This is a genomic window from Paraburkholderia aspalathi (genome assembly GCF_905220735.1).
In the GTDB taxonomy this organism is placed as follows: domain Bacteria; phylum Pseudomonadota; class Gammaproteobacteria; order Burkholderiales; family Burkholderiaceae; genus Paraburkholderia; species Paraburkholderia aspalathi.
Genome location: NZ_CAJNBA010000018.1, coordinates 1 through 46523, shown reverse-complemented (window position 1 = coordinate 46523; position 46523 = coordinate 1). Strand labels below are relative to the sequence as shown.

The 46523-nt window shown below is 62.9% G+C and carries 40 protein-coding genes; 14 read left to right on the top strand and 26 right to left on the bottom strand.

Features of this window, described 5'->3' with window-relative positions:
* Positions 1-493: 493 nt before the first annotated feature.
* The 4 genes from KHO30_RS38415 to KHO30_RS38400 form a co-directional block, all read right to left on the bottom strand.
* The gene (locus KHO30_RS38415) at positions 494-1447 is read right to left on the bottom strand and encodes a patatin-like phospholipase family protein (RefSeq protein ID WP_093646802.1); all 954 of its coding nucleotides are present in this window, start codon (positions 1445-1447) and stop codon (positions 494-496) included.
* A gap of 21 nt (positions 1448-1468) precedes the next feature.
* Positions 1469-2020, bottom strand: a complete 552-nt coding sequence (locus KHO30_RS38410; RefSeq protein WP_200569983.1) for a hypothetical protein — start codon at positions 2018-2020, stop codon at positions 1469-1471.
* Positions 2021-2536: 516 nt separating this feature from the next.
* Positions 2537-3727: an acyl-CoA dehydrogenase family protein gene (locus KHO30_RS38405; RefSeq protein ID WP_211704024.1), complete on the bottom strand. Its 1191-nt coding sequence runs from the start codon at positions 3725-3727 to the stop codon at positions 2537-2539.
* Positions 3728-3749: 22 nt separating this feature from the next.
* Positions 3750-4736, bottom strand: coding sequence for an ABC transporter substrate-binding protein (locus KHO30_RS38400; RefSeq protein ID WP_211704023.1), 987 nt, complete (start codon positions 4734-4736; stop codon positions 3750-3752).
* Between the two features lie 197 nt (positions 4737-4933).
* On the opposite strand from KHO30_RS38400, the gene KHO30_RS38395 reads away from it, so the two are divergent.
* Positions 4934-5845 carry a LysR family transcriptional regulator gene (locus tag KHO30_RS38395; RefSeq protein ID WP_211704026.1) on the top strand — a complete coding sequence of 304 codons (912 nt, stop codon included), beginning with the start codon at positions 4934-4936 and terminating at the stop codon, positions 5843-5845.
* 19 nt (positions 5846-5864) lie between these two features.
* Here the strand turns inward: KHO30_RS38395 and KHO30_RS38390 are convergent, their stop codons facing one another.
* The 5 genes from KHO30_RS38390 to KHO30_RS38370 are packed head-to-tail and all read right to left on the bottom strand — an operon-like array spanning position 5865 to position 11241.
* A complete protein-coding gene (locus KHO30_RS38390) occupies positions 5865-7466 on the bottom strand; it encodes a rhodanese-related sulfurtransferase (RefSeq protein WP_211704022.1) in 1602 nt (533 codons plus the stop codon).
* Entirely contained in the window at positions 7463-8071 is a 609-nt protein-coding gene (locus KHO30_RS38385; protein ID WP_211704021.1) for a cysteine dioxygenase family protein, read from the bottom strand. The genes KHO30_RS38390 and KHO30_RS38385 overlap by 4 nt, the downstream gene beginning before the upstream one ends.
* A 33-nt stretch (positions 8072-8104) precedes the next feature.
* Positions 8105-9166: an ABC transporter substrate-binding protein gene (locus KHO30_RS38380; RefSeq protein WP_211704020.1), complete on the bottom strand. Its 1062-nt coding sequence runs from the start codon at positions 9164-9166 to the stop codon at positions 8105-8107.
* 12 nt (positions 9167-9178) lie between these two features.
* Positions 9179-10150, bottom strand: coding sequence for a class II aldolase/adducin family protein (locus tag KHO30_RS38375; protein WP_244864241.1), 972 nt, complete (start codon positions 10148-10150; stop codon positions 9179-9181).
* A gap of 11 nt (positions 10151-10161) precedes the next feature.
* Positions 10162-11241 carry an LLM class flavin-dependent oxidoreductase gene (locus tag KHO30_RS38370; RefSeq protein WP_211704019.1) on the bottom strand — a complete coding sequence of 360 codons (1080 nt, stop codon included), beginning with the start codon at positions 11239-11241 and terminating at the stop codon, positions 10162-10164.
* A 1152-nt stretch (positions 11242-12393) separates the two neighbouring features.
* Between KHO30_RS38370 and KHO30_RS38365 the strand changes: the two genes are divergently transcribed.
* Positions 12394-13389, top strand: coding sequence for an LLM class flavin-dependent oxidoreductase (locus tag KHO30_RS38365; protein WP_200621534.1), 996 nt, complete (start codon positions 12394-12396; stop codon positions 13387-13389).
* A gap of 268 nt (positions 13390-13657) precedes the next feature.
* On the opposite strand, the gene KHO30_RS38360 is transcribed toward KHO30_RS38365, so the two are convergent.
* Entirely contained in the window at positions 13658-14812 is a 1155-nt protein-coding gene (locus KHO30_RS38360; protein ID WP_211704018.1) for an alpha/beta fold hydrolase, read from the bottom strand.
* 462 nt (positions 14813-15274) lie between these two features.
* Between KHO30_RS38360 and glgC the strand changes: the two genes are divergently transcribed.
* The 5 genes from glgC to KHO30_RS38335 all read left to right on the top strand — a co-directional run bounded on the left by glgC (position 15275) and on the right by KHO30_RS38335 (position 21378).
* Positions 15275-16540 (top strand): glucose-1-phosphate adenylyltransferase, encoded by a 1266-nt coding sequence (glgC, locus tag KHO30_RS38355; RefSeq protein ID WP_200621793.1) that lies wholly within the window; start codon positions 15275-15277, stop codon positions 16538-16540.
* Positions 16541-16658: 118 nt separating this feature from the next.
* Complete coding sequence (gene glgA, locus KHO30_RS38350; RefSeq protein ID WP_093646776.1) at positions 16659-18119, top strand: glycogen synthase GlgA; 1461 nt, start codon at positions 16659-16661, stop codon at positions 18117-18119.
* Between the two features lie 216 nt (positions 18120-18335).
* Positions 18336-19202 (top strand): pyridoxal kinase PdxY, encoded by an 867-nt coding sequence (gene pdxY / locus KHO30_RS38345; protein WP_054040545.1) that lies wholly within the window; start codon positions 18336-18338, stop codon positions 19200-19202.
* 97 nt (positions 19203-19299) lie between these two features.
* Positions 19300-19761, top strand: coding sequence for a hypothetical protein (locus KHO30_RS38340; protein WP_054040547.1), 462 nt, complete (start codon positions 19300-19302; stop codon positions 19759-19761).
* Positions 19762-20226: 465 nt separating this feature from the next.
* Positions 20227-21378, top strand: coding sequence for a branched-chain amino acid ABC transporter substrate-binding protein (locus KHO30_RS38335; protein ID WP_054040549.1), 1152 nt, complete (start codon positions 20227-20229; stop codon positions 21376-21378).
* Positions 21379-21483: 105 nt separating this feature from the next.
* Here KHO30_RS38335 and KHO30_RS38330 read toward each other — a convergent pair whose 3' ends face one another.
* Positions 21484-23391 (bottom strand): DUF3857 domain-containing transglutaminase family protein, encoded by a 1908-nt coding sequence (locus tag KHO30_RS38330; protein WP_211704017.1) that lies wholly within the window; start codon positions 23389-23391, stop codon positions 21484-21486.
* Positions 23388-24287, bottom strand: coding sequence for a helix-turn-helix domain-containing protein (locus KHO30_RS38325; RefSeq protein WP_211704016.1), 900 nt, complete (start codon positions 24285-24287; stop codon positions 23388-23390). The genes KHO30_RS38330 and KHO30_RS38325 overlap by 4 nt, the downstream gene beginning before the upstream one ends.
* Positions 24288-24396: 109 nt before the next feature.
* Here KHO30_RS38325 and KHO30_RS38320 point away from each other — a divergent pair, with 109 nt between their 5' ends.
* Positions 24397-24942 (top strand): hypothetical protein, encoded by a 546-nt coding sequence (locus KHO30_RS38320; RefSeq protein ID WP_211704015.1) that lies wholly within the window; start codon positions 24397-24399, stop codon positions 24940-24942.
* Between the two features lie 74 nt (positions 24943-25016).
* On the opposite strand, the gene KHO30_RS38315 is transcribed toward KHO30_RS38320, so the two are convergent.
* Positions 25017-25682 (bottom strand): hypothetical protein, encoded by a 666-nt coding sequence (locus tag KHO30_RS38315; protein WP_093646809.1) that lies wholly within the window; start codon positions 25680-25682, stop codon positions 25017-25019.
* A 315-nt stretch (positions 25683-25997) separates the two neighbouring features.
* On the opposite strand from KHO30_RS38315, the gene KHO30_RS39640 reads away from it, so the two are divergent.
* The gene (locus KHO30_RS39640; RefSeq protein ID WP_266212797.1) at positions 25998-26132 is read left to right on the top strand and encodes a hypothetical protein; all 135 of its coding nucleotides are present in this window, start codon (positions 25998-26000) and stop codon (positions 26130-26132) included.
* 283 nt (positions 26133-26415) lie between these two features.
* Here KHO30_RS39640 and hutG read toward each other — a convergent pair whose 3' ends face one another.
* The 8 genes from hutG to KHO30_RS38275 all read right to left on the bottom strand — a co-directional run bounded on the left by hutG (position 26416) and on the right by KHO30_RS38275 (position 35898).
* The gene (gene hutG / locus KHO30_RS38310; RefSeq protein ID WP_211704014.1) at positions 26416-27234 is read right to left on the bottom strand and encodes an N-formylglutamate deformylase; all 819 of its coding nucleotides are present in this window, start codon (positions 27232-27234) and stop codon (positions 26416-26418) included.
* A 108-nt stretch (positions 27235-27342) separates the two neighbouring features.
* Positions 27343-28728 (bottom strand): formimidoylglutamate deiminase, encoded by a 1386-nt coding sequence (locus KHO30_RS38305; RefSeq protein WP_093646766.1) that lies wholly within the window; start codon positions 28726-28728, stop codon positions 27343-27345.
* Positions 28729-28738: 10 nt separating this feature from the next.
* A complete protein-coding gene (gene hutI / locus KHO30_RS38300; RefSeq protein WP_211704013.1) occupies positions 28739-29962 on the bottom strand; it encodes an imidazolonepropionase in 1224 nt (407 codons plus the stop codon).
* A 120-nt stretch (positions 29963-30082) separates the two neighbouring features.
* The gene (locus KHO30_RS38295; protein WP_244864240.1) at positions 30083-30685 is read right to left on the bottom strand and encodes a HutD/Ves family protein; all 603 of its coding nucleotides are present in this window, start codon (positions 30683-30685) and stop codon (positions 30083-30085) included.
* Positions 30686-30705: 20 nt separating this feature from the next.
* The gene (hutU, locus tag KHO30_RS38290; protein ID WP_093646762.1) at positions 30706-32394 is read right to left on the bottom strand and encodes a urocanate hydratase; all 1689 of its coding nucleotides are present in this window, start codon (positions 32392-32394) and stop codon (positions 30706-30708) included.
* A gap of 92 nt (positions 32395-32486) precedes the next feature.
* On the bottom strand, positions 32487-33182 hold the full coding sequence (gene hutC / locus KHO30_RS38285; protein ID WP_054040559.1) for a histidine utilization transcriptional repressor HutC: 696 nt from the start codon (positions 33180-33182) through the stop codon (positions 32487-32489).
* A gap of 38 nt (positions 33183-33220) precedes the next feature.
* Positions 33221-34744, bottom strand: coding sequence for a histidine ammonia-lyase (gene hutH / locus KHO30_RS38280; RefSeq protein ID WP_211704011.1), 1524 nt, complete (start codon positions 34742-34744; stop codon positions 33221-33223).
* A 257-nt stretch (positions 34745-35001) separates the two neighbouring features.
* On the bottom strand, positions 35002-35898 hold the full coding sequence (locus KHO30_RS38275) for a LysR family transcriptional regulator (protein ID WP_200652160.1): 897 nt from the start codon (positions 35896-35898) through the stop codon (positions 35002-35004).
* A 115-nt stretch (positions 35899-36013) separates the two neighbouring features.
* Between KHO30_RS38275 and KHO30_RS38270 the strand changes: the two genes are divergently transcribed.
* Complete coding sequence (locus tag KHO30_RS38270; RefSeq protein ID WP_093646757.1) at positions 36014-36919, top strand: NAD-dependent epimerase/dehydratase family protein; 906 nt, start codon at positions 36014-36016, stop codon at positions 36917-36919.
* Between the two features lie 126 nt (positions 36920-37045).
* Positions 37046-37228: a hypothetical protein gene (locus KHO30_RS38265; RefSeq protein ID WP_093646755.1), complete on the top strand. Its 183-nt coding sequence runs from the start codon at positions 37046-37048 to the stop codon at positions 37226-37228.
* A gap of 33 nt (positions 37229-37261) precedes the next feature.
* Here the strand turns inward: KHO30_RS38265 and KHO30_RS38260 are convergent, their stop codons facing one another.
* The gene (locus tag KHO30_RS38260) at positions 37262-38629 is read right to left on the bottom strand and encodes an APC family permease (protein WP_211704010.1); all 1368 of its coding nucleotides are present in this window, start codon (positions 38627-38629) and stop codon (positions 37262-37264) included.
* A 179-nt stretch (positions 38630-38808) separates the two neighbouring features.
* Entirely contained in the window at positions 38809-39645 is an 837-nt protein-coding gene (locus KHO30_RS38255) for a carbon-nitrogen hydrolase family protein (protein ID WP_211704009.1), read from the bottom strand.
* A 139-nt stretch (positions 39646-39784) separates the two neighbouring features.
* Here KHO30_RS38255 and KHO30_RS38250 point away from each other — a divergent pair, with 139 nt between their 5' ends.
* On the top strand, positions 39785-40630 hold the full coding sequence (locus KHO30_RS38250; protein WP_211704008.1) for a response regulator transcription factor: 846 nt from the start codon (positions 39785-39787) through the stop codon (positions 40628-40630).
* Positions 40631-40658: 28 nt separating this feature from the next.
* Here the strand turns inward: KHO30_RS38250 and KHO30_RS38245 are convergent, their stop codons facing one another.
* The 3 genes from KHO30_RS38245 to KHO30_RS38235 all read right to left on the bottom strand — a co-directional run bounded on the left by KHO30_RS38245 (position 40659) and on the right by KHO30_RS38235 (position 43560).
* Positions 40659-41393 (bottom strand): DUF899 domain-containing protein, encoded by a 735-nt coding sequence (locus tag KHO30_RS38245; RefSeq protein ID WP_211704007.1) that lies wholly within the window; start codon positions 41391-41393, stop codon positions 40659-40661.
* Between the two features lie 114 nt (positions 41394-41507).
* Positions 41508-41933, bottom strand: a complete 426-nt coding sequence (locus KHO30_RS38240; protein WP_200622673.1) for an ArsR/SmtB family transcription factor — start codon at positions 41931-41933, stop codon at positions 41508-41510.
* A gap of 244 nt (positions 41934-42177) precedes the next feature.
* On the bottom strand, positions 42178-43560 hold the full coding sequence (locus KHO30_RS38235) for an NCS2 family permease (protein ID WP_074286043.1): 1383 nt from the start codon (positions 43558-43560) through the stop codon (positions 42178-42180).
* Positions 43561-44077: 517 nt separating this feature from the next.
* Here KHO30_RS38235 and KHO30_RS38230 point away from each other — a divergent pair.
* Positions 44078-45055: a PRC-barrel domain-containing protein gene (locus tag KHO30_RS38230; RefSeq protein ID WP_093646739.1), complete on the top strand. Its 978-nt coding sequence runs from the start codon at positions 44078-44080 to the stop codon at positions 45053-45055.
* Positions 45052-46305, top strand: a complete 1254-nt coding sequence (locus tag KHO30_RS38225; RefSeq protein WP_093646737.1) for an MFS transporter — start codon at positions 45052-45054, stop codon at positions 46303-46305. Before KHO30_RS38230 ends, KHO30_RS38225 begins: the two co-directional genes overlap by 4 nt.
* The last annotated feature ends 218 nt before the right edge of the window (positions 46306-46523 follow it).

The window sequence follows — 46523 nt, the reverse complement described above, 5'->3', positions numbered from 1 at the left end:
TTGCCTGGGGTAGTGGTGCGACTGGAATCCGTGTTCTCGCACACTCCGCGTTAGTGACAAAGGAGTCATCAGCTCCCACTCCGCACTGCGTGCGTCGCGGACGGGTCTGCATGGGAAACCATGGGCTTCGGTTTTGGTTTGTGGGGGCCGTCGGCTTCGCCTCGGCGAGGCGTCGCGTCAAACCGTAGAGATCGCTTTTATGAACGGCTCTTCGGCGCGCGCAGCGCCGCCGGAAGTATGACGCCCTTGTCACAAGCCTATGCAGCGGCACGAACACAGATTCCAGTCGCACCACTACCCGCAGCAGACCACGGTGCCCGCTTAGCAGGGGCTTCTAGCCGCTTTCTTTTGCCTACTTTGCTTTGCGGCGGCAAAGAAAAGTAGGTGCCCCCCCGCACAGGGGGAACGCTAATAAACCACTAGCAAATCAAGGAAAGGCCAAAGCCCTAAGAACACAGACAATAAGCGCCGCGAAGGCAAAAAAACCAAACCTTCATTCAATCCCCAGCCGAGCCCGAATAGCCGGCAACATATACTCAACCGCCGCGCGCCCCTCCTCCATCGCGGGCCCGGCCCGGTGAAAATCAAAAATCCCCATCCCACCCAGCCGTGGCTGAATCAAAATATCCGCCGGCTCACCCGCCAGCCGGCTCCTCGAAATCCGTACCTGCATGATGTCGATGCTCTGCGCGATCGAACTCAGCATCGAAGGCACCCGCGCACTCGGCGCCGGCGCCACCCGCACATCATCGGAAGCACGCCCTTCGGCGGGTGCAAGCCAACGCGGCCAAGGCTTGCCGTTACGCCGTAGCGCGACCGGCGGCGGCGCATCCGGATCCAGTGCCGGCGTGTCAACCGCCGCGCCACCAAAATCGCGCCCATTCAGAATATCGTTGTTCAGATCCACCGCGATCACGCAGTCCGCCCGCATGCCGCGCGCCACCGAAACCGGCACCGGATTACTCAAACCGCCATCCACCAGCCACACACCGTTGTGATACACCGGCGTGAAAATCCCCGGAATCGCAATCGAAGCGCGCACCGCGTCGACCACGCTGCCGTCCTGTAACCAGCTCTCGCGGCCCGAATCGAGTTCGGTGGCCACCGCCGCGAACGGCATGTTCAATTGCGCAATCGAGCGGCCGGCGAATTTGTCCGCGAATATCTGGATCACCTTGCGCCCGCCCAGCAAGCCGCCCGAAAAACGCAGATCGAGCAGCCTCACCACGGTTTGCCAGGTGAGCTTCGACACCCATTCTTCAAGCCAGTCGAGATCGCCGTTGGCATACACGGCACCGACCAGCGCGCCAATCGACGTGCCGCACACCACATCTGGCTTGATGCCCGCATCGTGCAACGCGCGAATCGCACCGATATGCGCCCAGCCACGTGCTGCGCCGCCCCCCAACACCAGCCCGATCCGGCTGTATCGACGTCGATGTATCATGTGTTCCCCGCCTTTTACCGGCTAGCGCCCGCGTATCACGTCCGAGCGCGATGTCGTGTACACCTTCTGATATTGGTCGAAGTGCACGTTGAAAATGCCTTCTTCGGTCACACCGCCCTCGCGCCATTTCCAGCTCCACACGGTCTCCGGCTTGAGCGGAAACACGGCGATCTGACCTGGCTTGCCGAGCAGGCGGCGTACTTCGTCTTCCGTCATGCCGATGCGAATCTTCCCGAAGTTGTCGGCGGTCAGCACCTGCGTAATGGCTTGCAATTTGCCGTCGCGGTCGATGTCGACCATGTACGTGTTCAGCCCTTGCGGGCCGCGCGGATATTCGAAACGCTTGGAACCGTCGGTAAACGTGCGCTCGGTTTCCGGTTTGCCCATCTGATCGCGAATCTGCGCCTCAGTGGTTATGCCCGGCGTCATATTCTTGAGTAACAACGCGTCCGGCTTGACGGCGTTGAAGAATTCCTTGAGTTTTTGCACGGCACGGTCGCTCTGTTGGTCGTCGCAACCGGTCAGTGCAACGCACGCGGCCAGCATCGCGACAGTAAGCAGTTTGAGGCTCACAGCGAGTTTCCTGTACGGACACAAAGCGGCAAGCCGCCCGCGTCCCGTTGTGTAGGGTGTACTACAGGATAACCGCGCGCGCGAAAAACCGCGAGCGAAGGCAGCAAGGCGGTCATGGGCCGCCGTGTGGCGTGATTTGCAGTGGAATGCGAGAACCGTCTCCACAAACAAAAAGGCGACGCTGTGCAAAGCGTCGCCAAGTCGGTCGATACGGTCAAACCGGAAACCAAACAGCGGCTGAACAGCCGCTTGAAACGCAGCATCGCGGACGACGCGCAGCGGTCCGGTCCCGGGCGAAGCGGTGAGAGACCTTGGCCTCTGACCTTGCGCCGTCGCCTGAATGGCGGACCGCTGCTTGTTTGGCCGCCCTGGTCCCTCGATAAGCCCCTCAAGTGCAGCTAATCTAAACGGATTGCCGGATTTAAACGAGAGCGCGTTTACACCGAATTGGCAGAGGATTTGCAGTGGGCTGCGCAGGCGCAGCCCCCGGTTTGCACGGCGGTCGCGCAGTTCTCCCTACGCGCGGACAAACGCAGCGAAACCCGCGCGCCCTGCCCCCTGCAGCACCGAATCGTTCTGTGGCGTATGAATTCGCGCGCACAGCACGTCGCGATAGTGACGCTCGAGCGCATTGTCGCGACTCAGACCGGGATTGCCGCTTGCCTCGACGGCCAGTTGCACCGCCTCAATGGCCTGGTTAGTCACCGTGTATTTGACGAGCGGCGCTTCATCGAGTGTCACGCGTTCGGTGTGCGCGCTCGCGTCGAGCAGCACGCGATTGCTGAACAGCAGCGCGTCGATGCGGCCGAGCGTCTGCTGAAACGCGGGCAGGTTTGCGAGCGGCGCGCCGAGATTGCCGGGTGTGCGTTCAGCGGCCCATTGCGCGAACCAGTCGCGCGCCGCCCGCGCGACGCCGTCATACACCGCCGACAACAGCACGCTCATCCACGCGAAGCCGAGTGCATCGAGTCCTGCACCCGGCTCGCCAGGCGGATGGACGTCAACCGCGTGAGCAGCCGGTACGAACACGTTCTCGAACACGAGCTCGTGACTGCCCGTGGCGCGCATGCCGAGATGATTCCACTCGCTGCCGACTCGCACGCCCGGGGTGTCCCGATGCACCAGCCACACGCCAACGCGCGGCGGCGTCTCGTCGCTGCGCGCCCATACCGCAAGCCAGGCGAGACCCGGGCTGCCGGTCGAGTACAGCTTGCTGCCGTCGATGATCCAGCCATCGGCGCTGCGCTTCGCAATCGTCGACGGCAAACCGCCGCGCGCCGGCGTGCCCAATTCGGGCTCGACGCGCAGCGAGTTGATCAAGGCGCCATCGCGTACCGCTTCACGCGCCACACGTTCACGCAGCTCCACAGGCCAATGCGGGTTGCCCTGCAGGCGATGATGAAACAGGTATTGCATCACCAGCACCAGTGCCGTGGAAGGCTCGCCGCGCGCCACCGCGCGCACCACCTTCAAAGCCTGCGGCAAGCTCGCACCCGCGCCGCCAAGCGATGCGGGCACGGTCAACGAGAGCAGATCGAATTCATGCAAGCGCGCCAGATTGGCGTGCGGAAATTCCGCCGTGCGGTCGTAGTGAGCCGCACCGGCAGCGAACTCGCTCGTGAGCCGCGCGAGCAGCGCGTCGAACGCAGCGCTATCGAGCAGTGGATGACGGCGCGTCACCGCGCTTTCGGCAATCGGGGCATTCATGCAAGGACTCCGGCAGGCCGCGTCAAGGCAGCGGGAAGCTGCGATCGAAGCTCGTGCGCACGTCAAGATGCGCACGAATCACGTTGGCGGCTTCGTAGGTATCGGCGGTGCGCTGCTGCGCGCTGACGACGCTATCGTCGATCGCCACCGGATGCACCTGGCCGCGCTGATAGACGGTTTTCAACACATCGGTCGGCAGGCCCGTGACTTTCGATTGCATCGCCGCCACCTCGTCGGGATGCGAAAGCGCCCAACGCTGGCCGATCGCCACGCGTCGCAGGAAGTCGGCGAGTTGCGCGCGCTTCTCCGCGATCGCGCGTTCGGTCGCAACCTGATAGCTGAGCCCTTCGGACAGGCCGACGCCGTTGGCGATGATGCGATCGTGATCGCGCGCTTCTCCTAGTGCCGTATACGGGTCCCACACCGACCATGCATCGACGCTGCCCGACGCAAGCGCCGCCTTCGCATCGGCGGGTGCGAGGAACACGAACGTGACGTCGCTGACCGGCACGTTGGCCTTCTTCAATGCGGCGAGCGCGAGATAATGGCCGATCGAACCGCGCGTCGTGGCGATACGTTTGCCCTTCAGGCTCGCTGCATCATTCAACGGCGATTGCGCGCCGACGACGATCGCCAGATCCAGCGGATTCGACCGGGTCGCCGCGACCGCACGGACCCGCGCGCCGGCTGCGAGCGCGAACACGAGCGGCGCGTCGCCGAGTCCGCCTACATCCACCGCGCCGGCGTTCAGCGCTTCGCCAAGCGGTTGCGCGGCAGGAAAGTTGAACCACTCGATCTTGTACGGCAGGTCTTGGAGTTGTCCGGATGCTTCGAGAATGCCGCGGGTTTGCAAGGACTGGTCGCCGACTTTCAGCACGGGTAGATCCGTTGCATAAGACTGCGTTGCGTAAAGTGTCGCGCACAGTGCGAGCACTGCCGCGCCGAGTGGTTTAAGCAACGCGAGTTGCAAGACGGATGAGGCGGAGAACGAAGAACTAGGAGTCGGCATGGCGGCGATTACATCGTGGCATTCAGATAATGTGCTATCGACGATAAGGCACGCATCTGTATAAGACAAACGCATTATTCTGCTAAGCAAATATGCGAATTTTCTTGACCGGCGAGGCGTGCGCGCACATCGATACAGGTATCATCGAACGCACGAATCTTGCGCCTCGTAGCGCACTCATCAAGTCACCGCTCATCATGAAGATCGACGAAATCGACGCATACGTCACCGTCATTCGCTGTCAGTCGCTGCAACAGGCAGCGCTCTCACTCGGCCTCACGCAACCGGCGATCACGCGCCGCCTGCAGAATTTCGAAGAGGCGCTCGGCGTCGAATTGCTCGACCGCAATACGCGTCCGCTCAAAGCGACGGCAACGGGCCGCATCGTCTACGAACAATGCCGCGTGATCCAGCGTGAGCTCGACGTGCTGCGCGAGATCGTCGCCACCGACACGCCGCCGGTGGGCACGCTGCGCCTCGGCGTCGCGCAGACCATTGCAGATATCGCGCTGACCGATGCGATGCGCGGCCTCAAGTCGGCTTATCCGGATCTGCAGGCGCGCGCGTCGACCGGTTGGGGCAGCCAGCTTCTGCAACGCGTCGAACAGGGCGAACTCGACGCAGCCGCAATCCTGCTGCCGAGCAACAAGACCTTCGACGAGATCCTGTCGGCCCGCTCGCTTGGCCGCATCAAACTGGCGGTAGTCGCGCAGAAAGGCATGTTGAAAAAACGCACGCACACGCTGGCGGAATGCCAGTCGATCGGGTGGGTGTTGAATCCGGATGGATGCGGCTTTCGCGATGGCCTGCAGCGCACGCTGACGGGTCTTGGGCTCGCGCTCAAGCTCAATCTGGAAACGCTCGGCACCGAACTGCAATTGCAACTGGTCGCCGACGGCAACGGTCTCGGCCTCGTGCCGTTACCGCTGCTGCACGCCAGCGCTCACGCGGACGCACTCGATATCGTGCCGATCAGCGACTTCAAGCCGCTCATCGATATCTGGCTCGTGCATCCGCGCGTGCTGGGTAAATTGCAACAGCCGGTCGAGCGCTTCGGCGCGGCGATCGAGCGGCAATTCAAGGAGGCGCGAGCGCAGCGCGCGGCTTGAGCCACGCGCCGCTTGCCCATCAGATCACGCGAAAACCGTGCGTTCCATCGCGCCCAAGCTGGGCAACGAGGCCGTACTCCCACTCCAGATAGGCGTTCATCGCTTCGCGCGCGTTATCGGTTCCTTCATACGGACGACGATAGCGATCGATGCGCGGCGACGCCAGCCGCGTCTCACCGCTCTCCACGGCGAAGCCCGCTTCGATCCACGCGTTCGTGCCGCCGGCCAGCACCTGCACCGGCTTGCCCGTCAGCGCCGCCAACTCAGGCGCGGCAAAACGCGCAAGCAGACTGCTGCCGCAGGTCACCACATAACGCTGCGCATCCGGCAGCTTGCGCAACGCTTCGGCGAGTTGGCCACGAATCGCGAACCATGCGCCGGGAATATGGCGCTTCACATAGTTCGCGCTGGTCGTGAAATCCAGCACGACGGTACCCGGTGATTGCAGCAGCGTCACCAGCCCGGCCGGCGTGATCTCTTCAACAGCAGGCGGCGTGGGCGCAAAGCGCGCGGCGGGCGCGGCGCCCTTTTCGCTGAAGTCCGCGTTGCCGAGACCGTCCACCACATACACCTCGACGTTCATCTGCGCGAGCCACGACGCGCTCATGTTCGCGCGCACGCCGTCGTTGTCGGCGAGGATCACGCGCGCGCCGCGCACCGGCGCGAACATGTCGGTCTCCTGCACGAGTTGACCGCCCGGCGCATTGCGAAAGCCGGGCACGTGGCCCGCTTCGTATTCTTCCGGCGTACGCACGTCGAAACGATAAACGGTGCGCACCGCTTCATCGGCCCAGCGACGCGCTTCGTCGCGCGAAGTGCGGCCTACCTTGGCGCGATCCGCTACCCCGCGCGCAGAATCGGCGGCGGCGAGGCGAAGTGTGTCGTCGACAATCGGCTCGAAGCGCCGCGAGCTGCCGTGCGCGAGCGCCTGACCGGCAAGCGTCCAGCCGATGGTGCCATTGCGCAGCGCCGCGACCGGATTCGGCACGCCCGCATTGATCAGCGACTGCGCACCGATGATGCTGCGCGTGCGCCCCGCGCAATTGACGATGATCCGCGTAGCGGGATTCGGCGCGAGCTGCCGCGCACGCAACACCAGTTCCGCGCCCGGCACGCTGATGCTGCCGGGAATATTCATGGTCTGGTATTCGTCGAAGCGGCGTGCGTCGAGCACCACCACATCGGCTTCATGATCGAGCAGCGCGAGCACCTGCGGCGCGCCGAGGGACGGCGTGTGGCGCTCGCTTTCAACCAGTTCGCCGAATGCCTTGCTCGGTACGTTGACGTCCTGGAACAGCTCACCGCCCGCCTCGCGCCAGCCTTGCAAACCGCCATCGAGCAGCGCGACATTGGTATAGCCCAGCTCGTTCAAGCGGCGTGCGGCGCGTTCGGCAAGTCCTTCGCCGTCGTCGAACGCGACGATCGGCACGTCGCGGCGCGGCAAGCGCACAGGCGCTTCCAGTTCGAGTCGCGAGAGCGGCAGGTTGGCCGCGAACAACGGATGACTGCGTGCGTGCGGATCCTCCTCACGCACGTCGACGAGCGCGATTTCCTCGCGCTCGAGCAGTGCGCGGCGCACGTCTTTGAATGATCGGGTACGGAATTCTGTAGCGAAACTCATGAGATCAGGGACTCCTTCGAAACATTCCAGATATTCGGCAACACATCGTTCGAGTAGCCGGAGATAAAGGTTTTTCGGCCTCCGCCGGCTGGGTAGACGGAACGCGTCACCGCGCCAATATTTCCACCGTACACGTGAATGCTGATCGACGTACGATCGTCAAAAGCATTACTGACACGATGGATATCGCCGATGCGCGGCGACACGGCATCCACCGCGCCGGCATCGAGGCGCTTTGCTGCCCCCTCTTCTTCCGGCGCGCCGTCTAGCGTGATGCGATATCCCTGAGCAATTTCCGCACCACGCAACACACCGATCAAACCCCATACGGTGTGGTCATGGACCGGCGTCGACTGGCCCGGTCCCCATACAAAACTTACGATTGAAAAACGCTGCTGCGAATCCGCGTGCAACAGGAATTGTTGATAGCGCTCGGGGTCGGGCCGCGCGAAGGCGTCGGGCAACCAGTCGTCGTGGGCGATCAGCTCGCGCAGCGCGGCGCCGCCAGATTCGAGCAGATGCGCTTCGGGCGCGCGCTCGTCGACGAGCGACGCAATCCGTCCGACGAACACGCGCAGCCGGTCCGGTCTCAAAGCTTGAGTCATCGAATGTTCAGAATGTGGGTTGACTTGAATTTGTCACGCACCGCGGGCGAGCGCGGCGTTGAAGGTGTCGGTCCATAACGGTGCGACGTCGACATGCCGGTCGATGACCGCGGCGCGCGCGAACGTATCGGCAACCTGCTGCTCGCTGGCGATGTCCGCCGCCGTGACGCCGGTCACGCGGCGCGCCTGGCTCTGGTTGCGATACAAGGAACGGATCGCCTCCTCGGGCACCCGCAACTCCGCGGACAACACCTTAGCGTAGGCATCCTGATGCTGGCCGAACCATGTGCAGGCGCGTTGCAGGCGCACAAGCAGATCCGCGGACGCGGCCCGCCGTTGCGGATCGGCGAGTACCGACGGATGACCGTAGTACAGGTAATTGCCGGACAAATAGCCGTTGGCGTTTTTCAGCACGCGCGCCCCCGCTTGCGAGATCGCGAGCGGTACGTTGTAACCGTAGATGGCCCAGGCGTCGAGAGAACCAGCGTTGAAAGCGGCGAAACCGTCGCGCGGCGCAAGCGAGGTAGCCTGAATATCGCTGAACGATAGCTCCGCCTCTTCGAGCATGCGCAGCAGGTAGTAATGCGTCGTGGTGGCGCGCAGATAGCCGACGCGTTTGCCCTTCAGATCGGCGATCGAGCGGATCGTCGAGCCCTTCGGGACCAGCACCACCTGGTTGTTGACGTCATCCTTGTAGACGGCGATCACGCGCACCTGAGCGTTCTGCAGTCGCGCAAAGATAGGTGGGATTTCGCTGCCGGAGGCGATATCGAGCGAGCCGCCGTTCATCGCCTCGACCATCGCGTTGCCGGACTGGAATTCGGACCAGTCGATGGCGTAGGGCGTATCCGCGAGGCCAGCGGTTTTCAGCAGCGTAGCGTCGCCGCCTTTGTAGGTTGCAACACGCAAACGGACTTTGCTGAGGTCGACAGACGGATCGGTTTTCTCGCTTGCCGCCGGCGTGGCTGCTGCGGCGGCTGTCGAAATCAAACCTGTACCTGCTGCTCCAAGGAATGAGGCTGACAGCGCGACCGGCAGCGCGGACACGAGCCGGCGGCGCCGGAGCGAAACCGGCGAATCGAAACGTTGGGTCATCTTATGGGGTGCTCAGGTAAGGACGTCAGGCTCGGCTTCGACCAGCCCTTCCAGCAGGCTCTGGAACGCAAACAGCGCACCACCGGGGCGGCCGACCTGCTCGTGCGTGAGCGTGGCGACGTCGTGCGGGATGGCTTGCGGCGTGCCCGCGGCTTCGGCGAGCAATTGCGCATGGCAGGCGTTATCGAGCGCGATATACCACCACGCCGCCGCCTCGACGCTCGGACCCGCCGTCAGGATGCCGTGATTCTTCAGGATCACCGCCTTGCGTTCGCCGAGCGCCGTGGCGATGCGCGCGCCTTCATCGGTGTCGAGCACGACGCCACGGAAGTCGTCGAACAAGGCGTGGTCCTGATAGAACGCGCACGAGTCCTGCGTCAACGGATCGAGCGTGCGGCCGAGCGTGGACCATGCCTTGCCGTAGAGCGAATGCGTGTGTGCGGCGGCGATCACATCCGGACGCGCCTCGTGAATCGCCGCGTGAATCGCGAAGGCCGCCTGATTCACCGGCCCTTCGCCGACCACGATCTCCCCTTCCGCATTCACCAGCAGCAGATCCGACACGCGGATGCGGCTGAAGTGCTTGCCGAACGGATTGACCCAGAAGTGATCGGGCCACTCGGGATCGCGCGCGGTGATATGGCCGGCGAGACCCTGATCGAAACCGTAGCGGGCGAACAGGCGAAACGCCACGGCGAGCCGTTCCTGCCGATAGCGCCGCTCGGCCGCGATGCTGGCGCGCGGCGAGACGTCGTCGAACCAGAATTTGCGCAGCGGCGCGTGACGCTGGAGTGGCGGTGTATCTGCGGTGTTTTGCAGCGTGGGAGTGCTTTGCGGCTCCGGGGTGCTTTGCGGCGCGTGGGCACCTTGTGGCGCTGCGATGTCTTGCAACGAGCCGGTACTTTGCGGCTCCGGCGTGTCTTGCAGCGCGCCGGTACTTTGCGACTGCGGGGTGTTTTGCAACGCAGCGGACAGATCGGTCATCGTGGCTCCGTTCAGGCGGCGACGCGCTCGACGCGCGCGATCCGTTCGCGAGTGGCCGGAATCAGTTCACGGCCGTAGTCGATGGCGTCTTCGAGCGGATCGAAGCCGCGCACGAGGAAAGTCGACACGCCAAGCGCGTAATACTCCGCGAGCGTTTCGGCGACCTGTTCCGGCGTGCCGACCAGCGCGGTCGAATTCGAGCGTCCGCCGATTTCCTTGGCGACGCCGGTCCACAGACGTTCATCGACGCGATCCGATTCACCTGATGCCGCGAGCAGCCGCCGCGCGCCTTCACTTTGCGCCGGGCCGCCGACGCCGATCCCTTGCGCCGCGCGCAGCCGCCGGGTTTCTTCGAGGATATGCTCCGCGCGTTCCCACGCGGCGGCTTCGGTAGCCGCGAGGATAGGCCGGAACGACACGGAAAAGCGCACGTTACGGCCGTGTTTCGCGGCTTCGGCACGCACGCGGGTGACCTGTTCGCGCACTTGCGCCTTCGATTCGCCCCACAGCGCGTAGACATCGGCATGACGTCCGGCGATTTCGAGCGCGGGCGCGGATGCGCCGCCGAAATATACGGGGATATGCGGTTGCTGCACCGACTTCACTTCGGAGAAGCCTTGTTCGAAGCGGTAGTACTGACCGTTGTGATCGAAGGGTTTCGCTTCGGTCCAGATGCGGCGCAGGATGTGCAGGTATTCGTCGGTGCGGGCGTAGCGTTCGTCGTGCGACAGGTAGTCGCCGTCGCGGCGTTGTTCGGCGTCGTCGCCACCGGAGATGATATGGACGGCGAGACGGCCGCCGGAATAGTGATCGAGGGTGGCCAGTTGGCGCGCGGCGAGCGTGGGCGAGACGAAGCCCGGGCGATGGGCGAGCATGAAATGCACTTTGCTCGTGACGCTGGCCGCGTGAGCGACGGTGAGGAGCGCATCGGGGCTCGTCGAATGATGCGGCACGAGAATGCGGTCGAAGCCCGCGGCTTCGTGAGCGCGGGCGAATTGCTCCACGTAGTCGATGTCGATGGTGGGCCCTTGCGGGGCGTGGGTCTCGGACACCTTGCGGGTCTGGATCATGCCGATGAATTCGATGGACACGGTGGTGTCTCCCAAGGGTGGTTTTTTGCCCGGCGGGGCGGTGGCTTTCTTGAATGGGTGTGGTGCTCTGTTCGAGGGGATTAAGGTAGCAGCGCTACATGCGGTTGTTAAATATTGATCGGACATATCTATATCGGGATTGCATGTAAAAGGGGGTGGCGGCGCTGGGCTTGGTCTTGTTTTTTTGCCTTCGGCGGTGGGGTTTTCTTGAGTTGGTTGCCTGCTGGGCGCTTGTTTGTCCGTGTTCCTGGGGCTTTGGCCTTTCCTTGATTTGTTAGTGGTCTATTAGCGTTGCCCCTGTGCGGGGCGGCACTTACTTTCTTTGCCGCCGCAAAGAAAGATAAGCAAAGAAAGCGGCTAGAAACCCCTGCTAAGTGGGCACCGTGGTTTGCCTGGGGTAGTGGTGCGACTGGAATCCGTGCTCTCGCACATTCCACGTTAGTGACAAAGGATTCATCAGCTCCCACTCCGCACTACGTGCGTCGCGGACGGGTCTGCAGGGGAAACCACCGGCTTCGTTTGGCGCAGCGGGGGCCATCGGCTTCGCCTCGGCGATGCGTTCCTGCATTCACCCGGGAAACCCGCCTCAAACGATATGTCGGTGTACTGCAATCACCGTCCCGGTCACGATCACAGTCGCGGCTGCGGCTGCTGTAGGCGGTTGCAGTTGCCGCTCCAATTGCAATCGCAGTGGCGCCCAATGACGAGCCACGGCTCGGCGGCAAGGCGTGGCATCAAAACGTAGCGATCGGTTTTATGAATGGCTCTTCGGCGCGCGCAGCGCCGCCGGAAGTATGACGCCCTTGTCACAAGCCTGTGCAGCGGCACGAACACAGATTCCAGTCGCACCACTACCCGCAGCAGACCACGGCGCCCACTTAGCAGGGGCTTCTAGCCGCTTTCTTTGCTTATCTTTCTTTGCGGCGGCAAAGAAAGTAAGTGCCGCCCCGCACAGGGGCAACGCTAATAGACCACTAACAATTCAAGGAAAGGCCAAAGCCCTCAGAACACGCCCAAATGCCGCCGCAAAAGGCAAAAACCGATAACCCCCTTCCACGAACGTGGACATCCCAGGACGTTCAGCAGAAAACCAAAACCTTTGCCACAATGCCCCATCGCGCGAAAGCGCCCGAAACATCAAATGAACAGAAAATGATCCCCTTCTCGGTCCTCGACCTATCGCCAGTCATCGCAGGTGCCACCCCCGCGGACGCGTTCAAAAACACATTGGACCTCGCCCAGCACGCGGAAAACTGGAACTATCGCCGCTTCTGGCTCGCAGAACACCACAACATGACGGGCATCGCCAGCGCAGCCACCGCTGTCGTGATCGGCCACGTCGCCGGTGGGACGAAGAAAATCCGCGTCGGCTCCGGCGGCGTCATGCTGCCCAACCACGCACCGCTCGTCATCGCGGAACAGTTCGGTACTCTCGCCTCGCTCTATCCGGATCGCATCGACCTTGGCCTCGGCCGCGCACCCGGTACCGATCAAAGCACCGCCCGCGCGCTGCGCCGCGATCTGCAAAATAGCGCGGAGTCGTTCCCGGACGACGTCGTCGAGTTGCAACGCTATTTCGCCGATCCGGTGCCGGGTCAGCGTATTCGCGCTGTCCCCGGTGCAGGCCTTCATGTGCCGCTGTGGCTGCTCGGCTCATCGCTGTACAGTGCGCAACTGGCGGCCGCGCTCGGTCTGCCGTTCGCGTTTGCGTCGCACTTCGCGCCCGATCATATGTTCACCGCGCTAAAGGTCTATCGCGAGCAATTCCGTCCGTCGACAACGCTCGACAAGCCCTACGCCATGGTCGGCGTCAATCTGTTCGCCGCCGATAGCAACGAGGAAGCGCGACGTCTGTTCACCTCGCTGCAACAGCAGTTCGTCAACCTGCGGCGCGGCACGCCCGGTCAGTTGCAGCCGCCGGTCGAGCGCATCGAAGCCTCGGAGATGGAGTTGAACGGCGTCGCGCATTCGCTCGCTTGCTCCGTCATCGGCGATAACGATACGGTTCGCGAAGGACTGCGGTCGATCATCGATCAGACCGGTGCGGATGAATTGATGCTGACCGCGCAAATCTACGATCACAATGCACGGCTGCGTTCGTTCGAGATCGGCGCGCAAGTGCGTGACGAGTTGAGCGCCGGTAAGTAACCACGCCTGCAAGTAACAAAAAAGGGCAGCCTGTATCAGCACAGGCCGCCCTTCTTTTTTCGTCGATTGGCTGGTTGCCCTAAGTACTCGAGCATCAGGTTGCCCAGTCACAACGCTCACAGCGCCCAGTCAGCGCCGTGGAGTTTCGAACTCAGTTCCGTACTTCAAATCAAGCTCATACGTTGAGCTCTGGCCTCGGCTCAAGCGCCTTAACTCAATCTCACGCCGTAGCTTCGGATTAGGCCCAAGCTCATGCGCGCGCCAAAACTCACCGATTAGCCGGCACCGCCGCCAACCCATCAAGCAGCGCCTTATGAAACGCCTGCGGGTCCTGCATCTGCGGCGCGTGCCCCAAGCCGGCGAATTCGACGAGCGTCGCGTGCGGAATCGCCTTCGCGGCGGCCTCGCCCAGTTCGGGGTAGTGGCCGATCTTTGCGCGCACGTCAGGCGGCGCCGCATCCTTGCCGATCGCGGTCGTGTCCTTCTGGCCGATCAGCAGCAGCGTCGGCATGCTCAGGTGGCTGAGCTCGTACACCACAGGCTGCGTGTAAATCATGTCGTACAGCAACGCAGAATTCCACGCCACGATCTGCTTGCCCGGGCCACGGTACATCCCCGCCAGCATCTGCACCCACGGCTCATAGTCGGCGCGCCACTGGCCCGCGTAATAGGTCGCCTGCTCGTAACGGCGAATGCTGTCCGCGGTCGTCTTCAGCTCGCGCTCGTACCATTGGTCGACCGATAGCGACGGCACACCCTTCGCCTTCCAGTCCTCGAGGCCGATCGGATTGACCAGCACCAGTTGCTGCGTTTCATGCGGATACATCAGCGCATAGCGGATCGCGAGCATGCCGCCGGTCGAATGGCCGATCACGGTCGCATCGGTCACGCCGAGCGATTCGAGCAACGCATGCGTATTGCGCGCCAGTTGTTGAAAGCTGTACTGATAGTGCTCAGGCTTGCTCGATTTACAAAAGCCGATCTGATCCGGCGCGATCACCCGATAGCCGGCGTCGCTCAGGCGATGAATCGTCGCGTCCCACGTCGCCGCGCAAAAGTTCTTGCCGTGCAGCAATACGGCCGTGCGGCCGTTCGCATGCTCCGGCTTGATATCCATGTATGCCATGTGCAGCGCCACACCTTGCGAGGTGAGGTCGTATTGCTCGACCGGCGCCGGATAGTTGAAGCCCTGCAACTCGGGGCCGTACGCCGGACCGCTGTTGTCGACGGCCGCAGCCGGAGTGGCGCTGGTAGCCGCGGGACCTGGCTGGGTGGGAGAGCCACCTGAACCACCCGAATGCCCCGAGCTGGCCGCACTACCCGCAACAGCCGTACTGGCCGGCGAGGCGGCGAAAGCACCAGGTGCAGCGGCTAGCACGCAGGCGTTCAAGATGGCGAACAAAGACTGGCGGCGAAAATTCATCGATCGTTTTCTTGCAAAGGGAAATCGGCGGGAAGCAGGCAGGCTCAGGGCGCTGGAAAGCAACGCCCACACCCCGTTCAAAGCGGACGATTCTACGACGCGCCGCCGGACTCTGCTGCCGCGCGCGCAAGCTCATGGCGGCGCCGGCCGGTGTGGCACGCATATTGCGGCGAGTCGCCTTGCGCCCTATGTGTCGTGCCGCACGGATGCGTCCCGCGCAAGGGTTGATCGTTCTCAAGGCGGCCGCGCGAGTTGCATCCGCACAATTCAGACTATTCGCCGGCGGCAATTCGGTGCTAGAACTAGCAGACGGGCCCGCCAAGACGAAAGCCGCCTGGCAGCACGAATCAATAACGCAGAGCGAGATAACAAGACCACCCGGGGCATACCAATCAGCAACTATCTTGCAAGGGACCGGAGTAAGCGCTAAAGCGCCAACTCAGGTCGATAAAGGAGACAGACATGGAAACTCCGGCACGGCTGAACGATCTGCAACGCACCACCCTCGCTATCGTCCTCGCGGGCGGACGGGGCACGCGGCTCGGGCCGCTCACGAACAAGCGCGTCAAACCAGCGGTGCACTTCGGCGGCAAGTACCGGATCATCGACTTCGCGCTCTCCAACTGTCTGAACTCCGGCATCCGCCGCATCGCGGTGGTCACGCAATACAAGGCGCACTCGCTATTGCGCCACCTGCAGCGCGGCTGGGGCTTCCTGCGCGGCGAATTCGGCGAATTCATCGACCTCTGGCCGGCGCAGCAGCGGGTGGAAGGCGCCCACTGGTACCGCGGCACCGCGGACGCCGTATTCCAGAATCTCGACATCATCCGCTCGATCCGGCCGAAATACGTGGTGGTGCTGGCGGGCGACCACATCTACAAGATGGATTACACGCGCATGATCGCGGATCACGCGGAAAGCGGCGCGGATTGCACGGTCGGCTGCATCGAGGTGCCGCGCATGGAAGCGGTGGCCTTCGGCGTAATGCATGTGGATGAAAACCGCCGCGTGACCGGCTTCGTCGAAAAACCCGCCGACCCGCCCGCCATGCCGGGCCGCCCGGATTCGGCGCTCGCCAGCATGGGCATCTACGTGTTCAGCGCCGATTACCTGTATTCGCTGCTCGAAGAGAACATCTCGAGCGTCGACACCGATCACGACTTCGGCAAGGACATCCTGCCGCGCGTCGTCACGCAAGGCACGGCGATCGCGCATCCGTTCAGCATGTCGTGTGTATCGTCGGATCCGAGCGTGGAGCCGTACTGGCGCGACGTCGGCACGATCGACGCCTACTGGGCAGCAAACCTCGATCTTGCCTCCACCATCCCGACGCTCGATCTGTACGACCGCAACTGGCCGATCTGGACGTATCAGGAACAGTTGCCACCCGCCAAGTTCGTACGCGATCTGAAAGGTCTGCAAGGCACCGGCAACAACTTGATCGTGTGCGGCGGCTGCGTGATCTCGGGTTCGCAGATTTCGCGTTCGGTGTTGTCGTCGAACGTCAAAGTGAGTTCGTTCTGTAATATCAATGAGGCAGTCTTGTTGCCGCAGGTCACCGTCGGCGCGAGCTGCCGGCTGCAGAAAGTCGTGATTGACCGCGGCTGCACCATTCCGGACGGCACGGTGATCGGTGAAGATCCGGCGGCGGACGCCGAACGCTTCTATCGCACCGACGACGGCGTCGTGCTGGTCACGCCCGACGCACTGCGGCAGAAGGGGACGTAATCGTCGCCGGGGCGGCAAAACGAACGGGCTGGCGAGGAGCCGGCCGCCCGTCTTGCCGCCCGCGCAAACTGCCGCAGACCTGCCGCAAACCCGCACTAACAGGAACGAGACCGAGCCTATGACGATTCGCGCCCTGCACGTCGCAAGCGAGCTGTATCCCCTCCTCAAAACGGGCGGTCTCGCCGACGTCGCAGGCGCGTTGCCGCCCGCGCTGATCGAGCGCGGCGCCGACGTGCGGGTGCTGCTGCCCGGCTTTCCGGCGGTAGTCGCCGGCTTGACGGACTTGCGGCCGGTGGCGCAACTGGGCCGCCGCTTCGACTCGCCGGGCGTCACGCTCGAACAGGGCACGCTGCCGTCGAACGGCCTGATCGTCTACGTGATCCGCGCCGGCTCGCTGTACGACCGGCCCGGCAACCCCTATCTGAACGACGAACACGTACCGTACGGCGACAACGCGCAACGCTTCGCCCTGCTCGGCTGGGTCGCGGCCCAACTGGCGCAGCACCTCGATCCGGCGTGGGCGCCGCAGATCGTCCACGCGCACGACTGGCACGCCGGACTCGCGCCCGCCTATCTGAAGGCGGCTGAACGGCAGCACGGCCGCTCGTTCGCGCGCAGCGTCTTTACTGTGCACAACCTCGCGTATCAGGGCGTGTTTCCGGCGCATCAGTTCGGCCAGTTGGCGCTGCCTGACGACTTCTTCAACATGCGCGGCGTCGAATTCTATGGGCAGTTGTCGTTTCTCAAGGCAGGCCTTTACTACAGCGACCGCATCACCACCGTCAGCCCGACTTACGCCCGCGAAATCCAGACTCTGGCCCAAGGTGGCGGGCTCGACGGCTTGCTGCGCCATCGCTCGCACGATCTGAGCGGCATCCTGAACGGCGTCGACTACTCGGTGTGGAATCCCGCCACCGACGCGCTGCTCGAAGATCACTACACGGACACCCGTCTGGCCGGCAAACTGGCCTGCAAGGAGGCGCTGCAAAAGCGCTTCGGCCTCGCGCAGAAAAGCGATGCGCTGCTATTCGGCGTGGTGAGCCGGCTGACCGAGCAGAAAGGCCTTGACCTGCTGCTCGAGGCGGTGCCGGAAATTGTCAAACGCGGCGGGCAGCTGGTGGTGTTCGGCACCGGCGACCCGGCGCTCGAAAACGGTTTGAAACACGCCGCGCATGCGCATCCGGAATCGGTGGCGGTCGAACTGGGTTTCGACGAAACGCTCGCGCATACGATCGTCGCCGGCAGCGACGTGATCGCGGTGCCGTCGCGCTTCGAGCCCTGTGGGCTCACGCAACTGTATGCGCTGGCTTATGGGTCGCTGCCGCTCGTGCATTGCGTCGGCGGCCTCGCGGACACTGTTGTGGACGCGTCGCTCGAAAATCTCGCCGAGGACCTCGCTACAGGCTTCGTCTTCGAACGATTCGAGCCGAAGGGCATTGCGGCGGCGATCCGCCGCGCGTTTGCGCTCTATGACCGGCGCACCGAGTGGAAAGCCACGCAACGCCGCGCGATGCATCAGGATTTCGGCTGGGGCGCCTCGGCCGAGCGCTATCTGGCCTTGTATCGGGAACTATCCTGATGGTTCGACGCAACAACACGGGGACGGATCGACTCGCGCGTGACAAACTCATGTATTGTTTCCTGACTATGCAGATCGCGCATTTTTCTTGCACCATCTGAAATACAGTCACGAAATACAGTCACGCCGCTTCAGGCGCCCGGCCAAAGCCGGTTCGTTACTGCGGCCATCCTTCCGTTCTCATTGATCGCGCACCACGCTTGCGCGGGCCACACCATGACGAAAAACGTTCTGAGCATCCAGTCACATGTCGTCTTCGGGCACGCCGGCAATAGCGCGGCCGAATTCCCGATGCGGCGGCTCGGCGTCAATGTCTGGCCGCTCAATACCGTGCAGTTCTCGAACCACACGCAATACGGTCATTGGACCGGCGGCGCGATCGAGGCCTCGCAGATGGAAGAGCTCGTCGAAGGGATCGGCGCGATCGGCATGCTGCCGCGCTGCGACGCCGTGCTGTCCGGCTACCTGGGCACGCCCGAGCAGGCGCAAGCGGTGCTGGAGATCGTCAAGGCCGTGAAGGCCGCCAATCCGCGCGCGTGGTACTTCTGCGATCCGGTGATGGGCGCCGCGAGCGGCTGCAAGGTCGAACCGGGCATTCAGGAATTTCTCGTGCGCACCATGCCGGAAGTGGCCGACGCGATGGCGCCGAACCATACCGAGTTGCAGCGCCTCGTGGGCCGCGAGATCGAGACGCTCGAAGAAGCCGTGACCGCGTGCCGCGAGGTCATTGCCCGCGGGCCGAAGCTCATGCTGGTCAAACACCTGCTCGATCGCAACAGTCCCGCCGACCGTTTCAACATGCTGGTCGTCACCGAGCGCGAGGCCTGGATGGGCCAGCGTCCGCTCTACCCGTTCGCGCGGCAGCCGGTGGGCGTCGGCGATCTGACGAGCGCGGTGTTCGTCGCGCGCACGCTGCTGGGCGATTCGATCCGCTCGGCCTTCGAGCACACGCTGGCCGCCGTGAACGGCGTCGTGAAAACGACATGGCAGGCCGGGCGCTACGAGCTGGAACTGGTGGCGGCGCAAAACGAAATCGCGCAACCGCGTGAATGGTTCGACGCGTGGGTGGCGGAAACGGCTTAGGTCCTATAATGCGTGCCGAGCAGGCGTGGGCCGCCACCCGCCCGCGCCGCATTTTCTTAAGGCATCCGGCATTTCGCATTTAGCAGACGAGGCATCGATGGACGGTTATATCCGCAGCGAGCGGGAAGAGTTTTTTGAGCAGTTGTGCATCAGTGTCGACGCGGACGAAGCGCACGAGCAGGAAGCAATCGAGTACTTCGAGAACCAGTTCGACCAGGCCGACTTCGATCCCGCACAGTGGCTCGACATCGCGCTGTTCTATTCGCCGGCGGTAGCGCGCGGCATCGTCGAAATGGTGACGGCCGACGACAAGGCGCGCAGCAACATCGCCGAAATCATCGCCGACAACCTCGACATCTCGTACGGCGAGGACGAGTGCCAGCAGTTCGCCGAGACCATCGAATTCGCGCTGAACAACGGCGTGCCGGTGGACATCGACCTGGTGCTCGACGGTTGCCAGCGCGCAATCGACGATCTCGACACCTGGGCCGACGACGAAACCAAGGCGCCCCTCCTGCGTCTGCGCGAAGAGCTGCTGCGCCAGCAAGGCGAGCAGTGACCATGTAGTTTCAGGCCGGCGCGCTCGCGCCGGTTTCTCGAGCATCATCCGCAAGCCGCAACCAGGCCTTAACAAGCAGGCCGTATCCCCCCGCTTACCCGCCCGCACATCGGCTCCATGCTTCTTAAGCATATGCCGCAATCCGCACCCGCACGCTGCCGCTGACAGGCCTCCAGCCCAAGCGCTGTGCGGCCTATGCCGAAATGCTCATTCAAAGCGCCGCGAACTGCCAAGACGGTCGCAAATTGGCTTTCTATATTCGCGCCAGATTGACCGGCATGTGAACGCCATTGCGCACGCCCCAAGGGTTCTTCCTACCGGCGTATTCCAGCATTGTTGATGGTGACCGATCGTCCGTACTCTTGATGACGCGCGCCATGCGAGGTCGAACCCATGCTTGCGCGTCGATCCAGCGTTACCGCCTTACCGCTTTCACACCTGAAACTGTCGATGGAGAGAAAGACCATGAGTCTTCGCAACACGCTGAAACCGCTTGCACTGTTCGTTGGCGCTGCCTTCGCGATCGCGCCGCTGGCCAGTTTCGCCGACGACCTGCCGGTGAAGATCGGCTTCGCCGCGCCGCTGACAGGCGCCAACGCGGGCTACGGGAAGGATCTGGAGAACGGTGTCCGGCTTGCCATCGAGGAAGCCAACGCCCAGAAGATCAAGATCGGCGACAAGGTCGCACAATTCCAGCTCGTCTCCGAAGACGACCAGGCCGATCCGCGCATCGGCGTGCAGGCCGCGCAGAAGCTGGTCGACGCGGGGGTCTCGGTAGTCGTGGGCCACTTCAATTCGGGCACGACGATTCCTGCCTCCCAGGTGTACGAACAGGCCGGCATTCCGGTGATCGACCCGGCCGCCACCAACCCGATCATTACCGGCCGTGGCTTCGCGAACACCTTCATGGTGATTTCCACCGATGCGCAGAACGCCGGCAACGCGGGCGTCTACGCCGTCGAGGTAACGAAGGCCAAACGCATTGCGATCATCGACGACCGCACCGCGTTCGGCCAGGGCGAGGCCGACGAGTTCGAGAAGGCGGTGAAAGCGCACGGCGGCACCATCGTGACGCGCGAATACACCGACAATCACGCGGTGGACTTCAGCACGCAGATCACCAAGATCAAGGCGACCAATGCCGATCTGATTTTCTTCGGCGGCCTCGATACGCAGGCGGCGGGCTTCGCGAAGCGGATGAAGCAACTGGGGATGAACGCACAGCTAGTGGGCGGCGGCGGCGTGATGGATCAGGACTTCATCAAGCTCGCCGGCGACTCGTCAGAAGGTGCGATGGCCTGGGAATACGGCAGACCGTTGGCTCAGTTGCCGGGCGGCAAAGACTTCTCCGCGAAGTTCAAGAAGCGCTTTGGGGTCGACATCCTGTCGTACGCACCGTTTGGGTATGACGGAGCATGGGCCGCGATCAAGGCGATGCAGCAGGCAAAATCCAGCTCGCCGGCGGTCTACCGGCCGGTGCTCAAGGCACTCGATTACGACGGCGTGACCGGCAAGATTTCGTTCGATAGCACCGGGGCGTTGAAAAGCGGCGCTTCCACGCTGTATCAGGTCAAGAGCGGGGCATGGGTGCCTATCGTGACCAAGAGCGGAAGTTAAGCCAAGCGTCTCTTTTTGCCCATGACGGCATTGCTGTTCATGCGGCAGTGGCGGTACTTCTTTACCGCCGCTGCCGTGGGCACGGTCGATGCCGTACCTGCCTGCCTACCTGCCTGCCTTCAACACCACCTCGGCGTCGAGATCCCGCTCGATCCGGATCAGATCATCTTTCACGCCGGCAAAGTCATCGGCAGAGCACATCTGATGGCCGAACGCGGCGCGCAGGTGTCGCCTGACCTGCAAGACCCGCGTGGCAGGATCGAACACGTAGCGGGAAGAAAACTCGAGGAAACGATCTTTTACCGTGGCATCCGGCGGCACATCCGTCACGCGGGCGAAGCCCGGCAATGTCATTGCCAGCGTTTCATCGAATTCCCCGCCGATGCACGCCCAGGGCTGTGTCCGCGAAGGCTCCGCCAGCCACGCCTGGACCTGCCCGGCCATTCCACCGGATAAGCTCGTCAGGGCCGGCACAGCGGTCGTCCCATCGGTCCAGACAAAATGCGCCACCCGTCCCTGCATCGAGGTGGAAAAAGGTCCATCGGTCGAGGTCAGATCGCCCGTGCGCAACTGCGCTGTGCCATGCAAACCCGTCAGCAGTAGACGGTTCGCCGCAATCTGTTGCGTGCGCTGCCGGGTTGCCCGTCGGAACATATTGCGTTCGAGCTCGGCGGTATAGCCGGCGTCTTCCACGCGATAGGCGTAGTTGGCCGCCCCGCTCTCATCAACGTCGATCTGCAGGCGCGCCGTGCGCTCGCGCAACTGGGTGGCCGGCGTGCGGGACAACCCGCCCTCGTCGACCAGCAACACGGGCCGGTCCATCACGCTCGGCGGCAAATAGCCAAAACTCATGCCGCCTGCCGTGGTGTCGGCAAATAGCGATAGGTCAGGAATCCAGACAATTGCATGATTGATCGCGCTCTCGCCGTAGCCGGGCACCGCCGGCAAACTGTAGTACGGCCCGAGATTGAGCAGCACGGCCTCGCTGCGGATGCCGACCGCGGCGAGAAGCGCGCTGTACAACGCGACGTGGTCCTTGCAGTCGCCATAGCGGTTGTGCAGGATGTCGATCGCCTTATGCGGGATCGCCGCCGTCTCGCCGAGAAACAGCGCCACGTAGCGAATATTCAGGCGCATCCAGTCGTACAGGATCTGTGCCTTCGCACGCGGGTCGCTCGCCTCCGCAGTCAGGCTCCGCGCGAGTTGAACGATGGCCGGGTCGCTCATCGTCGCGTCGGCGGCAGGGCCGCGATAACGCGCGGCGAAATTCGCGAAGTCCGGTACGGTCGACACCATCAGCCGGTCACCCCAGTTCGCATAGCCCACCGCGCCCGCTTCGAGTGGCGCATACGGGCCGTGCTGGTAATCGAACTCGTAGCGGGTGCGGCCGTTTGCCGTGACCGGTGGCAGCGCGACGTAGCCGCGCGCGTCGGCATAAAGCGGCACATCGGCGGGCAGATCGAAGATCAGACGCTGCATCTCGACAGGTTCGCGCGTCGGTTCGACCAGGTACGCGAACGTGCCGGCTTGCAGGGGCTTCGTGCGCGTCTTGCGAAACGCCAGATGCACGCGCGAACCGGGCTCGACGCCCGGGAAGATCACCGTGCGCAACACGCCGTCTTCGAAACTCGGTGCGCCTGCTGAGCGCGGTTCCTGCACGTCACGGATCGCTTCAGGCCCGACCGGATGCGCGACGCCGTTCAGGTCGATCGTTTCCGTGGCCAACAGTTGCACCCGCTCGATGTCCTTGTTGAACCACACATAGCGTTGCGCGATATCGTCGACGCCGCTCGTCGTGTTGGCCCGCAGGACCGTGTCGTCATGTTCTTCGACGGAGCCGTCTTTCTGGATCACGAAGAGGTGGACGTCGCGCTCCGTCGTCGAGGGGGAGAGGTCGTCGTTTGGGGTACTGGAGGTGCTCGAAGAAACACTCACCTCAGCCTGCGCGACGGTTGCACACGCAACCAGCGCCAACGCTGCGGCCAGCTTCACGAACGCCAACCACCGCGTCATGCGCGACGCGCCCTGCCCCGCGCGCGCCACGCACGCGGACTCGACGCAAACTCCGCGCGAAACGCGTGATTGAAATTCGACAGATCGTTGAACCCGCAATCGAGCGCGATATCGACGACCTTCGCGCTGTCGTCGTGAAGGCGCAGCGCCGCCGCTCGCAAGCGCGCGCGCAGCACATATTGATGCGGCGTCACGCCGGTCACGCGCTGGAACGTGCGCAGGAAGTAGAACTCGCTCAGACCCGCCGCGGTAGCGAGGCTCGTCAGCGTATGCGCGGCGCCTGGCGTGTCGTCGATCAGGCGCACAGTCTGCGCCACGCGCGACCAGGCTGCGGCGCTTGCGGGCGGTTCCGCACGCTTCAATGCACCCGCCGCCTTGAGCGTCGAGACGGCCACTTCGACTGCCAGTTCATCCCACACCGCGCCGCCCATATCCAGCGCGCCGGCACAGGCACGCGCGATCAGCGGCGACAACGCGGGCAGCGACGGAATACGCGCGCGCCTGAAGTTGAGATCGCCGCTCGCGATTCCCGCGTCCGCGGCAAGCCGTTCGAAGTACGCCGGCGCATAGCGGAAGGCAATGCAGCGATCGCCGGGCGCATGCCGATGGCCGCATTCAAAGCAGTCACCCGTATTGCCGAGCAACAGCGCGCCGGGGGTCAGCAACGCGCGCCCGGTCGCGGTCCGGTAGCCGAACGAACCGGCCACCACCATCGCGATGCACACGCCCGCGTGCCGCTCCTCGAACGGTTGGTCGTGTGGGCCGAAGGTGCAGAGGATGTCCGCGACATCCCAGCTCGCGCCCTGGGCCAGCGGACGCGCGTTCGTGCTGCCGCGCGTGCCTTCCCGCGCGCGCTCTTCGAGCGCCTGCTGCAAAGTGACGGCAATTTTCCCCAAGATGCACCTCGGCTGAGTCCGTATCGTCGTTTTAGCACATCGGCGGCCGGCGCGGTTCTGCCTGTTACGGCGATGGCGCTTTCACTGAACGCCCGAAGGAGCACATACGATGAACATGCTGAACGAGACCATCGATTGCGGCTTTCACGCCGCCTTGAGCGCCCCGGCGCGGGCCGCCGACATCGATGCCGCCGACGACCTCTACGGCTGGCTGATCGGCAGTTGGGACATGGACGTGCTGCACTACCGCGTCGACCTCGGCAACGCGCGCCGCCGCGGTGAGATTCATTTCGGCTGGGTGCTGGAGGGCCGCGCCGTGCAGGACGTTTGGATCATGCCACCGCCCCGCGAACCTCACGCGGGACTCACGTCCGCCGACACGATGTACGGCACCACGCTGAGAGTGTGGGACCCGGCGCTGCGTGCGTGGCGCGTGACTTATATAAATCCGCTGACCGGTCAGCGCGATGAGCTGGTCGGCCGGCGCGTCGGCGATGATCTCGTGCAGATTGGCACTCATGCCGACGGCACGCCGATCCGCTGGAATTTCACCGACATCACGAGAGATTCGTTCCGCTGGACCGGCGTCGCGCTGGCGCAGGATGGCGTGACATGGACACTCGAGGCGGAATTTCACGCGCGACGCAGGCGTTAGGCTGCGGCCGGACGATCAGGAGGTCCAACAAGCCTGCATGCAACAAAGACGCCCAGTTGCACAAGCTGCAAGCTTCAATCCCCTCCCCCAATCTGCGCAAGCAAAGCCTGCAAGCGCTCCACATGCCTGAGCAGCAAATGCCGATGCTTTTCGATCTGCTCGAGCCGGCCAGCCAGGTCGGCCTGAATCGGGTCGTCGAGATCGGCGGCGGCGATCACGTCCTCCACTTTCGATCGCATCGACGCAAGCTCCACCGGCGCATGACTCAAATGCCGTTCGAAACGCCGCACGTCCTGTATCGCCAGATCGCGAACTTTGCGGAAGTGGGCCTGACGCCGATGCGCTTCGGCGTCGAGCGTCTCTTCTTCCACGCGTTTGGCCGGCGCCGTCTGGCCGAAAATCGGCTCGGGCGGCCGCAGCACCGTCTTCTTGCGCACCGGATGCGCCGTGCCGCGAAAACGCGCGAGCGGCTGTTCGTTGTCGATCGCTTCGCGCGCATTGGCCGGTATGTCCTGCTCGGTATGCGACACGTTCATCCAGCCAGCCGGCAAGCCGGTGACCGCTTCGATTCCGCGCACGAACTCCTCGCTGAATTCGCGCTGACCGGACAACATCAATTTGAGGTAGCTGGCGGAAAAGGTCATCATGCGCGCAAGACGCGTCGCGGCGCCGACCTCGCGGGTCAGCAGCACCAGATTTGCTCGCCAGACCGGGAGTAGCAATTCGTCGGAATCTTCCATCGCTGGGTCTTCCATCTTTTTGCCCGATGTACGGATGACGCGCTTGCACACGTCATCGTTTTGAAAGGGTAGCCGCTTCTGCGCATGGGGCGCAATGCCCGCGTGCATCCCGCGACTGTCGAGGTATCGAAATGACGCGCTACGGCACGCCGCTGCCCGGGGATAAAACGCCACGAAGGCCGGCGTTTTGAGTTGACCCGTGCATTCGGTCAGCGTTCCTTCGCTGCGCGCGTGATGTGTGGCATCCTTTCGAACCGTTGTGGCACGCCACGTGCTGCAGCGTTAGCACCACCACCATGATTTAAGGATTCTGTAATGAAGAAAATTGTCCTCGCCATCGCAGCAACGATCGTCGCCCTGAGCGCCGTCGCTCCCGCTCAAGCTTACGAGCACCACCGCGAATGCCACAAGGTGCGCGTCCACCATCACTGGGAACGTCGCTGCCATTGAGCGTTACGCAGCGCCCCTGGCGCGCGCATCGAAAAGCCTCGCCACAAGCGGGGCTTTTTTGTAGCCGCTCCGCTTCGACGAGGCTCCGGTCAGATCTTCAGCGAAACCTGCAACGCTCTATACGTTCGGCGCGAACGCCGCAGCATGCAATCACGGACACATGCTGTTACACCTTTGCGGTGTGGGCCGACGCGGTCGCGGCCTCGCGGAATGCGAAGCACGGCGAACCGCGTGGAAAGATGAAATGGATACCGCGGACAGCGGCGACGTCGGGCTTCCGCCGTTAAGCCGCTTTAACGCGCTCCAACGCCGTCATCACAAGCTCTTCCAGCAAAGGCCCGATCTTCGCAGCCAGCGCTTCGTCATACGCATACGGCATCTGCTCTTCCATATACGTAATCTGCGACAACTCGAGCTGGACCGCGTGCACACCCTGCGACGGCTGCCCGTACTGCCGCGTGATATACCCGCCCTTGAAGCGCCCGTTGGCGACAGCGGAATATCCGCCATGCCGTCCGACCACAGCGGCCAATTCCTCGCCCAATCCGGCCACTGCGCTGGCGCCGTTCGACGTGCCGAAGTTGAAATCCGGCAGACGTCCTTCGAAAAAACGCGGCACGTGCGAGCGAATCGAATGTGCTTCCCACAGCAGCACCTTGCCGTGCTTCGCCTTCAGCGCGGCAAGCTCACCCGTTAGCGCGTCGTGATAGGGCTTCCAGTAAGCATCGCGACGACGCGCGACTTCGGCGTCGTCCGGCAGATGGCCGTCGAGGTACAAGGGTTCCTTGTCGAAAGTATCGACCGGCAGCAAGCCAGTGGTGTCCTGCCCCGGATACAGATTCGCGCCGTCGGGCGGACGGTTCAGGTCGATCACATAACGCGCGTAGGTCGGCGCCAGGATCGACGCGCCCATGCGTTTCGCAAACGCGTAGAGACGGTCGAGATGCCAGTCGCAGTCGTCGGTGCGCTGCGCGACCGGCGTCATCGTTGCGGCGATATCGGCGGGGATTTGCGTGCCCAGATGCGGGATCGAAATCAGCAAGGGCAAGCTTCCCTGATGCAGCGATAGAACCGGCGGAGTAGTAGTAGACGAAGCAGTCATGTCAGTCCGGAATCGATGGAATCGATAAAAATCGAAGGCTCAGCGTGTTCAGCCATTCATGCGAGCCTTGCGCTTCAGGATGTGGCAACAGCCAACGGCGTCAGCAGTTTACTTGAGCAATTCGGCGAGCGCCCCGCGATAACGCGCGTAAGCGCCCTCTTCATCACGATGGCGGCGATTGTCCACAACTTTGTCGCCGCCCGCGTAGACGTCGCGAATCGGCGTCTCGCCATGTTCGCAGAATACAACGCCCGAGAGCCACGCGTTCGGCGCGTGCTCGGCAATGCTCGAATGATCCGCGTCGAGCACCAGCCAGTCGGCGCGGCGGCCGGCTTGCAATGCGCCCACTGCGCGACCGGTGGCATGCGCGCCACCTTCGAGCGCCGCGTCGAACAGACGATCGGCCACGTGCGTGGCGTGCGCGGATGCCAGCACATTGCGCTGACGGCGTGTCAGGCGCTGGCCGTATTCGAGCAAACGCAATTCCGCCCGCCAGTCGACGCCGATATGGCTGTCCGATCCGACCCCGATGCGCCCTTCTGCGTCGAGATACTCTTGCGCCGGAAAAATGCCGTCGCCGAGATTCGCTTCGGTAGTCAGACACAAACCCGCGACCGCGCCGCTTTTCGCGAGCGCCAGTGTTTCGTTCGCATCGACATGCGTGGCGTGCACGAGGCACCAGCGGCTGTCGACCTCGAAACGATCGAGCAGCCACTGCACCGGCCGCGCACCTTCGGTTTCGAGGCAGGCGTCGACTTCGGCGGTTTGCTCGGCGATATGGATGTGAACCGGCGCGCTTCGATCGATGCCATTCAGCAAGGCGTGCAACGAATCGGCCGATACCGCACGCAACGAATGCGGCGCGACGCCATAACGCAACGCCGCGCTCTCGGGACGCGCCGCGCGCACCGTGCCGAGCAGATCGAGCAGACTCTCCGGTGTGTTGATGAAGCGCTGCTGATCTTCGCGCGGGGGGCGCGAGCCGAAACCGCTGTACTGATACAGCACGGGCAGCATCGTCATACCGATGCCGCTCGCCGACGCGGCGTCCACTACACGTTGCGCCAGTTCCGCCTGATTCGAATAGCGGCTGCCATCCGGCGTGTGGTGCACGTAATGGAATTCGCAGACCGATGTGTAGCCCGCCTTCAACATCTCGATGTAGAGCCACTGCGCGACGGCAGCGAGCCCTTCCGGCGTGATCCGAGCGGCGAAGCGGTACATCAGATCGCGCCAACTCCAGAAGTTGTCCGTTGCGTTCGCACGATATTCGGTCAGGCCGGCCATCGCACGTTGAAACGCGTGCGAGTGAAGATTTGGCATGCCAGGCAATACGGGGCCCGCGGCTTTTTGCACACCGTCGGGAACTGCCGCCGTATCGGGCGTCACAGAGGTCAGCGTGCCGTTAGCGTCCCATTCCAGCAGCACATTGCGGCGCCAGCCGTCGGGTAGATAGGCGTGATCGGCGAATAGTGATTGTTTTGATTGCATCATCTCTCAGGCCCTAGCTCAAATCACGCCGTGTATAAACAGTCTCGCCTGCACGCACGACCCGCGCGCACAACGGACGCCCAATCCAGTAAGCCAACTCAGCAAGCGAATCCACCGACCACACCGCAAAATCCGCCGCGCGCCCGGCTTGCAGCGAGCCATGCTGGTCTGCCTTGCCGAGTGCACGCGCCGCATGCGTGGTCACGCCTTGCAGCACTTCGGGCACGGTCATGCGGAACAACGTGGTCGCCATGTTCATCATCAACAGCAGCGAGGTGGTCGGCGACGTGCCGGGATTGCTGTCAGTGGAAATCGCAATCGGCACCTGATAACGCCGCAGCAAATCCAAAGGCGGCAATTGCGTCTCGCGGATGAAGTAGTACGCGCCGGGCAGCAGCACGGCGACGGTGCCGGACGCTTTCATCGCGGAGACGCCCGCTTCGTCGAGGAATTCAAGGTGGTCCGCGGACAGCGCATGGTGACGCGCGGCCAACGCCGTGCCACCACCATTCGACAACTGCTCGGCGTGCATTTTCACCGGCAATTGATAGCGCTCCGCGGCCTGGAACACGCGCTCGCTCTGTTCCAGAGAAAAGCCGATGCGCTCGCAAAACACGTCGACGGCGTCGACCAGTCCTTCGTCGGCGAGCACAGGCAGCATCGTGTTGCAGACTTCGTCGATGTATGCGTCGGCTCTTCCCGCGAATTCAGGCGGCAACGCGTGTGCACCGAGAAATGTCGTATAGACCGTTACCGGATAGCGCTCGCCCAACCGGCGCGCGACGCGCAACATCTTGCGTTCGCTGGCGAGATCGAGGCCGTAGCCGGATTTGATTTCGACGGTCGTTACGCCTTCGGCGAGCAGCGGTTCGAGGCGCGCGGCCGATTGGCGGAACAGCGAGTCTTCATCAGCGGCACGCGTGGCGCGCACCGTCGAAACGATGCCCCCGCCCTGCCGCGCGATTTCTTCATAACTGACGCCCGCGAGACGCTGCGCGAATTCATCCGCACGCTGGCCGCCGTACACCAGATGGGTATGGCAATCGACGAGGCCTGGCGTCACCCACCTGCCGTGCAGATCTTCGCGCGGCCATGCGGCATAGTGAACGGGCAAATCGGAAGCCGCGCCGAGCCAGGCGATCTTGCCGTCTTCAACGGCAATCGCGGCATCGGCCAGCGTGTGTTGGGGATCGCCCTCAGGGCAGAGTTTCAGGTGATGCCAGACGGTTTGCTTCATCGCGTGCTCTTTGCAGCTCGTTGCGTGTCTGTGGTGGTTCGCGGCGCGCTTCGCCTGGCCTTTGCCAGGTGTTTGGCAACATTCAAGCGCGCACGCGAATCGTCGTCATCGTTGCGGTGATCACGTATAGCGGATGCTGATCGCGAGCAATGCGCCCGCGCCCTCGGCCACGCATGACAGCGCGTTCGGCGTGTCGATGCGCAGTGTGTCGTCGGCTTCAAGCACTTGCGGTTGGGCTTCGCCACCGAGCGTGACTGAAACCGCGCCGCCTGCGCAGAACAACAACACCACGTCGGCGGACAAAGTCCGTTGCGTAGCGCCGCGCCATACCTCAGTTTCACCCACCGCCGCACCGCGGCGGACCATCAGGTTGAAGTCGCGCGTGGCGCCGTCGACCAAACGTGCATCGATTCGCGCTTCGCCCGCAAACTGCGCGATATCGAGCGGCTGAGTCAACGCGTGCGTCTTCACGGCGTGAGCACCGGTGTCGTCGGTTTCATCGAGCAGCATGCCCGCGCCCGACAACAACACCAACGTGCGGTCGATGCCCGCGAAACGCGAGAACGGCCCCGCTTGCGCCACGTCGGCGATGCTGACGCGCCACGTGAATGCGTCGAGGCCTGCGCCTGCGGGAAACGCGCCCACTTCGCGCGTGACGCCGCCGCCGTTCTTCCACGGCGCCGCCACGAGTTCGGCGCCGCGGATGAGCGTCGTGGTTGCCACGTTCGGGACAACCGCCACGATCAACGGCCCAGCATCGGCAGATTCAGCCCTGCCTCGCGCGCCGTTTCCTGCGCGAGTTCATAGCCCGCATCCGCGTGACGCATCACGCCCGTTGCCGGATCGTTGAACAGCACACGGCCGAGGCGTTCCTTCGCAGCATCGGTACCGTCAGCGACGATCACGACGCCCGAGTGCTGGCTAAAGCCCATGCCAACGCCGCCGCCATGATGCAGCGAGACCCACGAAGCGCCGCCTGCCGTGTTCAGCAGTGCGTTGAGCAACGGCCAGTCGCTGACCGCGTCCGAGCCGTCTTTCATCGATTCGGTTTCGCGATTCGGGCTTGCCACCGAACCGGTGTCGAGGTGATCGCGGCCGATCACGATCGGCGCCTTCAGCTCGCCGTTCCGGACCATTTCATTGAACGCCTGACCCAGACGATAACGATCCTTCACGCCGACCCAGCAGATCCGCGCCGGCAGACCCTGGAACGCAATGCGTTCGCGCGCCATGTCGAGCCAGTTGTGCAGATGCGGATCGTCAGGGATCAATTCCTTGACCTTCGCATCGGTCTTGTAGATGTCTTCCGGATCACCCGACAGCGCGACCCAGCGGAACGGGCCCTTGCCTTCGCAGAACAGCGGGCGGATATACGCCGGCACGAAGCCCGGGAAATCGAACGCGTTTTCAACGCCCATTTCCAGCGCCATCTGACGGATGTTGTTGCCGTAGTCGAGCGTAGCGGCGCCACGTTCCTGCAGCGTCAGCATTGCTTGAACCTGCTTGGCCATCGACTGCTTGGCGGGCAGCACGATGCTGTCCGGCACCGTCTTCTGACGCTCGCGCCAGTCTTCGACGTTCCAGCCTTGCGGCAGGTAGCCGTGAATCGGATCGTGCGCGCTGGTCTGGTCGGTCACGCAATCCGGCGTGATGCCGCGCGTCACGCATTCAGCGAACACATCCGCTGCGTTGCCGAGCAGGCCGATCGAAACCGGCTTGCCTGCTTTCTTCGCTTCTTCAAGCATGGCGAGCGCTTCGTCGAGCGTCGCCGCTTTCTTGTCGACGTAACGCGTCTTCAGACGGAAGTCGATACGCGTCTCGTCGCATTCCACCGCGATCATCGAGAAGCCGGCCATGGTTGCGGCCAGCGGCTGTGCGCCGCCCATGCCGCCGAGACCACCCGTCAGAATCCAGCGGCCCGAAGGGTCACCGTTGAAATGCTGGTTCGCCACCGAGAAGAACGTCTCGTAGGTGCCTTGCACGATGCCCTGGCTGCCGATATAGATCCAGCTGCCCGCGGTCATCTGCCCGTACATCATCAGGCCCTTGCGATCGAGTTCGTGGAAGTGTTCCCACGTCGCCCAATGCGGCACCAGATTCGAATTAGCCAGCAACACGCGCGGTGCGTCCGCATGCGTCCTGAACACGCCGACCGGCTTACCCGATTGAATCAGCAGCGTCTCGTTCTCTTCGAGGTCTTTCAACGACGTGAGAATCTGATCGAAGCAATCCCAGTTACGCGCGGCACGGCCAATACCGCCGTACACCACCAGCGCGTGCGGATGCTCGGCGACTTCCGGGTCCAGATTGTTCTGGATCATCCGGTACGCGGCTTCCGCGATCCAGGTCTTGCAGGTCTTTTCCGCGCCGCGCGGTGCGCGGATCGTGCGGGTCGGGTCCAGACGCGGGTCGATGTGTTTCGGGTTGTTCATGGTGGCCCTCGGGATGCTTGAAAATGTGCGGGAGAAGTTCAGGGAAATGAGTCGGAAACGGTCTTTAAAAGCGGTCTTTAAAAGCAGCAGAATCAGAAATGTCCGGTGAAGCGATAGCGGCTGCCGGGATGCCAGAGATTGGCGATCGAGGCGACCTGGCTTTGCGACCACGTGCGCCGATGCAGCACGAGGCACGGTTCGAGTTCATCCATCGTCAGCAGCTCGCGGGTATCCGCATCCGCAGCCAGGGCTTCGATGCGGTACTCGACGCGCTGCAACGGCGCCACTCGCACCAGATACTGATTCGGTGTGGTGTTCGTGAAGTCCTGCAAGGCGTACTCGGGCGCGACCGCCGGGTTGACCCAGCGCTCTTCGAGTTGCACCGGCTCGTCGTTTTCGAAATGCAGCACGCGTGAATGAAACACCGGACTACCCGCGCTCACCTGCATTTCTTCGGCAAGCGCTTCATCAGCGATGCTCGCGCCGATGTGCAGCACGTTCGCCTGATGGCGATGACCGCGCGCGACGATTTCGTCGGAAATGCTGCGGATCGCCACCAGGGTCGATTCGTACTTGGGCCGGGCGACAAACGTGCCCGAGCCCTGCACGCGCGTCAGCACCTGCTCCGAAGTCAACTCGCGCAACGCGCGGTTGACCGTCATGCGCGCCACGTTGAATTCGCGGGCGAGCTCGTTTTCGGAGGGCACCTGGTCGCCTTCAGCCCATTCGCCCGCGTGGATGCGGCCGAGGATGAAGTCCTTGATGCCCTGATAGGCCGGTGCGTTCATTGGCTTGATTGGCGTGCTTGAAAACGTGATGTTCGAGCTTATTGCTCGGACGCGAACGAGAACGGGCTCAGCTTCGCGATCGTGCCGTCCTGCACGAGACGCGTAACGGCCGCGATATCCGGTGCGAAATAGTGATCGAGCTCGTAATGCGCGACGTCCTTGCGCACTGCGTCCATCACTTTCTGCAGGCTCGGGCTGGTCTTGTGCGGCGCGCGCAGATCGACGCCTTGCGCGGCGGCGAGCAACTCGATCGACAGAATGTTCGCGACGTTTTCAGCGATGTCGCCAAGCTTGCGCGCAGCGAACGTCGCCATCGAAACGTGGTCTTCCTGGTTCGCGGACGTCGGCAGCGAATCGACCGAAGCCGGATGCGCGAGCGTCTTGTTCTCGGAGGCGAGTGCTGCGGCCGTCACGTGAGCGATCATGAAACCTGAGTTCACCCCACCGTCACGCACGAGGAACGGCGGCAGGCCCGACAGCGTCGCGTCGATCAGGAGCGCGATGCGGCGTTCGGCCAAGGCACCGATTTCCGCGACCGCAAGCGCGAGGTTGTCAGCGGCAAATGCGACCGGCTCGGCGTGGAAATTGCCGCCCGACAGCACTTCGCCCGTGTCCGGGAAAATCAGCGGATTGTCGGAGACGGCGTTCGCTTCGATCAGCAGCACGTCGGCCGAATGACGCATCTGGTCCAGACACGCGCCCATCACTTGCGGCTGGCAGCGCAGGCTGTACGGGTCCTGAACCTTGTCGCAGTCGGCGTGCGAGACATTGATGCCCGAGCCTTGCAGCAGCGAACGGTAAGCAACTGCCGCGTCCGTCTGGCCTTGATGACCACGCAGTTCGTGAATGCGCGCGTCGAACGGCTTGACCGAACCCGCTGCTGCATCCACCGACAAGGCGCCCGCCACCAGTGCGGTGCGGAACAGGTCTTCGATAGCGAACATGTTGTAGAGCGCGAGCGCGGTCGAGGCTTGCGTGCCGTTCAGCAGCGCCAGACCTTCCTTCGCTTGCAGCGTGAGCGGCTTCAGGCCGACCAGCGCGAGGCCTTCGGTAGCCGGCATGCGTTCGCCCTTCGCGAACACTTCGCCGACGCCCAGCAGGGTTGCCGACATATGCGCGAGCGGCGCGAGGTCGCCCGATGCGCCGACCGAACCCTTGACCGGAATCACCGGCAGCACGTCGGCGTTATACAGCGTGATCAGCGCTTCCATCACTTCGCGGCGGATGCCCGAGTGGCCACGGCCGAGGCTCGACAGCTTCAGCGCGATCAACAGACGCACGACCGGACGCGACATCGGCTCACCCACGCCGACCGCGTGCGACAGCACCAGATTGCGCTGCAGCAGCTCGAGCTGGTCATGCGGAATGTGCGTGCTGGCGAGGCGCCCGAAACCCGTGTTGATGCCGTATGCCGGCTCGCCCTTCGCGGCGATATCGGCGACGGCTTTGGCGCAGGCGTCGATGGCGGCGTGGCTGGCGGGATCGAGCTGCAGCGCGACGTGCTCGCGAGCGATCTGGCGCAGTTGCGGGAGGGTCAGGTAGCCGGGCTTCAGAATCATCATGGTGTTGTGTCCTGTCTTGTCTATACAATTCAAGAGGAAGTCTAGCGGCGTCGGCTTGTATATACAACTTGTTTTTGCAGCTTCGGGCCTGGGAGTTTCCATTAGAGCTGGAGGCTTACGTGGCATGCATATCGCTTGAGCAGGGGATTTCGGGCGTCAGCGCGTGCCACATCGCATTCGTTCGTCGCGATAAACAACTTGTATATACACGTTCAAAATACAGGGCGGCAAGTGGACAAAAAACTCGACGCGATTCGCTACAACCTCACCCGCGCTGCCATGAAATCCAGGAAACACTGCACGCGCCCCGCCAGCGACGCGCTCTGGTAATACACCGCGCTCACCGGCTGCCGCTCATCCACCAGCACGTTGCCAAGAATCGGCACCAGCCGCTCTTCGCGCACGTCAGCCGCGGTCATGAAGTCGGCGAGACAGGCGATGCCCCATCCCGACAGCGCGAGCTGCCGCAAGGTCTCGCCGCTCGATGCGGTGATCGCCGGCTCGATCTTCAGCGTCTCGGACTTGCCCTTGCCACCCGCCCGCAACGGCCAGCGATTCAGATGCTCCGGCGCCGTGAAGCCGATCAGACGGTGCGAGCGCAACGCTTCCACCGAACGCGGCTCGCCGTATTCAGCCAGATACGCCGGACTCGCGAGCACCCGCAGCTTGCTACTGCCCAGGGTGCGTGCATGCAGGGTCGAATCCTGCAACGCGCCGATGCGGATCGCGATATCCACCTTCTGTTCTAGCAGATCGACGATCCGCTCGTTGCTCGTCAATTCCAGACGAATCTCCGGATACAGCGCTGAAAACGCCTTCATGTGGGGCGCCACGCAATGAAGCATGAACGGTGACGCCGCATCGACACGCAAGCGCCCCGAGGGCCGCTCGCGTCCACGCGTGACGGATTCCTCGGCCTCTTCCATCGCATCGAGAATCGCCCGCGCCCGCCGCAGGAACGCCTCGCCCTCTTCGGTCAGTTGCAAACGGCGCGTGGTACGCCTCACCAGCGCGGTGTCGAGTTTCTTTTCGAGGCGCGTGAGGGCACGGCTCACGCCCGAGACGGTCTGCTGTAATTTCTCGGCCGCCGCAGTGATCGAACCGCAGTCGATCACCGTCGCGAACACCAGTAATTCGTCAGTGGAAGTCTTCATTGTTGATTTCAAATCAAGATTGATTTGAGACTAACACGCTTTTTGCGAGAATCAAGACGGTGGATACTGCGTCCATGTCATCGTATTTCCGGTGTTTCCACCTTAGGAGAACGTCTTGAAGATTTTCATTACTGGCGCAAGCGGCTTTATCGGCGGCTCGATTGCGGCGCACCTCGTGCGCGCCGGCCACCATGTGCGCGGTTTGATCCGCAAACCCGAACACAGCGCTGAATTGCAACGCCTCGGTATCGAACCCGTCATCGGCACGCTCGACGACCGCGAACTGCTGATCACTGAAGCCAAAGCCGCCGACGCAGTCATCAACGCCGCGAGCAGCGACCATGAAGGCGCAGTGAAAGCGCTGATCGACGGCCTCGCTGGTTCCGGCAAACCGTTTCTGCATACGAGCGGCTCGAGCATCGTCGGCGATGCCTCGGGTGGTGAAGCGGGCGAGGCGCGCATCTATCACGAAGACGCCCTGCCCAAGCCGACCGCGGACAAAGCGGCACGCGTCGCGATCGATCAACTCGTACTCGACGCCGCGCAGCAGAACATCCGCTCGGCGGTGCTGTGCAACACGCTGATCTATGGCCACGGCGACGTGCCGGGCAGCGCAAGCGTGCAGTTGCCGCGACTCGTGCGTCAGGCGCAAAAGAGCGGCGTGGTGCGGCATGTGGGCAGCGGCGGCAACATCTGGTCGAACGTGCATATCGGCGACGTCGCCGAACTCTATCGCCTTGCGTTGGAGAAGACGCCCGCAGGCACCTTCTACTTCGTCGAAAGCGGAGAGGCATCGTTTCGCGACATGAGCGCTGCGATCGCGCGCGTGATGAAACTGGGCGAGGCGCAAGACTGGCCGCTCGCAGACGCGCAGAAGGAATGGGGTTACGAAATGGCTTCGTACGGACTCGGTTCGAACAGCCGCGTGCGTGGTGAGCGTGCGCGCAAACTGCTCGGCTGGCAGCCCAAACGCACGTCGGTGATCGACTGGATCGAGCACGACATGATGGCCGCCAAGTGAGGTCCTCCAGGCCGTAATCCATGTAAGCCCAGGCGTAGCAAATCCGTAAGCTCAACTCGCTAGAATCCGGCTCACGTAATAGCGCGATTCGACCATACGAGTCGCGCGTAAGCCCGGATTTGATCGATGACCTTGGCGTTGAATTTCGACTGGCTCACCAACCTGCTGGCGATTATTTTCGTCGTAGCGTGCTTGTACGATGCTCGCTACGACGAGTACGGCACGTTGACGCTGTCCGCGGCCGTGATGAGCCTTATCGTGATGGCGATCGAACTGTTCCTCAAACCCGCCTTCGACATGGCGTTATGAGTTCGGCGCTGCGCGCGGCAGCGCCATCAGTTATCAAACCGCGACTTCCGGCGGCGCACGGCGGAAACAGCGCGTGATCCAGCCGAGATAGCACAAGCCCAGCACGAACCACACCGCGCCGAGCACCAGTGCGGTTTTCTCCAGACTCACCAACAGCCAGATATCCGCAATCGCACCAGCCAGCGGAAACACCAGGCCGCCGATCACACCCATCGCATTCGCACTGCCCTTCGCGTTGAAGAACTGCCGGATCACACACAGATTGACCGCGGTGAACGCGAGAAACGCGCCGAAGTTAATGAACGAGGTCGAGGTCGCCACGTCGAGCTTCAGCGCGACAAGACCGATTGCACCCGCGATCGCGATGTTCAGCGCCGGCGTCTTGAACTTCGGATGCACGAAACCGAAGATGCGCTTGGGCAAGACTTCGTCGCGTCCCATTGCATACAGCAGACGCCCCACGCTTGCCTGCGCCGAGATGCCCGAGGCGAACTGCGCGAGAATCAGGCCGGCCAGAAACACCGTCACGAAGATATCGCCGCCGACTTTGCGCGCGACTTCGAACGCGGCCGAATCCGGGTCCTTGAACACCGCACCCGGATGCGCGAGCTGCACCGTGTACGCGGCAATCACGAAGATCGCGCCGCCGATCAGCGCAATCAGCACAATCGCGCGCGGCATGGTCTTTTCAGGGGCGATGGTTTCTTCAGTCAATGTCGACACTGCATCGAAGCCGAGATACGAATAGGCGGCAATCGCTGCGCCCGCCATCGTCGCTGACAACGGCACATGCGGCTTGAAGAACGGTTCGGCCGAAATCAGGCCACCGGGGCCAACCGCCGCGGTCACATAATGGCAGCACAGCACGACGAACAAGGCGACGATCGCGAGTTGCACGACCATCAGCACGATGTTGAAACGGTTCGCGAGTTCGATGCCAAGAATATTCAGCGCGCTCGTCAACACAATGAACGCGACGATCCAGATCCAGCTCGGAATGTGCGGAAACGCGGCGCTGAGATACGCGGCGCCGATCAGCCAGATCACCATCGGCAGGAAGAAGTAATCGAGCAAGGTGGCCCAGCCGATCATGAAACCCAGATGCGGATTGAAGCTTTTGCGCGTGTATGTGTACGCTGAACCCGCTACCGGGAAAAGCCGCGCGAGCTTGCCGTAACTGAGCGCGGTGAACACGATCGCGATCAGGGCAATCAGATACGCGAGCGCGGCGGTGTCGTTGCTGGCGGTCGCCAGCACGCCGTAGGTGCCGTAGACGATCAGCGGCGCCATATAGGCGAGGCCGAACAGCAAAACCGAAGGCAGGCCGAGTGTGCGTTTCAGATGCGCGCTTTTGGGCGCGGCAGGTGCGCCGGCGCGCTCCGTGGGGGATGTCGGGGTCATGCGGTGTCTCCTCTTGCGAATGGGCGAGCGTCGTCGAGGGCGACGTTGAACGCGCCCGGGTCGGGTTTTGTCGATCAGTCTTGCAGGGTGCGCGGAAGTCGCGCCGATGATGCTTTGCCTAACGTGGTGCGCGCGGGTGTGGATGCGTGCTTATGCACGCCTACACCTGCGCACGCGCCTTAGCGCGTTCGGATCACACGCGCACGTTGCCCTTGCTCGCCGTCTAGCGTCGCGAGGTCGAGTGAAATGCGCGCGTCATGCAGATAACGATAGTGCTCGCGCGCGGCCTCGAGACGCGCGGGATCGAGCGTGGCGCGCAGGACCGTTTCTTCATGGCCGGCGTCGCACACCACATCGCCTAACGGATCGATCAGCGCCGATTCACCGGGGAAGGTGAGATTGTCGTCGCCCGAACCGATGCGATTCACAAGCGCCGCAAACATCTGATTCTCCATCGCACGCGCCACGATTGCGCGGCGATGCACCGGCCCGAACGGGTCCATATTGCCGTTCGTCACGATCAGCAGATCGGCGCCGAGCGAGGCAACCGCGCGCGCCGTTTCCGGAAATTCGATGTCGTAGCAGACCAGGATGCCAACGGTCAGACCCTTGAAGCTGCACACTTCGTAGCGGTCGCCCGGTTCGAACACACCGACGTCCGACGCCCACAGATGCGTCTTGCGATAGCGCAGCGCGATCTCGCCGCGTTCGTCGACCAGGACCGTGGTGTTGAAAAAGCGGCTGCCGTCACGCTCGGCGAGACCGACCGCCACCGCAACCCGTGCTTCGCGCGCCGCATTGCGCACAGCGGTCAGCGACGGCCCGTCAATCGGTTCGGCCACGTCGGCGATGGTGTCGCGCGTCGGAAAGCCCGACAGCGTGGTCTCCGGAAACACGATCAGATCGGTTCCGGGCGTGCGCTGGCCGATGGTCTGCAGCACGCGTTGCACGTTTACCCCGCCCATGCCCACGGCGCCATCTACGATCGGGATCTGTGCCAGTTCGAGTTGAAGCATTTTGTCTCCTATGCTCAGCAATCTGCTTCGCGTTAAATAGCGGCTGTTGTCAGGCGCCCGCGTTTCAGGTTGGGCCTATTATTACCAGACATATTTTTGACCGTAATCACCCGGCAGGGTTACCCTCAACGGAGCACGCATGGAACTCGAATGGCGCGATCTGGCCTTTCATCGCGAGATCGGCGCGGTTATCGAAGCACTCGACAGCGCGCAATTCTGGACTCGCCTCACACGCGCGCTCGAGCGCTATGTCGTGTTCGATAACTGGGTCGCTCTGCGCTTCACACCTGGCGTGGCGCCGCTCGTCTGTGCAGAATCGCCCACACCGGACGGCACGGTGGACGTGATGTTCCAGGACTATCTCGCCGCGCTCTATCAACTCGATCCGTTTTATATCGCCGCGACCGAGAAGCCCGCATCGGGTTTCGTCACGCTGGCGGACGTCGCGCCCGACAACTTCTCGATGACCGACTACTACCAGCGGTACTTCAGGAAAAACATCGTCGGCGATGAAGTGCATTTCAACTACATGATAGACGCGAGGCATACGCTGGCGTTCTCGCTGGGCGCAACGCAGCGCTATGGCGAGCGCGATCTGGCGGTGCTCGCGCTCTGTGCGCCATGGGTGATCGCGCTACTGCGGCAGCGCTTGCCGTATGAGACATTCGATGCGCCGGAGCCGGCCTCGAGCGAGGCCGTGACGCAAGCAGCGATCAATACGGACGCCCCTGCGGACACGCCCACCTATGCCGCGCGTTTCGAGCAGGTGTCGTCGGTGGGCGGGCGCTCGTCACTCACCGCACGCGAAGTGGAGGTGGCCATGCTTACTCTGAGCGGATTTTCAACGCGCGCCATCGCGGAGAAACTGACGATCTCGTTCGAGACGGTGCGCGCGCACAAGAAGCACATCTATACGAAGCTCAACGTCAACTCGCAGTCGGAGTTGTTCGCGCTGTTTTATGAAGCGGGACGCAAAGGGGCATGACGTCCCGCTTATTCCTGGCCGGCGCGCGTCAATGGCTGCACGCGGCGCAACCGGCCGCCTTCTCCTCATAGCGGTCGTGATGCTTGAGCCACTCACCCATATTCTTCTTCTCCTCGCGGCCTTTCGGCACCACATCGAGATGCGCGTACGCGCTGAGGAACTGCTCACCGCCGCGTCCGTAGGTGGAATACGTGTGATAGACATCGCCCGCTGCGTCCTTGTAAAACACGCTGTGACCGGGTAGCTCGTCGATGCCGACATCCTGCTCGGTGAAGTTGTAGAACCCCTTCTTGCTGGCGATTTCTTCCGGTGTGAACGACACGTGATAGTCGAAATTGAAGTCGCTCTCATTCGACGATACCCACGGAAACTTCCAGCCCATGCGTTTTTTGAACGTCTCGATCTTCGCGAGCGGCCCACGCGAGACTGCCACGTAGGATACGTCGTGATGTTCGAGATGCGTCAGGATGCCATCCATGTGATCCGACACGAACGAGCAGCCGAAACAGCCCTCTTCCCAATCCGGACCAAACATGAAGTGATAAACGATCAATTGGCTACGGCCGCCGAACAGGTCGGCGAGTGTTTTGGGGCCTTGCGGCGTGTCGAATACATAGGTCTTCTCGACCTTCACCCAGGGTAGCGCCCGGCGTTTGCGGGCGAGTTCATCGCCTGCGCGTGTGTACGCTTTCTCTTCGACTAATAGCGCCTTGCTGGCGGCCAGCCATTCTTCCCGGGTACCGATACGATGTTGCGGATCCATGTGCGTCTCCTTTTCTGCGTCATACAGGTTAGATAGAGCAAATCACGCGAATTCAGGCGAGGTAGCGTTCCAGCGCATCGAGACCGTGGCTCAAGCCAGTCGGATGCATCCATGTCACGAATTGCGCCGCTTCCGTAGAGGCGCGGCAGACTTTCGCGGGCGCGGCGTCGAGACGACGCTGGTGGGTGTGGCTGGGTTTGGCGGACATGGCGGCTCCTCTTCGACGAAAGCAGCAAGACGATCGAGTGATTCGGACCAGAAGCGCTGATAGCGGGTAAGCCATTCCATGGCTTCCTCCATCGGTCCGGCTGACAGGCGGCACGCCACCGTGCGGCCGGTTTTGCTGCGCGTGATGAGACCGGCCTCGGACAACACGTCGAGGTGTTTCATCACTGCGGGCAAAGACATCGCAAACGGCTCGGCGAGTTCGCTGACCGACAGATCGTTCAGTTGAGACAGACGCGCGAGCAACGCACGCCGCGTCGGATCGGACAGCGCGGCAAAGGTGCGATCGAGTAATGTTTCATTAAACTTAACCATGAGGTTAAGTATAGAAACACGCGTGAGGATGTCAAGGACAGGTGCGCACTTTTCTCAAAGCGCACAGGAAGCGGAAGGTGCTAAGGGGATGCTGAAAAAAGATACGCGGCGCATCGCAGATCGAACCCTGCGATACGCCGCGTCAAGGTGGAGAACAACCGACTACACGTTCGAGCGAAGCGGCAAGGCAAGCCCGCCCCACTCTCGCGTTACAGCAAACCGCGTAAAACTCAATGCGGCAGAATCAGATGGCCCAACCGCCAAGATAGAAGCCGACCAGCACGACAGCGATAACAACCGTGCCGACGTTCAGCTTGCGATACTCGCCGCTCACCACGCGGCCGATCACCAGCGTCGCGAAGCCGAGCATGATGCCCGTCACGATGTTGGCGGTCAGCACGATGAACACGGCGCACATCAGGCCCGACATCGCGTCGACCATATCGTCCATATGCAGCTTGCTCACGTTCGAGAGCATCAGCAGGCCGACGTACATCAGCGCCGGAGCCGTTGCATACGAAGGCACGAGACTGGCCAGCGGCGAGAAGAACATCACCACAAGGAACAGCAGACCGACCACCGCTGCGGCCATACCTGTCTTCGCGCCGGCTGCAACGCCAACCGTCGATTCGATATACGCGGCCGCCGGTGCGCCACCGAGCAGGCCCGAGAAAATCGAGCTCAGCGAATCCGCCGTCAGCGCACGGCCACCGTTGATGATGCGGCCGTTTTCGTCGAGTTGACCGGCTTGTCCGGCGACGGCGCGAATCGTGCCGGTTGCGTCGAACACAGCCGTCATCACGAGTGCCAGCACGCTAGGCAGGACCGCCATCGAGAGCGCGCCCTTGATGTCCATCGCGCCGATCAGCGAAGCGTGACCCGGTGCGCTCAGCGAAGGCACCGCAAACACGCCGTGGAACACCACCGCCGGATCGATTGCGAGCGCAATCAACGAGATCACGACGATCACGATCAGGATCGAACCCGGCACGCGACGGCGCACCAGACCGAAGATCGCAGCCAGACCCGCCACCGACATGATCGCCGGCAACGCCGTGATGTTGCCCAGTGCCACCGGCAAACCGGCGCCCGGATTCTTGACGACCAGACCTACGTCGTTCGCGGCGATCAGGAGCAAGAACAGGCCGATGCCGATCCCCGTGCCGTGCGCGATGCCGGTCGGCAGATTGCGCAGAATCCACGAACGCACGCCCGTTACCGAGATTCCGGTGAAGACGACACCCATCAGGAACACTGCACCGAGCGCGACGTTCGGATGCAGACCTTTACCGAGCACGAGGCCGAACGCGGTGAACGCAGTCAGCGAAATCGCGCAGCCGATGGCGATCGGCAGGCGCGCCCACACACCCATCAGCAGCGAACCGAAGGCGGTCGTCAGACATACGGCGACAAACACCGCGCTGGTATCGAAGCCCGCTTTGCCGAACATGCCCGGCACGACGAACACGGAATAGACCATCGCGAGGAAGGTCGTGATGCCCGCAACAATTTCCGTACGCTGCGAACTGCCGCGCGAAGAGATTTCGAAGTAGCGGTCGAGAAAGCCCTTTCCGTCGAATGATTCGGCGCCGACTTCAGAAATCGGTTGGGCGTGGGGTTCCATCATGATGAGTGCCTCCTTTATCAGCGTGCTGAAACGGCCCGGTTTCCGGCCGCCATCAGGTTCGTCTCGTTGCGTTGATCTAATGTGGTGTGGCAAGGTTTGAACGTCGGCTTGCGATGCGTCAGACAACCCGCATGCTCCGTTCTTCTTTTGCTGTCCCGAAATGTAGGGCAACACAAATATGTCTCCCATCGCATGAATGGCATGCTCGACATGTCGCCATGCTTATATCGTTTAAGGGACGGCAAACCATGGGGACACTCCGCGCGTTTACACCTACGGTTTGTCATCGAGTTGTGAAAGGGTTTTGAGGGGTTCGACGCGCAAAAACGGGCCTACGTCCCGGCCGAAAGTACACAGCGCGGCATGAATCGTGCGCCGCGGACACCTGTCAGAAAGCCTGCAAAACCGGGCCGCCCCGGCGCCGCGGGTTACACTCTGGCCCTTACCTGAGTTAAAGCGTGACTTAACTGCGGCGGTCCACAGCGCCCGTCCGCACTGGCCCATGGAGTCCTTCTTGATGAGCGGCGGTTTCTCGCGTCCTGCCTGGCGTCTTCTGCTTCTTGCTGTGTTCGCGCTGTTCGCGCTGTCCGGTTGCAGCCTGCTGTGGGGCCCGCAACAGGCGCCGATTGTCGACGCCACGGTGATGCCCGTCGAACCCGCGAGCGCGCCCGTAGCCGCCTCCGCGCCGGAACCGGCCGAGACTGAAGCGGCCGAGCCCGAGCAGCCGAAGAAACCGAAGAAGCCGGTCGTCAAGCCACGCAAGGTCGAACCTCCGCCGCCGGTCGCCACGCCCGCGCCGCCTCCTCCCGCGCCCGCGCCGCTGATCGTGCTGCGCACGATCGAGCGCAGCGAAGCGCGCGCCCTGCTCGATAGCGAAGTGCAGAAGCCCGACGGCAAAGTGGTGGGCCGCGCGGTCGATCTGATCGCCGATGCGAGCGGCAAGCCACGCGAAATCGTGGTCAATCTGCAGGGTTTCCTTGGCGTCGGCGATCGCAAGGTCAATTTCCCGTGGAACGCGTTCCGCTTCACGCCGACCGCGAAGACCGCGCCGATCACACTCAACGCGACAGCCACGCCGACTCCCGCGGCGAAGTCCGCCGCCGTGCAATTGCAGCTGATCGACACCGACGTCGAGCGCTCTAACGGCGCCAAGGTCGGCCGCGTGATCGATGTGCTGATCGACGCCAACGCGCAGCCGCAGGCGGTCGTGCTCGACGTCAACGGCATGGTCAGCACCGAGCGGCGCACGATTGCCGCCAACTGGTCGGCCCTGCGTTTCGTCACGAAAGACAAGGAACTGCATCCGCTGATCGATCTGAGCGATGCGCAGATCAACGCGACGCCGCCGTACGCCAACGACAAGCCGATCCGCGCGGTGTCGCCCGCGCCGCCACCCGCTCCCGCTTCCGCGCCTGCTCCCGTCGCTCCCGCCACTGCGGCTTCTGCCGCGCCGGCCACAGTCACGGCGGGTTCCAACACACGGGCGGTCCGATGACAGGCCGCACTTTGGTCACCGCGCGAAGTCTGCGCGCACTCGATTGGCTGAATTTTTTCGTCGCCAACGTGCAGACGGGTTTCGGGCCGTTCATTGCGTCGTACCTCGCCTCGCACAAGTGGACCCAGGGCGAGATCGGCATGGCGCTGTCCGTCGGCACTATTAGTGCGATGGTCAGCCAGGTGCCGGGCGGCGCTGCTGTCGACGCACTGCGCAACAAGAAAGGCGCTGCCGCATGGGCGATCTTCGCGATCATCTTCAGTGCGGTGCTACTGGCGGCGAGCCCGACGGTGCTGCCGGTGATTGCCGCCGAGGTATTCCACGGCTTTGCCAGTTGCATGCTGACGCCGGCGTTGGCCGCGATTTCGTTCGCTCTCGTGGGGCGCGCGAATCTGGGCGACCGGTTGGGGCGCAATGCGCGCTGGGCGTCGATCGGCAGCGCCGTCGCGGCCGGCTTGATGGGCGTGTTCGGCGAATACTATTCGCCTCGCGCGGTGTTCTGGCTGACAGCGGCGCTGGCGGTCCCTGCACTGTTTGCGCTGACGATGATCCAGCGTACCGACACGATCGAGCTGCCGAAAACCGGGCCCACACCGGCGCAGATCGAACGGCGCGAGAGTTTGCGCGAGCTGTTGCGTGACAAGCGGATGCTGTTGTTTGCGGCTTGTATCGTGCTGTTCCACTTGTCGAATGCGGCGATGCTGAATCTCGCCGCGGGTGAAGTGACGGCCGGCATGGGTGACAACGTGCAGCTCGTGATTGCCGCGTGCATCATCGTGCCGCAGGCGATTGTGGCGATGATGTCGCCATGGGTTGGGCGCTCTGCCGAGCGGTGGGGACGCAGGCCGATTCTGCTGCTTGGGTTTTCGGCGTTGCCGATACGGGCGTTGTTGTTTGCTGGAATCAGCAGCCCTTATTTGCTGGTGCCGGTGCAGATGCTCGACGGCCTGAGCGCGGCCGTGTTCGGTGTGATGCTGCCGTTGATTGCCGCCGATGTTGCTGGCGGGAAGGGACGGTATAACCTTTGTATTGGGTTGTTTGGGTTGGCTGCCGGGATTGGGGCTACTTTGAGCACGACTGCTGCTGGGTTTGTGGCTGACCATTTTGGCAATGCCGTGAGCTTTTTTGGGCTTGCTGCGGCGGGGGCGCTTGCCGTGCTACTCGTTTGGGCCGCGATGCCTGAGACGCGGGATGCGGCTGCTGGGGATGAGGCGGAGCCTTTGGGGGATGGGAAGTCGGCTGTTAGATGAGCTTGTTTTTTGCCTTTTGCGGCGGCATTTGGCCGGGGTCTTAGGGCTTTGGGCTTTCCTTGATCTGGCTTTGGTGCTTTTCCTTGAATTGTTAGTGGTCTATTAGCGTTGCCCCTGTGCGGGGCGGCACTGTAGTGGTCAAGTAAACCTGGACACCCGGAAAGGGGAATATTTAAAAAAGTGAAGCTTCGCATCGTGCCGGCGGCTGACCGCCTGCT

Excerpts from the sequence above, each read along its gene's own strand:
- KHO30_RS38415 (WP_093646802.1), bottom strand. The coding sequence starts at position 1,447 with ATGATACATCGACGTCGATACAGCCGGATCGGGCTGGTGTTGGGGGGC.
- KHO30_RS38405 (WP_211704024.1), bottom strand. The coding sequence starts at position 3,727 with ATGAATGCCCCGATTGCCGAAAGCGCGGTGACGCGCCGTCATCCACTG.
- KHO30_RS38400 (WP_211704023.1), bottom strand. The coding sequence starts at position 4,736 with ATGCCGACTCCTAGTTCTTCGTTCTCCGCCTCATCCGTCTTGCAACTC.
- KHO30_RS38395 (WP_211704026.1), top strand. The coding sequence starts at position 4,934 with ATGAAGATCGACGAAATCGACGCATACGTCACCGTCATTCGCTGTCAG.
- KHO30_RS38390 (WP_211704022.1), bottom strand. The coding sequence starts at position 7,466 with ATGAGTTTCGCTACAGAATTCCGTACCCGATCATTCAAAGACGTGCGC.
- KHO30_RS38385 (WP_211704021.1), bottom strand. The coding sequence starts at position 8,071 with ATGACTCAAGCTTTGAGACCGGACCGGCTGCGCGTGTTCGTCGGACGG.
- KHO30_RS38380 (WP_211704020.1), bottom strand. The coding sequence starts at position 9,166 with ATGACCCAACGTTTCGATTCGCCGGTTTCGCTCCGGCGCCGCCGGCTC.
- KHO30_RS38375 (WP_244864241.1), bottom strand. The coding sequence starts at position 10,150 with ATGACCGATCTGTCCGCTGCGTTGCAAAACACCCCGCAGTCGCAAAGT.
- KHO30_RS38365 (WP_200621534.1), top strand. The coding sequence starts at position 12,394 with ATGATCCCCTTCTCGGTCCTCGACCTATCGCCAGTCATCGCAGGTGCC.
- KHO30_RS38360 (WP_211704018.1), bottom strand. The coding sequence starts at position 14,812 with ATGAATTTTCGCCGCCAGTCTTTGTTCGCCATCTTGAACGCCTGCGTG.
- glgC (WP_200621793.1), top strand. The coding sequence starts at position 15,275 with ATGGAAACTCCGGCACGGCTGAACGATCTGCAACGCACCACCCTCGCT.
- glgA (WP_093646776.1), top strand. The coding sequence starts at position 16,659 with ATGACGATTCGCGCCCTGCACGTCGCAAGCGAGCTGTATCCCCTCCTC.
- pdxY (WP_054040545.1), top strand. The coding sequence starts at position 18,336 with ATGACGAAAAACGTTCTGAGCATCCAGTCACATGTCGTCTTCGGGCAC.
- KHO30_RS38340 (WP_054040547.1), top strand. The coding sequence starts at position 19,300 with ATGGACGGTTATATCCGCAGCGAGCGGGAAGAGTTTTTTGAGCAGTTG.
- KHO30_RS38335 (WP_054040549.1), top strand. The coding sequence starts at position 20,227 with ATGAGTCTTCGCAACACGCTGAAACCGCTTGCACTGTTCGTTGGCGCT.
- KHO30_RS38330 (WP_211704017.1), bottom strand. The coding sequence starts at position 23,391 with ATGACGCGGTGGTTGGCGTTCGTGAAGCTGGCCGCAGCGTTGGCGCTG.
- KHO30_RS38320 (WP_211704015.1), top strand. The coding sequence starts at position 24,397 with ATGAACATGCTGAACGAGACCATCGATTGCGGCTTTCACGCCGCCTTG.
- KHO30_RS38315 (WP_093646809.1), bottom strand. The coding sequence starts at position 25,682 with ATGGAAGATTCCGACGAATTGCTACTCCCGGTCTGGCGAGCAAATCTG.
- KHO30_RS39640 (WP_266212797.1), top strand. The coding sequence starts at position 25,998 with ATGAAGAAAATTGTCCTCGCCATCGCAGCAACGATCGTCGCCCTGAGC.
- hutG (WP_211704014.1), bottom strand. The coding sequence starts at position 27,234 with ATGACTGCTTCGTCTACTACTACTCCGCCGGTTCTATCGCTGCATCAG.
- KHO30_RS38305 (WP_093646766.1), bottom strand. The coding sequence starts at position 28,728 with ATGATGCAATCAAAACAATCACTATTCGCCGATCACGCCTATCTACCC.
- hutI (WP_211704013.1), bottom strand. The coding sequence starts at position 29,962 with ATGAAGCAAACCGTCTGGCATCACCTGAAACTCTGCCCTGAGGGCGAT.
- hutU (WP_093646762.1), bottom strand. The coding sequence starts at position 32,394 with ATGAACAACCCGAAACACATCGACCCGCGTCTGGACCCGACCCGCACG.
- hutC (WP_054040559.1), bottom strand. The coding sequence starts at position 33,182 with ATGAACGCACCGGCCTATCAGGGCATCAAGGACTTCATCCTCGGCCGC.
- hutH (WP_211704011.1), bottom strand. The coding sequence starts at position 34,744 with ATGATGATTCTGAAGCCCGGCTACCTGACCCTCCCGCAACTGCGCCAG.
- KHO30_RS38275 (WP_200652160.1), bottom strand. The coding sequence starts at position 35,898 with ATGAAGACTTCCACTGACGAATTACTGGTGTTCGCGACGGTGATCGAC.
- KHO30_RS38265 (WP_093646755.1), top strand. The coding sequence starts at position 37,046 with ATGACCTTGGCGTTGAATTTCGACTGGCTCACCAACCTGCTGGCGATT.
- KHO30_RS38260 (WP_211704010.1), bottom strand. The coding sequence starts at position 38,629 with ATGACCCCGACATCCCCCACGGAGCGCGCCGGCGCACCTGCCGCGCCC.
- KHO30_RS38255 (WP_211704009.1), bottom strand. The coding sequence starts at position 39,645 with ATGCTTCAACTCGAACTGGCACAGATCCCGATCGTAGATGGCGCCGTG.
- KHO30_RS38250 (WP_211704008.1), top strand. The coding sequence starts at position 39,785 with ATGGAACTCGAATGGCGCGATCTGGCCTTTCATCGCGAGATCGGCGCG.
- KHO30_RS38245 (WP_211704007.1), bottom strand. The coding sequence starts at position 41,393 with ATGGATCCGCAACATCGTATCGGTACCCGGGAAGAATGGCTGGCCGCC.
- KHO30_RS38240 (WP_200622673.1), bottom strand. The coding sequence starts at position 41,933 with ATGGTTAAGTTTAATGAAACATTACTCGATCGCACCTTTGCCGCGCTG.
- KHO30_RS38235 (WP_074286043.1), bottom strand. The coding sequence starts at position 43,560 with ATGATGGAACCCCACGCCCAACCGATTTCTGAAGTCGGCGCCGAATCA.
- KHO30_RS38230 (WP_093646739.1), top strand. The coding sequence starts at position 44,078 with ATGAGCGGCGGTTTCTCGCGTCCTGCCTGGCGTCTTCTGCTTCTTGCT.
- KHO30_RS38225 (WP_093646737.1), top strand. The coding sequence starts at position 45,052 with ATGACAGGCCGCACTTTGGTCACCGCGCGAAGTCTGCGCGCACTCGAT.